The 57,671-nt window shown below is 63.0% G+C and carries 44 protein-coding genes, 1 tRNA gene and 3 pseudogenes (2 of these 48 cut by a window edge); 25 read left to right on the top strand and 23 right to left on the bottom strand.

The features are described 5' to 3' along the window. The 12 genes from IPF85_RS07115 to IPF85_RS07060 form a co-directional block, all read right to left on the bottom strand. On the bottom strand, positions 1-1,105 hold the 5' end (the start) of the coding sequence (locus tag IPF85_RS07115) for a tetratricopeptide repeat protein (RefSeq protein WP_343407483.1). It extends 6,023 nt beyond the left edge of the window; 1,105 of the gene's 7,128 nt are visible here — the first part of the coding sequence; the start codon lies at positions 1,103-1,105; its stop codon lies off the left edge, out of view. Positions 1,106-1,116: 11 nt separating this feature from the next. Next, entirely contained in the window at positions 1,117-4,206 is a 3,090-nt protein-coding gene (locus tag IPF85_RS07110; protein WP_343407376.1) for a tetratricopeptide repeat protein, read from the bottom strand. A 9-nt stretch (positions 4,207-4,215) separates the two neighbouring features. Further along, positions 4,216-7,935 (bottom strand): PAS domain S-box protein, encoded by a 3,720-nt coding sequence (locus tag IPF85_RS07105; RefSeq protein ID WP_343407375.1) that lies wholly within the window; start codon positions 7,933-7,935, stop codon positions 4,216-4,218. After that, a complete protein-coding gene (locus IPF85_RS07100) occupies positions 7,932-9,152 on the bottom strand; it encodes an MFS transporter (protein ID WP_343407374.1) in 1,221 nt (406 codons plus the stop codon). Before IPF85_RS07100 ends, IPF85_RS07105 begins: the two co-directional genes overlap by 4 nt. A 258-nt stretch (positions 9,153-9,410) precedes the next feature. Then, positions 9,411-11,000, bottom strand: coding sequence for an alkaline phosphatase family protein (locus IPF85_RS07095; protein ID WP_343407373.1), 1,590 nt, complete (start codon positions 10,998-11,000; stop codon positions 9,411-9,413). Positions 11,001-11,010: 10 nt separating this feature from the next. Continuing rightward, positions 11,011-12,384 (bottom strand): DegT/DnrJ/EryC1/StrS family aminotransferase, encoded by a 1,374-nt coding sequence (locus IPF85_RS07090; RefSeq protein WP_343407372.1) that lies wholly within the window; start codon positions 12,382-12,384, stop codon positions 11,011-11,013. Positions 12,385-12,454: 70 nt separating this feature from the next. Further along, complete coding sequence (locus tag IPF85_RS07085; RefSeq protein WP_343407371.1) at positions 12,455-13,402, bottom strand: GNAT family N-acetyltransferase; 948 nt, start codon at positions 13,400-13,402, stop codon at positions 12,455-12,457. Between the two features lie 102 nt (positions 13,403-13,504). Then, on the bottom strand, positions 13,505-14,395 hold the full coding sequence (locus IPF85_RS07080; RefSeq protein ID WP_343407370.1) for a polysaccharide deacetylase family protein: 891 nt from the start codon (positions 14,393-14,395) through the stop codon (positions 13,505-13,507). Further along, positions 14,392-16,062 (bottom strand): alkaline phosphatase family protein, encoded by a 1,671-nt coding sequence (locus tag IPF85_RS07075; protein ID WP_343407369.1) that lies wholly within the window; start codon positions 16,060-16,062, stop codon positions 14,392-14,394. Before IPF85_RS07075 ends, IPF85_RS07080 begins: the two co-directional genes overlap by 4 nt. Before the next feature lie 18 nt (positions 16,063-16,080). Next, entirely contained in the window at positions 16,081-16,476 is a 396-nt protein-coding gene (locus tag IPF85_RS07070; protein WP_343407368.1) for a DUF2304 domain-containing protein, read from the bottom strand. Positions 16,477-16,814: 338 nt separating this feature from the next. Next, a complete protein-coding gene (locus IPF85_RS07065; RefSeq protein WP_343407367.1) occupies positions 16,815-17,558 on the bottom strand; it encodes a glycosyltransferase family 2 protein in 744 nt (247 codons plus the stop codon). Next, a complete protein-coding gene (locus tag IPF85_RS07060) occupies positions 17,548-18,390 on the bottom strand; it encodes a tetratricopeptide repeat protein (protein ID WP_343407366.1) in 843 nt (280 codons plus the stop codon). The genes IPF85_RS07065 and IPF85_RS07060 overlap by 11 nt, the downstream gene beginning before the upstream one ends. A 171-nt stretch (positions 18,391-18,561) precedes the next feature. Between IPF85_RS07060 and IPF85_RS07055 the strand changes: the two are divergent. Beyond that, positions 18,562-19,386: pseudogene (locus tag IPF85_RS07055) on the top strand (endonuclease Q family protein); the annotation flags it as partial. Between the two features lie 96 nt (positions 19,387-19,482). Here the strand turns inward: IPF85_RS07055 and IPF85_RS07050 are convergent. The 4 genes from IPF85_RS07050 to IPF85_RS07035 all read right to left on the bottom strand — a co-directional run bounded on the left by IPF85_RS07050 (position 19,483) and on the right by IPF85_RS07035 (position 24,110). Beyond that, positions 19,483-21,084 (bottom strand): hypothetical protein, encoded by a 1,602-nt coding sequence (locus tag IPF85_RS07050; RefSeq protein WP_343407365.1) that lies wholly within the window; start codon positions 21,082-21,084, stop codon positions 19,483-19,485. 457 nt (positions 21,085-21,541) lie between these two features. After that, positions 21,542-22,756: a sialidase family protein gene (locus tag IPF85_RS07045; protein WP_343407364.1), complete on the bottom strand. Its 1,215-nt coding sequence runs from the start codon at positions 22,754-22,756 to the stop codon at positions 21,542-21,544. A gap of 53 nt (positions 22,757-22,809) precedes the next feature. Beyond that, complete coding sequence (locus IPF85_RS07040) at positions 22,810-23,316, bottom strand: hypothetical protein (RefSeq protein ID WP_343407363.1); 507 nt, start codon at positions 23,314-23,316, stop codon at positions 22,810-22,812. Between the two features lie 140 nt (positions 23,317-23,456). Then, entirely contained in the window at positions 23,457-24,110 is a 654-nt protein-coding gene (locus IPF85_RS07035; protein ID WP_343407362.1) for a glycosyl hydrolase, read from the bottom strand. 1,404 nt (positions 24,111-25,514) lie between these two features. On the opposite strand from IPF85_RS07035, the pseudogene IPF85_RS07030 reads away from it, so the two are divergent. Further along, positions 25,515-26,480: pseudogene (locus tag IPF85_RS07030) on the top strand (UvrD-helicase domain-containing protein); the annotation flags it as partial. Beyond that, positions 26,460-27,734: a 3'-5' exonuclease gene (locus IPF85_RS07025; RefSeq protein WP_343407482.1), complete on the top strand. Its 1,275-nt coding sequence runs from the start codon at positions 26,460-26,462 to the stop codon at positions 27,732-27,734. The pseudogene IPF85_RS07030 and the gene IPF85_RS07025, both read left to right, overlap by 21 nt. A 13-nt stretch (positions 27,735-27,747) precedes the next feature. Here the strand turns inward: IPF85_RS07025 and IPF85_RS07020 are convergent, their stop codons facing one another. Together IPF85_RS07020 and IPF85_RS07015 are read right to left on the bottom strand one after the other, a co-directional pair. After that, a complete protein-coding gene (locus IPF85_RS07020; protein WP_343407361.1) occupies positions 27,748-28,236 on the bottom strand; it encodes a putative toxin-antitoxin system toxin component, PIN family in 489 nt (162 codons plus the stop codon). Further along, entirely contained in the window at positions 28,229-28,789 is a 561-nt protein-coding gene (locus IPF85_RS07015) for a type II toxin-antitoxin system Phd/YefM family antitoxin (protein WP_343407360.1), read from the bottom strand. The genes IPF85_RS07020 and IPF85_RS07015 overlap by 8 nt, the downstream gene beginning before the upstream one ends. 114 nt (positions 28,790-28,903) lie before the next feature. On the opposite strand from IPF85_RS07015, the gene IPF85_RS07010 reads away from it, so the two are divergent. Next, positions 28,904-30,073: a radical SAM protein gene (locus tag IPF85_RS07010; RefSeq protein WP_343407359.1), complete on the top strand. Its 1,170-nt coding sequence runs from the start codon at positions 28,904-28,906 to the stop codon at positions 30,071-30,073. 10 nt (positions 30,074-30,083) lie between these two features. On the opposite strand, the gene IPF85_RS07005 is transcribed toward IPF85_RS07010, so the two are convergent. Beyond that, positions 30,084-30,518, bottom strand: a complete 435-nt coding sequence (locus IPF85_RS07005; protein WP_343407358.1) for a hypothetical protein — start codon at positions 30,516-30,518, stop codon at positions 30,084-30,086. 235 nt (positions 30,519-30,753) lie between these two features. On the opposite strand from IPF85_RS07005, the gene IPF85_RS07000 reads away from it, so the two are divergent. The 3 genes from IPF85_RS07000 (at position 30,754) to IPF85_RS06990 (ending at position 34,953) form a co-directional block, all read left to right on the top strand. Further along, the gene (locus IPF85_RS07000; RefSeq protein WP_343407357.1) at positions 30,754-31,944 is read left to right on the top strand and encodes a LysM peptidoglycan-binding domain-containing protein; all 1,191 of its coding nucleotides are present in this window, start codon (positions 30,754-30,756) and stop codon (positions 31,942-31,944) included. Positions 31,945-32,077: 133 nt separating this feature from the next. Next, positions 32,078-32,791, top strand: a complete 714-nt coding sequence (locus tag IPF85_RS06995) for a hypothetical protein (protein WP_343407356.1) — start codon at positions 32,078-32,080, stop codon at positions 32,789-32,791. 245 nt (positions 32,792-33,036) lie between these two features. Continuing rightward, positions 33,037-34,953 carry an ATP-binding protein gene (locus IPF85_RS06990; protein ID WP_343407355.1) on the top strand — a complete coding sequence of 639 codons (1,917 nt, stop codon included), beginning with the start codon at positions 33,037-33,039 and terminating at the stop codon, positions 34,951-34,953. A 39-nt stretch (positions 34,954-34,992) separates the two neighbouring features. Here IPF85_RS06990 and IPF85_RS06985 read toward each other — a convergent pair whose 3' ends face one another. Then, entirely contained in the window at positions 34,993-35,388 is a 396-nt protein-coding gene (locus IPF85_RS06985; RefSeq protein WP_343407354.1) for a CBS domain-containing protein, read from the bottom strand. Between the two features lie 188 nt (positions 35,389-35,576). Here IPF85_RS06985 and IPF85_RS06980 point away from each other — a divergent pair. Further along, a tRNA-Arg gene (locus IPF85_RS06980) sits at positions 35,577-35,649 on the top strand. A gap of 195 nt (positions 35,650-35,844) precedes the next feature. Further along, the gene (locus IPF85_RS06975; RefSeq protein ID WP_343407353.1) at positions 35,845-37,278 is read left to right on the top strand and encodes a LuxR C-terminal-related transcriptional regulator; all 1,434 of its coding nucleotides are present in this window, start codon (positions 35,845-35,847) and stop codon (positions 37,276-37,278) included. 81 nt (positions 37,279-37,359) lie between these two features. On the opposite strand, the gene IPF85_RS06970 is transcribed toward IPF85_RS06975, so the two are convergent. After that, positions 37,360-38,328: a site-specific integrase gene (locus IPF85_RS06970; protein WP_343407352.1), complete on the bottom strand. Its 969-nt coding sequence runs from the start codon at positions 38,326-38,328 to the stop codon at positions 37,360-37,362. Positions 38,329-38,444: 116 nt separating this feature from the next. Continuing rightward, complete coding sequence (locus tag IPF85_RS06965) at positions 38,445-40,112, bottom strand: nucleoside kinase (RefSeq protein WP_343407351.1); 1,668 nt, start codon at positions 40,110-40,112, stop codon at positions 38,445-38,447. Between the two features lie 184 nt (positions 40,113-40,296). Here IPF85_RS06965 and IPF85_RS06960 point away from each other — a divergent pair, with 184 nt between their 5' ends. The 16 genes from IPF85_RS06960 (at position 40,297) to IPF85_RS06885 (ending at position 54,914) form a co-directional block, all read left to right on the top strand. Continuing rightward, a complete protein-coding gene (locus tag IPF85_RS06960) occupies positions 40,297-41,559 on the top strand; it encodes a hypothetical protein (protein ID WP_343407350.1) in 1,263 nt (420 codons plus the stop codon). Next, positions 41,534-41,827, top strand: a complete 294-nt coding sequence (locus IPF85_RS06955) for a hypothetical protein (RefSeq protein WP_343407349.1) — start codon at positions 41,534-41,536, stop codon at positions 41,825-41,827. The genes IPF85_RS06960 and IPF85_RS06955 overlap by 26 nt, the downstream gene beginning before the upstream one ends. A 219-nt stretch (positions 41,828-42,046) precedes the next feature. After that, positions 42,047-42,208 (top strand): Flp family type IVb pilin, encoded by a 162-nt coding sequence (locus IPF85_RS06950; RefSeq protein ID WP_343407348.1) that lies wholly within the window; start codon positions 42,047-42,049, stop codon positions 42,206-42,208. 146 nt (positions 42,209-42,354) lie between these two features. Beyond that, positions 42,355-42,516 carry a Flp family type IVb pilin gene (locus IPF85_RS06945; protein WP_343407347.1) on the top strand — a complete coding sequence of 54 codons (162 nt, stop codon included), beginning with the start codon at positions 42,355-42,357 and terminating at the stop codon, positions 42,514-42,516. Positions 42,517-42,681: 165 nt separating this feature from the next. Continuing rightward, positions 42,682-43,077 (top strand): TadE/TadG family type IV pilus assembly protein, encoded by a 396-nt coding sequence (locus IPF85_RS06940; protein ID WP_343407346.1) that lies wholly within the window; start codon positions 42,682-42,684, stop codon positions 43,075-43,077. A gap of 27 nt (positions 43,078-43,104) precedes the next feature. Then, on the top strand, positions 43,105-43,524 hold the full coding sequence (locus IPF85_RS06935) for a TadE family protein (RefSeq protein WP_343407345.1): 420 nt from the start codon (positions 43,105-43,107) through the stop codon (positions 43,522-43,524). A 401-nt stretch (positions 43,525-43,925) separates the two neighbouring features. Beyond that, a complete protein-coding gene (locus tag IPF85_RS06930) occupies positions 43,926-44,864 on the top strand; it encodes a pilus assembly protein TadG-related protein (RefSeq protein WP_343407344.1) in 939 nt (312 codons plus the stop codon). Between the two features lie 32 nt (positions 44,865-44,896). Further along, positions 44,897-45,568, top strand: a complete 672-nt coding sequence (locus IPF85_RS06925) for a methyltransferase (RefSeq protein WP_343407343.1) — start codon at positions 44,897-44,899, stop codon at positions 45,566-45,568. Between the two features lie 33 nt (positions 45,569-45,601). Further along, positions 45,602-46,420, top strand: coding sequence for a Flp pilus assembly protein CpaB (gene cpaB, locus IPF85_RS06920; protein WP_343407342.1), 819 nt, complete (start codon positions 45,602-45,604; stop codon positions 46,418-46,420). 89 nt (positions 46,421-46,509) lie between these two features. Further along, the gene (locus IPF85_RS06915) at positions 46,510-47,835 is read left to right on the top strand and encodes an AAA family ATPase (RefSeq protein WP_343407341.1); all 1,326 of its coding nucleotides are present in this window, start codon (positions 46,510-46,512) and stop codon (positions 47,833-47,835) included. Positions 47,836-47,849: 14 nt separating this feature from the next. Then, entirely contained in the window at positions 47,850-48,809 is a 960-nt protein-coding gene (locus IPF85_RS06910) for a type II secretion system F family protein (protein ID WP_343407340.1), read from the top strand. Positions 48,810-48,821: 12 nt separating this feature from the next. Then, positions 48,822-49,748: a type II secretion system F family protein gene (locus IPF85_RS06905; protein ID WP_343407339.1), complete on the top strand. Its 927-nt coding sequence runs from the start codon at positions 48,822-48,824 to the stop codon at positions 49,746-49,748. A gap of 271 nt (positions 49,749-50,019) precedes the next feature. Beyond that, positions 50,020-51,720 carry a DPP IV N-terminal domain-containing protein gene (locus IPF85_RS06900; RefSeq protein ID WP_343407338.1) on the top strand — a complete coding sequence of 567 codons (1,701 nt, stop codon included), beginning with the start codon at positions 50,020-50,022 and terminating at the stop codon, positions 51,718-51,720. Positions 51,721-51,792: 72 nt separating this feature from the next. After that, complete coding sequence (locus IPF85_RS06895; RefSeq protein ID WP_343407337.1) at positions 51,793-53,262, top strand: CpaF family protein; 1,470 nt, start codon at positions 51,793-51,795, stop codon at positions 53,260-53,262. Between the two features lie 146 nt (positions 53,263-53,408). Beyond that, positions 53,409-53,756, top strand: coding sequence for a DUF192 domain-containing protein (locus IPF85_RS06890; protein ID WP_343407336.1), 348 nt, complete (start codon positions 53,409-53,411; stop codon positions 53,754-53,756). Between the two features lie 30 nt (positions 53,757-53,786). Further along, the gene (locus IPF85_RS06885; protein ID WP_343407335.1) at positions 53,787-54,914 is read left to right on the top strand and encodes a response regulator; all 1,128 of its coding nucleotides are present in this window, start codon (positions 53,787-53,789) and stop codon (positions 54,912-54,914) included. 250 nt (positions 54,915-55,164) lie between these two features. On the opposite strand, the pseudogene IPF85_RS06880 reads toward IPF85_RS06885, so the two are convergent. Continuing rightward, positions 55,165-57,671 (bottom strand): annotated as a pseudogene (locus IPF85_RS06880) (type I restriction endonuclease subunit R); it runs 693 nt beyond the window's last position.

Below are 57,671 nucleotides of genomic sequence, written 5' to 3'. Positions count from 1 at the left end.
CGCGGCTGCGCTCCAGGTCGCCGCGCGCGCTGAGCAGGGCTGCGGAGGCGGGATTGGCCTGCAGACCAGCGGCCAGCAGGGCGATGGCGGCGTCCGCGTCGCCCTGGGAGGCAAGAAGCTGCGCCAGGGCGATGAAGGCGCCGACATAGGTTCGATCTGCGGCGATGGCGCGGCGGTAATGAGTCTGTGCGGCGCTGGTGTCGCCGGCGCGGGCATGGGCCGAGGCCAGGGCGGAAAGCGCCCAGGCGGAATAAGGCGCAGCGCGTACGGCCGACTGGTATTCGGCCAGGGCGCGGGCCGGCTCTCCTTGCCGCATGAAGACGCGTGCCAGGTTGACATGCGCGCCGACGTTGCGGCTGTTGATCTCGATGGCCCGCCTGTAGGAAACCACGGCCTGCGCAAGCTGGCCGGCTGCCTGCTGCATGTCACCCAGGGTCTGGAAAGCCTCATCCGCGCCGGGCGCGGCGACCGCGCTGGCGTCTACGCCCTGCTGCGCGGTGGTGAGCGCGTCGGCCAGGCGACCTTGATTCTGAAGGAAACGGGCCAGGGCGGCAAAGCCATCCGGCGCGTGCGGAGCCGCGACTACGGCCCGGCGATACCAATTTTCGGCTTCCTGCGTCGAGGCCAGGCTGACGGTGAGCGTCGAGGTGAGCGAAATGGCAGGCGCTGGATAGGCCGCGCCGGACGTCGGCGCGGCATCGGCGCCTTGCAGAGCCAGGTTGCCCAGGGCGATGTAGGCGCGGGCATCTTGCGGCGCGAGGCGGATCACCTCCTGGAAATGCGCCCTGGCCTGCTCGGGTTGACCTTGCGTTTGGGCGAGTTGACCCCAGGCCAACAGGGTGTCCACCGGACTGACGAGGCGCGCCTGCTGTACGTTGACCGCGCGGCGGTACCAGGTCTCCGCCTCGGTGTAGCGACCCTGGCGATGGTAGACCACAGCCAGGCCGCTGTAGCCGTCTGGCTCGGTGGGGTCAATCGCCAGCGCACGCCGAAAGATGGCTTCGGCCTCAGTCAGGCGGCCGCGATCGCGCAGCAGGTTGCCCAACGGGGTCAGAAGATCGAGATCGTTGGGCGAGAGGCGCAGGGCGCTCTCATACGCCTGCACGGCCGGCTCGGTCAGGCCTTTGCTGCCCAGCAGCGGCGCCAATTGGTTGAAATAGGTGAGGGTGCCTGGCGGGACCGCGGCCCCGATCGCGCTGGCATAGGCCGCGGCGGCTGCGTCTGGCCGGTCGAGCAGCAGCGCCAGATCGCCCATCTCCTGAAACCACTCGCCGTGCGTGCTGTCAGCGGCGACCGCGCGGGCGTAGAGGGCCAGGGCATCCTCCGGTTTGGCCTGGGCCGCGGCGATGCGGGCCAGGTTGGCGAGGATGATCGGAGATTGGAGACCGGAGACCGGAGAAGGGGAGAAGGGGAGAAGGGGGGGAGAAGGGGAGAGGGAGAAGGGGGAGAAGGGGAGGGGGGGAGAGCGGAGACGGGAGGGGAGAAGGGGAGAAGGGGAGAAGGGGAGACCGGAGAGCGGAGAAGGGGAGAAGGGGAGAAGGGGAGACCGGAGACCGGAGAATTCTCGTCTTCCGAGTACCCGGTCTCTGATCTCTGATCTCGAATCTCTGTCCCCAGACCGGCGGCCTGAACGAGGGCGTCGCGCGCCGCGTCGAGGTCGGAGAGGGCGAACAGGGCTTGGCCGAGGCCGTACCAGGCGATGGCGGAGTTTTCTGCGGCCAGGGCGCGGCGGAAAGTGGCGGCGGCTTCGGTCCAGCGCTGCTCAGCAAGCAGGGTGTTGCCGGTGATGACGAGCGACGGCGCGGTGGGGGAGATGACGCGGTAAAGCTCGAAACCGTCGCCGGCAAAGAGGCGCGTGACCTGCAAGTCCGGGGCGGCGGGGCTGCTGGCGGCCAGGGTGCGCAGTTGCCAGGCCAGTGTACGCGCGTCACGCAGCAGGATGAGATCGGTATGATAGCGGGCCAGCGTGTCGAGCAGCGGCCCGTCCACGAAGCGGGCGCGGGTGAAGGCGTCCACATCCTGGGCGCGCTGAATGGCTTCGGCCTGACGTGCGGCCGGGAATTCTTCACTCGTGGTGGTGTAACGGTGGGCGACGACGTAGCGACGACTGACCGCAGCGGGGATGACCTGGTTGGTCGCATAGTCGCTGAGGATGACGGTGTCATCGGGCAATTGCCGCAGCGCGGTCACGACCGAGGCGGGCAGGTTACGCGGCACGTCGAGCGTCGCCGCAAAGGTCTGCATGCGTCCCTGGATGGCCGGCAGGCTGAGGAGGGTCAGGAGGATGAGGAGGGCGGAGGGAAGGAGACGGGAGATTGGGGACCGGAGACGGGAGACCGGAGATTGGAGGCCAAAGAACAGCGCGCTGCCCAGGATGAGGGCGATGGGCAAGGGCCAGGTGAAGCGGTAGAGCATCCAGGGCGTCACCACGCGGCCGACGAGGGGCGCCAGCCAGGGGGTGAAGGCGATCAGCAGAAAGGGGACGGTGGTGGCCAGGATGAAGCGCGCCAGGGGGCTGCGGCGCACGCGCAGGAGAGCCAGCGGCGCGAGGAGCAGCGCCAGGAGGGTGCCGGCGTCCCAGAGCAGGTCGGGGTGGCTCATGTAGCTTTGCGGGCTGAAGATCAGGAGGCCCTGGCCGTTGATCTGGCTCCACAGACGGTAGAGCAAGAAGGGGTTGGGCGCGCCCGGCGGCGGGGTGACGATGGACGGCTGCGGGCCAGGCATCTGCAGGGCATCCTGCCAGACGAACGGCAGGACGAGTTCGGGCGCCTGTTGCAGCGGCAGGTTGGCAAACGACGCAGGGAAGAGATAGGCGGAACGGGTTTCTGCGACCTGTTGGCGCAGCAGGAAGGGGACGATCAACAGGGCCAGGACGATGGCGCCCACACCGAGGCTGCGGCGCAGGCTGGCCCAACTGGGACGCACCAACCAGGTCAGGCCGGCCAGCGTGCTGGCAGCCACCGCAAAGAACGCGGTATCAATGGGGTGGATGATGAGGGGCAGGCTGCCGAGCGCGGCCAGGAGCAGGTCGCGCGGGGGGGAGAGATGATTCAACGCAAAGGCGCGAAGGCGCGAAGACGCAGAGGAGTTCAACGCAAAGGCGCGAAGGCGCGAAGGCGCAGAGACGGATTGGTCTCCGTCAACCTGCTTTAGCAGGTTTGGCGTATCAGACGCCGAATTCATTCGGCGGGTATCAGACGCCGAATTCATTCGGCGGGTATCAGACGCCGAATTCATTCGGCGGTTCTGCAAGGCGCGGTGGACGAGGGCCAATGCCACGGGCAAGACCACGAACAGGAGCATGAACTTATCGGAGACGATGCGGCGGAAGAAGGCGTAGGCCAGGTTGCCGTGGCGGTGAAAGGGCGCGGCCAGGAAGAAGAGCACCTGGAAGCTGGTGAGAAACAGGGCCAGGTCCTGGCGCCGGGTCAGTTGTTTGACCAGGGTGTAGAGCGAGGCCAGGGCGCTCAGGACGAGGAGCGCAGGCAGATAACGGCCCAGGGTGTCGCCCAGGTCAGCGCCGCTGAGACGGGCCAGGAAGGCCGGAATGATGCCCCAGGGGTTGAGCGCGGCGCGCGGCGGCACGGGCAGGCCTGTGCCAAAGAGAGGATCGAGGCCGGTCAGCGGCTGATCGTCGAAAACGGGGCGCGTGAAGCCCAGGTAAGCGATCTGATCACCGTCCAAACCGCCGCGGCTGGCGATCAACGCCGCGGCGACGAGGGCCGCGAGGAGGAGGAGAGATTGGAGGCCGGAGACCGGAGAAGGGGAGAAGGGGAGAAGGGGAGAAGGGGAGAGGGGGAGAGGAGGAGAAGGGGAGAAGGGGAGATTGGAGGCTAAAAAGCGGCGAATTCTCGCCTTCCACGTACCCGATCTCTGATCTCCGATCTCAGATCCCTGACCTCTGGAAAGCATCACCAGAACGAGGGTCAGTCCGCTGAAGATCCATTGAAATGCGCTGAGGTTGAGATGAAGGGCCAGGGTGGCGCTGGCCGGGAGGATGAGAAGCGCCAGGCTGAAGGGAAAGGCCAGGCCCAGGCGTTCCAACGGATCAAGCGTTGAGTCAGGAAGCAGCCGGCGCGTCAACAGCCAGCCGGGGAAAAGCAAAACCAGCCCATAGGCCAGGCCAACGGCAACCGCGGGCGGCAGCCATGTGAGCATGTGCGCAAGGGTTGAGAGAAGCAGCAAAAGGGTCAGGATAGCGCTCACAGGCGGCGTTTAGCCTTCCTCTGCTTCCTGTCCGATCAGTGCCCGGCGCAGGGTGGTGGCCAACGCCTCGAAGTTGAAGGGCTTTTGCAGCCAGGCGGCCATGCCCAGGGCCAGCAGGGACTGCCCCTCGGCTTCGACGGGATAGCCGGTCATGGCAACCACTTTGATGCCCGGACGCACGGCCCGCACGGCCTGAAGCAGCTCAACCCCGCCCATCCTGGGCATGACCAGGTCGGTCAGCACGAGTGCGATCTGGGCCGGGTCGCGAGTGAAAATTTCCAGCGCGGCCTGGCCGTTGGCTGCTTCCAGGACGTTGTAGCCCAGGGCATCCAGGGTGTCGCTTATGACCTCGCGCGCAGTCGCTTCATCTTCGACGAGCAGGATGGTTTCATGGCCCCCGACCAGCGGCTCCTGCGCGGCGCTGTCAGCGGCCGGTGCGGCCAGCGTGACCACGAGCGGCAGGTAGATGACAAACGTGGCGCCCTGACCGGGCCGGCTTTCCACGGTGATGAAGCCATCGTGCTGGGCCACGATCCCGTAAGCCTGGGCCAATCCAAGCCCGGTTCCTTTTCCACGCTCTTTGGTGGTGAAAAACGGCTCGAAGATGTGCGGCAGAGCCGCGGCCGGAATGCCGGGGCCGGTGTCGCTGATCGCCAGGCGTAACCATGCGCCCGGGGTCAGTTCGGGCAACGGCGGCGGCGCGCCGGCCGCCACGTCCACGTGACTGAGCTTGAGACGCAGCACGCCGCCCTGGGGCATGGCGTCGCGTGCGTTGATGGCCAGGTTCATCAGGACCTGCTGCAAGCGTGTGGGATCGCCGTTGACGATGTACTCCGGGCCATCGTAGTTCAGCCTGATCTGGATGTTCTCCGGCAAGGTGCGTTCCCACAGGTTGACCAGTTCTTTCATGAACGGCAGGAGGTCCACCGCGCTGCGTTCCATGGCCGAGCGCCGGCTGAAGTCCAAAATCTGCTGGATGAGCCTGGACGCGTGGTTGGCCTGTTGGCTCATGGTAACGAGCCGCTGGCGGTCACGTTCGGCCAGGGGGGCACGCATCAGTATCTGTGAGTAGAGGGTGATGACGCTGATGATGTTCTTGAAATCGTGCGCAATGCCCGCGGCCAGTTGGCCGATGGCGGCCAGGTGTTCCTGCTGCTGCACGCGGCTGAGAACGGCGCGTTCCTGCGTGACGTCGCGCAGGATCAAGACCCAACCGTCAGCGCCGGGCGTGGCGTCGCCTGGCGCGCTGTGCAGCGGGCAGGCCATGACCTCGAAAACGTGATCGGCGTGGGTCAGTTCGTGGGCCAGTCCGCTGTCGGGCGTCTGCAGCAGGGCCTCGATGGACTGTCCGGCCAGGGCCAGCAAACGCTGCTCGGGCAGCCACGACGCCAGCAGCGCCAACGCCTTGTCCGCGCCGGGGTTGGACAACACCACGCGCAGGTTGGTGTCCAGCAGGAGGATGCCATCGGGCACGGTGTTCATGATGGCCCGCACCTGCGCGGCGTAGGCTGCCAACTGATCGTTCAAGGTGACGCGCTGCAAGGCGCGGGCTACCATATCGGCAATGGCAACAAGGGTGCGCAGATCGGCCGAGCCGATAGGTGCGGCGCGGCCGATGCTCAAGACGCCAACCGGCGTTTCGTCGGCGATGAGCGGCGCCGCGGCCACCCACTCCGGCCCTTTGAACAGGTCGGGACGAGCCAGGCGGCTGTCGGTGCGCACATCGGGGCTGACGTAGGGCTGCCCGCTCGCCAGCACCTGCCCGCTGATGCCCGCACCGGGCGCCAACTGCATCCCCGTGGCCGCGGCCCAGGTTCCGGCCGCCAGCTCCACCGTCAGACTCTTGGTGCCCGGGTCATAGATCGAAAGGGATGCGCCGCGAGCCTGGAAGAGCGCCAGGGCTTCGCCCACCACGATTTCGATCATCTCGGCGCGGGTGCGCGCACCTCGCAGCACGGTGCTCATGCTGGCAATGGCGGCCAACTCTCGTTCGCGCTGTTTGGCCTGGGTCACATCGCGGCCAATGCCGATGTAGGCGATGGGCCGACCTTGCTCGTCGCGCACCGTGGAGATGGACTGATAGGAATGCCACAGGTCGCCATTCTTGCGCCGATTGACGATCTCGCCGGTCCACGAGCCTTGCGCCAAAATGTCGCGCCACATGTTTTCGTAGAAGGATGGCGTGGAGTGCGGTGAGCGCAGCAGACTGGGTTTTTGCCCGATGGCTTCTGCGCGCGTGTAGCCGGTCAGGGTCTCGAAGGCCGGGTTGACATCCAGGACGATGGTGCGCAGGTCGGTGATGACCATGGCATCGGACGCGCTGACGAACATGTCGCGATAGAGCCGCACCTGCTGGAATAACGAGATGCGGCGCAGCGCGTTGCTGGCCAGGTTGGCAATGCCGCCCAGCAGGCGCAAATCGTCCCCATTCAGTTTGGTGGAGCGCCGGACGCCCACTTGCAGCGTGCCGATGATGCGTGCGCCGTCATACATGGGAATGCAGGCCACCTGCACTTGCGTGTCCAGCGAAGTCAGCAGCGGGCAGCCGGGCTGACCGCGGCAGATACCGCCGACGCGCAGGCTGCAGAGCGCCGGCATCTCCTCCAGAGCAAAGCGGCGACCGGCCAGGGATTCGGCCTGGCCGCGGCCTTGCTTGACAACCAGGTCATCGGTCACGTCGCGCACCATGATGACAACGCTGTCCGCGCCCAGGGCCGTTTCGGCATGGCGAGCCAGGGTGGCGGTCATCTCATCGGTGGAGAGTTCCAACTGGAGAGCAGCCGACAAATCAACCAGCGCGGTCACTTCGTGCAACCGCTGCGCTTGGGCCGCCTCAGCCTGCTTGCGGCGCAGCACCTCGCCGAGCTGTGCAGCCACCGCGGCCACCAGTTCGATCTGACGGGCATTGCGCGGGCGCTCCTCTCTGGAGAACAGGGCGATCACGGTCATCACCTGGTCGTCGGCCAGCACAGGCACGACCAGGGCCGTCTTCAGGCCCGCCCGTTCGGCCAGGGCGCGCCGCGCGAAGTTCTCATCTTGTGTGACATCGTGTTTCCAGACCGGGGCGGCCGATTGCCAGGCCACGCCGGGCAGTCCCAATCCCGGTGCAAAGGCAACATCCGCACTGGCTGTGGCAAACGCGGCCAGTGCGTCATCGTCAGAGTGCCAGACCGGACCGCGCACCAGCACAGTCTTGTCTTCAGCGAACAGCCAGGCTTCGCCAAGGCGCCAATCGCCCACCTCACAGATGCGCTGCAGCACCAGGCTGAGAGCGCTCTCCAGATCAGCCGCCCGGGCAATGTCCAGGGTGATGGTCTGCAGGAGACGCTGTTCGGCCTCGATGCGTTTCTGTTCGGTAGTGTCCAGGACGACCGAGAGCATGCAGGATTCACCGCCCCAGGTAATGAGTTGAAGCGAGACCAGGGCCTGGCGCAGTTCGCCGGTGCGGGCGCGAAAGGACATTTCCAGATTGCGCAGCGTCCCGACCGCGGCCAACTGCTGCACGATGGCCGGGCGCTCGCCCAAGTTGGCCCAGATGTTGAGTTCGCTCGTGCGGCGCCCGATTATCTCATCCCGGCGATAGCCGAACATCTCCAGGAAAGAGGTGTTCACCGCGATGACGCGGCCATCCGCCAGGGTGGTGATCCCCATTGCCACGGGGACGGTATCGAAAATGGTGATCAGGCGATCGTCGGTCTCGCCCGCACTTGCTGCAGAAAGAGTGATCATCTTGAGCCTTGCCCGTCACGGTTAGAGCGGGATAGTAGCATAGGGGGGGAGAGAGCGCAAATGCCGAGCAGGCACAGGGCGGCGCCAACGGCCAGGGCCAACGGGGCGCTCCATACGCTGGCGCCGGCGCCGATGAGCAGGCCGCCCAAACGGCCGCTGCCGATGCTGAGCAGGGCGTAGAAGCTGAGGACGCGGCCGCGCAACTCGCCCGGCGTGTGCAACTGGAGCAGCGAATTGGTGAGTGATTGTGACACGACAAACGCGGCGCCGCCCACTGCCAGCAGCAGGGCCGAAAGGGCAAACGCTGACGAGAGGGCAAAGGCGATCTGACCCAGGCCGAAGACCAGGCTGGCGCCGATCAACCAGGCCAGGCGCCGCGTCCCCTGGTAGCCAGCCGCCAGCAGGCCGCCGACGACCGCGCCTACGCCCACGGCCGCCATCAACAGGCCCAGGCCCGTCGCGTCCACGTGCAGGACATCCCGCGCAAACACCGGCACGACCACATACGGGGCAAACACCAGGCTGCACAGGCTGAGGATGCCGATCATGCGCAGGAGGTCCGGCTGGCCCCGCAGATAGGTAACACCGGCCAGGACACTCCCTCCCAGGCTGCCACGGCGGTCGAGCGTCGCGGGGAAGGGCAAGCGCAAGAAGATGAGCGTCACAATGACGATGCTGAAGCTGGCGGCGTTGATGCCAAAGCAGCCCGCTTCGCCCACGCGGGCGATGAGGATGCCGGCCAGCGCGGGGCCGATGACGCGGGCGGCGTTGAACGCGGCCGCGTTCAGCCCCACCGCGCCCGGCAGATCGGCCGGCCCGACCATTTCCAGCAGCAGCGACTGCCGGGCCGGCACGTCCAGCGCGCCCAGCGCGCCCAGGAAGAACTCCAGCACCATGATATGCCAGACCTGGATCAGCCCCAGCGCAGTGAGCAGGGTCAGGAGCAGGGCTTGCAGGAGCAGCCCGCTCTGCGTCAGGATGATCAGGCGCCGGCGGGGCATGCGGTCGGCCAGCGCGCCGCCCAGCAGGGTGAGGGGGATCACCGGCAGCAGCGGCAGGAACCAGGTTGCGCCCAGGGCCAGCGCGGAGCCGGTCAGCCGATAAACCAGCCAGCTCTGCGCGGTGGTCTGCATCCACGCGCCGCTCTGCGAGAGCATCTGCGCCGCCCAGTAGCGCCGGAACTCCCGATTGTGCAGGGCGCTGAAGAGATGAGTCACGAACACCTATCCTGATTTCTTTTCGTGTCAATTCGTGCAATTCGTGACAGAGGAATCTGGTTCTTTTTGCCACGAATGACACGAATTTTCACGAATTTCCTTTCGTGTCAATTCGTGCAATTCGTGGCAGAACAATTCATCGTCGTCGTCTGGTCTCTGGTCTCTGGTCTCTGGTCTCCGACTAATCGCGCCATATCGTTGTTCATTATCACGCGGAACGCCCGATAAGTCAACCAGAAGACCGCTGTATCAGCCATCCTACCCCAGGTACCCCAACCCGGTGAGGCGGGAGGCCACTTCGGCGTCGTAGCCCGCGTCGGCGCTGTGGTCCGGGCCGGCCGCGGCGGTCAGGCTGGGCTGATAGCGCAGCGGCCGCTGCGCCAGCGCGGAGCCAGGTTCGAACGCATCGCCAAGCACGCGGCCGTCGAGATCATCGGGCAGGGGGACATCCGCCAGGTGCAGGATGGTCGGCGCCAGGTCAACGATGCGCGCGCCGCTGATTTCAGCCTGCTGGCGGATGCCAGGGCCGTGCAGGATGCACATGCCAAAACGGCGGTTATTGCCCTTCCACTGCCAGTGCGCCTGGAACGGATCGGGCTGCGCCAGCCCGGCCCGGTTGTGGTACTCATCGGCGTTGAGGGCCAGCAGATCAGGCCCGTCCGCGGCATAGGGGCCTTGAAACGCCTCGTCGCGGCGGTAAACCTTGACGAAGACGCGGGCGCCGGTCTCCGGATCACGGATGGCCTCGATGGCCTGGATCAGTTCAGCGCACAGGGCCTGGTAGGCCGCCTCGGTCGGCGCCAGGTCGCGGTTGATGTAGATTGGCCCCTGCGCCAGGGCAAACGCACGGGTGCGCGTCCAGTCCACGCGCTGCACCACGGCTTGATTGCCAAACTCGCCAAAGACGCCGGTGCTGCTGGGCAGCAGATACGCGATGCGGCGCATCAGCTCGAACGGGAAGAGGCGCTTGAGGTGCAGCACGTCGAGCAGACGGCTGATGGTGGTGCGGTTGAGGCCCAGCCGGAAGAGCAGATCGGCCGGCCGGGTGCGGGTGAAGAGGTAGCCCTGCTGTTTCAGCCAGGCGTTGAGGAAGAAAACTTTGGCGACTTTGGCCGTGCCGTGATCGGACATGACCAGGGTGTAGTCGAACTGCGGCGCCAGCTCGCCCAGCCATTTGTCCACGATCTGCCAGGCCCACAGGGTCGGCGCTTCGTCGAAGAAGAAGTGCTGCAGGCGATTCAGATCGAACGTGGTGATGTGCAGGAAATCCACCGGGTCCTTGCGGTGCAGGTACGCGCCCGCGGCGAAGGTCTTGTCAATGACAGCCAGCGCCTCCTGCACCACCGGGCTGTCCTGGGTGGCGTCGAAGAAATCGCCCTTGATGTTCAGCTCGTAGTCCAGCGCCTGCTCCAACTCGGCCGCCAACTCCGGCGGGGAGGTGTAGCCGGTCTGGCTGACATCCGGCCCGCCGCAGACCATGAAGCCGTTCAGCGCTTTGGGCGGATAGGTGCGCGGCACGCCGATGACGCCGGTGCGCAGGCCGGCCTGGTTCAGATAATCCCACACCTCCGCGCTCTTGAAGCTGAGCGAGGTGGGGGTGATGACCTCACGCGTGCGCGGGTCGAGCTGCTGCCACCAGAAGACGCCCAGCTTGCCGGCGTATTTGCCCGCGGCGTAGCATTTCCAGGCCGGCGAGGTGACAGGCGGCAGGCTGCTCTCCAGTTCCCCGGCCGTCCCCTGCGCCACGAGCCGCGCCAGGTTGGGCAGTTTGCCGTCGGCCAGCCAACCGCTGATAAAATTGAACGAGCCTCCGTCGAGGCCAAAAACAAGAATGCGTGGTTTGGACATAGGTTTCTCCTCAGAGATCAGGGATCAGAGATCGGAGATCGGAGATCGGTGAGACCCCCCCCCTTTCCCCTTTTCCCCTTCCCCCCTCCACTTTGCTGCACTTTGCCCTTTGCACTTCTGCCCTTCCCCCCTTCTCCCCTTCTCCCCTTCTCTGGTCTCCAATCTCCATCCTCATCAGCGCAAGATCGCTTTCCTGCACATACGGATGGGTGGGGAGGGTGAGCAGGCGTTGGGCGATTTCGGTCGCGCCAGGGAAATCGTCGCTCAGGTTGACGGCGGTTGGCCCCAGCAACGCAGCGGGGAATGGGCGCCGGAGGATTTCCGCCAGGGTGTGGCCGTACAGGCGGCCGGCGCCGATGCCAGCGCGGCGCAGGCGGGCGATCAGATCAGCGCGCTGCGCCGGGCTGCGGGCCAGCAGCGGCAGGCGCAGGTAGATGGGCTGGCTGCCGGCTGCGGCCGCGATGGGGGTCAGGCCGGCCTGCGCGGGCAGGTCTGCCAGCAGGCGCTGCGCGTTGGCCTGCCGTTGCGCGTTCCAGCCGGCCAGTTGCGGCAGCAGGCGTTGGCCCAGTGCGGCCGCGGGCGCGTTGAGCGGTTGGCGGGCAAACTGCCAGGTGCGCGGATCATCGCCGGCCGCATCGAGGCCCAGCCGCGCCACCCACCACCAGCCCCGCGGGTGGGTGGCAACAGCCAGCGCCGCGATTCTGGCCCAGGCCAGGAGCTGTGACGCCAGGCGCGGCCGCGGCCAGGCGGCGAAAATTTCCGCGGCGGCCGCGGCCAGGCTGGCGTCGTTGAAAAGCGCCGCGCCCCCGCCCCCCGCGCTCAGCGGCTTGCCCGGCCCGAAGCTGAACAGCCCGGCGTCGCCCTGCGCACCCGTACAGGTCGCTGGCTCAGGGCCGCGTGCGCCGAAGGCCTGCGCGGCGTCGTCCACGAGGAAGGCGCCGGCGGCGTGGGCGCGGGCGCGCACGCCGTCCAACGGCCGCGGCAGGCCCAACGGGTGTACGCTGACCACGGCCAATGTCTGCGGCCCGATCGCGCGCTCCAGCGCGGCGCGGTCGTAGTCCAACGTCAGCGGGTCCATGTCCACCAGGCGCACGCGCAGCCCCGCGGCGTGCGCGGCATAGGCCAGGACCGGGCAGGTGTATGCGGGCAGCACCACCTCGCGGCGGTCAGGGCGCAGACGCTTGCCTGCTTCCAGGATCAGGAAAAAGGCCGCGCGGCCGCTGGCCGTCAGATGAACGGACGGACAGCCGGTGAGCGCGGTCAGGTCGCGGGCAAACGCAGCCTCAGCGCCCGTGCGCGCCGCCGCGGCCAGGCTGGCAGCCAGGTCAGCAGCCGTATGCGGTGTGGCGCTCGGCGGCAGAAAGCGCCCCCGCGCCCAGGGCAAAACAGGATTCGTAATAACAATTCCTCCGAAAGGCATCATCCGTGTCAATCCGTGTACCCATCCCTTCCCCCTACCCGAACGGAATGCGACGGCGCACGATGGCGCTGAGGGCTTCCGCCACGGCCGGGGGCAGGCGCTGCCACAGGCGCTGGGCCAGGCTCAGGCTGCCCGCGGGCCGAGCCTGCGCAATCAGCCCGGGCAGCGTGCGCTGGCGGTGCAGCCAGACGTGCTGATAGAGCGGCTGCTGCTGCCCGAAGCGCCGCTTGAACGCGGCATGGCCGGAATCGGCCGCGCTGCGCCCAAAATCCACTGCGGCCCAGCCCAGCCCGGCGAAGTGCGCCATGATCTCCCAGTACATCAGATAGGTGGCATGTTGGCGCAGGAACGGCGGCCGGATCGCGCCCCAGGTACACCAGACCGTCTGCCCAAGTAGGAACTGGCAGCCGCCGCCCACCAATTCGCCGTTGTGACGCATGACCAGCAGCGTGAAGCGTTCCGGGAAGTGGGCCTGCGCCCGGTGGAAGAAGCGCCGGCTGAGCACGGGCGTCCCCTTGCGCTGCGCCGTCTCCGCGAAGGCCGGATACCAGGCGTCCAGTTGATCGGCGTCCCAGCTCAGCTCGAAACCGGCCCGCTGCCCGCGGCGCAGCAGGTTGCGCAGATCGTGCGAAAAGCCCTGCCACAGCGCGTCCGCGCCCGCGTGCAGGCTTTGGCGCACGGTGACATGACGCGCCACCGTGTGCCAGCCGTCCGCGCCGGGCGCCGCTGCGTCGGCCCAGGGCAGCGGATCAGGGCTGTCGCGCAGCACCAGGTAGGCCGCGTCCAGGCGCCGCGTGAGCGCGGTCGCGGCCTCGATCAGCGCGGCGGCCGCGGACGGGCTGGCCGCGCACCACCCGCCTGGCAGCGAAGTGACATGCACCCTGGCCGGCCAGGCATGGACGGCGCACAACGGCAGCACGCCCACAACGGCGCCCGCGTCCTTGCGCGACCAGGGCAAAGGGGCGCAGGCCGTAGACTTCACGGTAGATGTTCTGCCACGCGGCCAGGTGAAAGTAACTGGCCTGCGGCGCGGCGAGGACGAATTCATCCCAGGCCGCGGCGTCCATCCCCTCATGCACCTCGATCATGCCAGGCTCCAGAGCGGCAGACGCTCAGCCTGCGCCAGATGATCGGCCAGCGGCCCCCAGGGGGAGTCGGTCAGCAGGCGGCGCCAGGTTGACCAGAGCCTGGCCCGGCCGGCGCGGTGGGTGATGCGCTCACGTGCGGTCAGGCGGGTTGGCGCAGGCTGGTTGGTGTCGAACTCCCACGGATGCACATAGGCCACGATGGGGCCCTGCGCCTGGGCGCGGCGCACCAGCGCCCGAATGACCGGATAGGGCAGCGCACGCCAGGCAAAGCCGCCGCAGGGCAGACGCCAGCGCCCCAGACCGATGGTCGTGACCGGAAATTCGATCAGCGCGCCGGCCCCGCCAGGTTGCAGGCGCACCGGCCGCAGGGGCGCCTGCGCAAAGCCGTACAGCGGATTGCGCGTGCGGATCAGGCTCGAATCGTAGACGAACCCTTCGTCCGCCAGCACGTCGAGCGCCCACAGGCACGAGCCGTTGATCGAAAAGTAGGGCGCGCGGTGGCCCAGGATGGGAACATCCCCGGCCGCGCGGCGGATGGCGTGTACGGTGCGGCGCAGCTCGTCCCGGAACTGGGCCGGGGTCAGTTCATGCACGAAGCGATGGTCATAGCCATGCACGCCCAGTTCGTGGCCGGCGGCCGCGATGCGGGCGATCAGCGCCGGTTCGGCCGCGGCCAGCGCGCCGACCACAAAGAAGGTGGCGCGCACCCCGTGGCCGGCGAGCAGTTCGAGCAGGCGGTCGGTCAACCCGGCCGCGCGGGCCGGCCATTCCGGCCAGCGCGCCACCTGGCGATTGGTACTGGTCAGGCCCTGGAACCATTCTTCCAGGTCAATGGTCAGCGCGTGGCTGGGCAGATTTTGGTCCGGCGCCACCGATGATCCGTTCAACCGACGTACCCCAACCCGCGCAGGCGCTCGCTGATCGCGGCTTCGTCCTCGGCGGAGAGGGTGAAGGCGCCGGTTGTGCTGACCGGCGCGGGCGTGTCAACCACCTGCGGCGTCTGTGCAGCTAACGGGCCGCGCAGCGCCTGGATGAGAACGCGGCCATCCATGGCGGCCGGAATCGGCTGACCCAGCAGGTGCAGGATGGTCGGCGCCAGGTCCGCCAGGGTCGCGCCGCTGATCTCGACGCCTGGCTGCACCGGCTCGCCCAGCGCCGCGAAGATGCCGTTCATGCGGTGCGTGCCGGAGATGCCGCGGCGCATCGCCTCGATCACGCGGTGCGAGCCAAACTCATATTCGCCAAAGCCAAAATACTCCAGGCGTTTGGGCAGGAAGACAATGTCGGGCGCGTCCTCCAGGTACGGCCCGCGGTACAGTTCTTCACGCGGGTAAATTTCATCCACCACCGCCTCGCCCGTGGACGGATCGGTCAACAGGCGCAGGCGGGCCATGATCTCCTCGCGCACCTGCTCGTACTCCCGCCCAGGCGCCACGCAACCTTGCGGCTCGCGCCCGGTCACATTGAGCCGAATCTGGCCGATGTTGCCGAGCGAGTAGGCGCGGGTCGCGGGCCAATCCACATCATCGAACGAGAGAAAGAGGGTGCGCAGCAGACCCTGACCCTGCCCGCGCACCACCTCACGCTTGAGGCTGCCCAGTCCCAGGCGCATGAGCAGGTCATAGACGGCCATCGGGCTGAAGCCGGCCCGGAACGCCGCGTATTTGAGCCGGGCGCGCCAGGCGGGCTTGATCGCCAGAAAGCCCTGCTCACGCAGCCAGTTGTTGACATGGATGAACTTGTGGAACGGGCCGAAGCCGTGATCGGACATCAGCATGAGCACGGTGTCCGGCGGCAGGCTCGCGATTTGGGTCGCCAGCCAGCGGTCGAGGAACTGGTAGAAGGTCAAGATGGCGTCGCCGTATTTAGCCGCTTTGGCCGGATCGTGCAGCGGATGCGCGGGGCTCATGAACTTCCACATGGCGTGCTGCACGGTGTCAGTGCCGTTGAAGACGACCATGAAGAAATCCCAGGCCTCGCGGCCGCGCAGATTCTCCACCAGCTTGATGCGCGTCTCGGTGGTCTGGTACAGGCGGGCCAGGAAGGCATCCACGCCTGCGTCGGAATAGGCCTGCCCCGGGTCGGGGTAGAGGATGTAGTTGCCGGTGATGCGCTCGATCTCCTGCGCCAGTTCCGGCGGGTGCGTGAAGGTGACCTGCTTCGACGGCGTGGGCAGGCCGGAGATCAACAGGCCGTTGACCGGCTCCGGCGGAAAGGTCATCGGCACGTTGACCACGGCCACGCGGCGGCCGGCCGCGCCCAGCAGGCTCCACAGACTGGGCAGGCGCCGGTTGGCCGCGGTGGCCGGAACGAAGTTGTAGGTGCCCGGCTCGCGGTAGACCCAATCGTAAATGCTGTGGCGAGCCGGGTTGGCGCCGGTGGCGAACGTGGTCCAGGCCGGGCCGGTCATAGGCGGCACGGTGCTGCGCAGTTGGCCCCAGGCCCCGCGCGCCAAAACCTGGGCCATCGCGGGCAGCTTGCCCTGCGCCACCCAGGGCAGGATCAGATCGAACGTGGCCCCATCGAGGCCGATCACGAAACAACGGTAGGTCATAGAAATGGATTCAAATCCTCAATCAGATTCATCAGCAGCGCCGGTTGAGCCTTCGGCCTGACCCGCCTGTTGCAGTTGCTGCACCTCCCAGGTGAGCAGCGCCACGTCCTGCGCCAGTTCCTTGTTCTGCGCCTGCAAACGCGAGATGGTGATGCCCTGGAAGAGCAGAATCAGCACCGCGAACAGCATACCGACGCCGAACAGGATGGACGGCGCGTAGACCACGCCGATCAGATCGGCCACGAAGCGCAGCGCCCCCTCGAAAATCGAAAAGAGCAGCAGCGCCACGCCGGTCAGCAGCCAGAGCAGCGCGTGATCTTCACGCAGCCGCCCGCGGCGCACCAGTTCCAGGATCAGGCCAAGCCAGCCCAGGCTCACGGCAATGGCAATCAGTTTCAGAATCGGTTGTGGCATGAAACCATCCATGGGAAGTGCAAAGTACAAAGTACAAAGTGCAAAACATCGTCCACTCTCGATTTGCGATTTGCGATTGCCGATTTGCGATTGCCGCTCTCGCACACGAATCTCCGCTCTCCGCTCTCGCACACGATCTCCGCTCTCCGTTCTGCACTCTCTGCGTTTTCGGAGAAAACGCATTGCATTTTGCACTTTCCGCTCTCCGCTCTCCGCCTCGCACCCCCCCCCCCCCCCCCCCCCCCCCCCCCCCCCCCCCCCCCCCTCCCCCCCCCCCCCTCCCCCCCCCCCCCTCCCCCCCCCCCCCCCCCCCCCCCCCCCCCCCCCGCCCTCTGCACTTACGCCGGCAGGGTGGGGATTTTTTTGACGGCGGTGATGAGCACGGCGAGCAGCACTTTGACCATGTAGTACGCGCCGCGCCAGTGGTTGATGGAGGAGACGCCCCCGCGCCGCGGAGCCATCACCGCCGGCAGTTCGATGGCGGTCAGCCCGGCGCGGTGCAGGAGGATGCGCGCCTCGATCTCCGGGTAGTCCTGCGGATACGCGCGCGCCAGGAACTCGATGGCGCGGCGGTTGACCGCCTGCAAGCCGGAGGTGGGGTCGGTCACGCGGCGCCGCGTCAGCAGGGAGACCAGGCCGGCGAACAGGCGGATGCCCAGGCGCCGGGCCAACGGCACACGGTAGGAGACCGGGCCACCGTGAAAGCGTGAACCGATCGCCACATCAGCCTGGCCGGTCAGAATGGCTTGCAGCAGACGGCGCAGATCGGCCGGATCGTGCTGCCCGTCTCCGTCCATACGGCCGGCAAAGGCATAGCCGCGGCGGCAGGCGAACTTGAAACCGGCCTGCACCGCGCCGCCAATGCCCAGGTTGTAGGGCAAGCGCAGCACCAGGGCGCCGGCCGCCCGCGCCACGTCCGCCGTGTCATCGGTCGAGCCATCGTCAATCACCAGCACAGCGGCCGCGGACAAAGGCCAGCCCTCAGCGCCGCCCAGAGCAGCCCGAATCCCCCGCACCACCTGCGCGATGTTTGCCTCTTCATTGAACGCTGGCACGATCACCAGAAGCGAATTATTTGCCACTACCCACCTCCCCTAACCGCCGCGCCGCCCACGGGTTGTCGGGAAAGCGCCGCGCCTGTGTACGCCAGGTCTCGATGGCGGCCTCGCGCTGACCCGCGGCCAGCAGCGCTTCGCCCAGCCACAGGCCGGTGAACGGCAGGGTGGGGTCGAGACGCCGGGAGATTTGCAGGGCGGTGACGGCGGCGGCTGGGTCGGCCTGCGCCAGGGCCGCGCGGCCCGTGTAGTAGTAATCAATGGCTGTTGGCGGTCGGGTCGCCAGGGCCGAGCCGACTTGCCACTGCGTCACCGCGGCCGGCTGCTCGCCCTGCGCCCACAGCGCCTCGCCCCACAGGTAAAAGGCTTCGGCGCGGGTGGGTTCCAGCGCAGCCGCCTGTCCCGCCAATTTCAGCGCGTCGCCGGTCGCGCCCTGGCTCAACGCGGCCTCGGCCTGGCGGCGCAGACTCATGTAGGCCGGCCAACCGGCTGCGCGGAAGTGCGCCAGCGCCTGCTCATCCTGCCCCAGGCGAGCGAGCGTGCGGGCCAGTTCCAGGTGAGTCAGGCTGTCGCCGGGCAGATGGTCGAGCGCCTGCTGCAGGGAGGTTTGCGCGTCCGCTGGTTGCGCCTGCGCCAACTGCACACGGCCCAGACCGCGCCAGGCCGCGCCGGAGACGGGCAGGCGCCGGACGGCCGTTTGCAGCACGGCCGCCGCCCGCTGGAGGTCCGCCCCTCGCCAGGCGGTCAGGCCCTGGTTCAGCGCCAGCCATCCCGGCAGGTGCATGCCCACGCGCCAGGCGATCAGCAGGGCGCAGAGCAGCAGCGCCAGGCGGCGTCGCGTCATCTGCCAGCGCAACATCCCCATGATTCGTACACCCTGCCTGCTCGAGCGGATGGATCGGGGACGGTCGCCATTCTAGCACAGGCAAGAGGCTCGAACAAATGAACCGTAGCTATGACAAATGACCTGGTGTGTGTTATACTGCGCCCGCTGAACCAATTTTCGCCGCCGGATCAACTCGAGGTGGGGATGGAATTCGTTGCCGATCTACACATTCACTCTCACTTCTCCCGCGCCACCAGCAGGGACCTGACGTTCGAACATCTCGCGCGCTGGGCACAGCTCAAGGGCGTCACCGTCGTGGGCAGCGGCGACATTGCCCACCCCGGTTGGCTGCAGGAGATGCGCGACCGGCTTGAACCGGCCGAAGATGGGCTTTTTCGCCTGAAGGACGATCTGGCTGCCGCTGTCCAACAGACGGTGCCGCCGGCCTGTCAGGCCCCGGTGCGCTTCCTGCTGGCCGGCGAAATCAGCAACATCTACAAGCGCCACGGCCAGACGCGCAAGGTTCACAACATCGTCTGCGCGCCCGATTTCGACACTGTGGCAAAGATCCAGGCTGCGCTGGAAAGAATCGGCAACATTCGTTCAGACGGCCGCCCCATCCTGGGCCTGGACTCGCACGACCTGCTGGAGATCATCCTGACCATCAGCCCGCAGTGCCATCTCATCCCGGCCCACATCTGGACGCCCTGGTTCGCCATGCTCGGCTCCAAGTCCGGCTTCGACTCGGTGGAGGAATGCTTCGGCGACCTGACGCCGGCCATCTTCGCGCTCGAAACCGGGCTTTCTTCGGACCCGCCCATGAACTGGCGCATCTCCAACCTCGATCGCTACACGCTGGTTTCCAACTCTGACGCGCACTCGCCGCCAAAGCTGGCGCGCGAGGCCACCCTGTTCGACACCGAGCTTTCCTACCCCGCCATCTTCCGCGCCCTGCAGAGCGGCGACCCGGCCGTGTTCAAGGGCACGGTGGAGTTTTTCCCCGAAGAAGGCAAATATCACCTCGACGGCCAGTCTACCGCCTGCTGGTGGCAGACAGGGATGCCGCAGACCCCGATGCGTGACGCCTGACCACGCAGCCAGGCCGGTCGGATAGTAGCGCCTTTTTCAGCGCAGGCGCCATCCGATCCACGGTAGAAAGGCGCGTTGCGATCCATACCAACGCAGGACAAGCAACCCACCCTGTTCGTCGGCTACAACGACAACGTCTGCCACTACAGCGATATCCCAGGCAAAACCGAGCGTATCGTAAGCATCCATCTCTACGGGGTGCAGCGGATTGGACACGTCCAGGATGCATACACCGGCGGTTCCATTGGCTAAAAAGACGTAGGAACCGACCGGGGCCACAGCCCATACCTCTCCTGACGTGTGATACGTGGATAGCGCCAGGGGGTGCGCGGGATCAGACACGTCTATGATGTAAAGGCCATCCTCACGGCCCGCGACAAAGGCCAGGTGGCCTGCAATATGTACGTCTACCGCCACACCAGGCGTGGTCAGAGCACCAATTTCACGTGGTTCGTCGGGTTTGGAGACGTCAAGGATACGCAAACCGGCGACGCCGTCGGCGATATAGGCAAGCGTGCCGTCAAGGGCCACGTCGTACGCGCCACCGGGTGTTGCAAAAATACTCGTCAGCACGGGGTAAGCCGGATCGGCCACGTTGATCGTGTAGAGCGCGCCGTAGGTACGATCAGTCACGTAAACATAATCACCGACTGCGGCTACGGCGCGTGCGTAGGGGAGCGGATAGACGCCGGCTGCCACAGGGTGTGCCGGATCGGTGGTGTCCACGATGCGCAGGCCTGCGTCACCGGCTGCTACATAGGCGTGGTGTCCGACCAGCGTCACACGCCAGGCGCTGCTCGGGATATCGTGGGCGGTGAGTTGAACAGGTTGAGTCGGTTGAGAGATGGCGATGACGTGCAGACCGCCGTCGCGGTCGGTGACGTAGGCGTAGGTGCCGTCTACTCGTCGTTCGAGCGCCACACCATAGGCGTTGCCGGGCAGGTCGAACCAGCCTATGCGATGGGGCTGCTGCGGGTCGAAGCCGCTAACGATCTGCAAGCCGCGACTGCCGCTCGCGATATAGGCCAAAGGGATCTCTTGGCCGAGCGGCGGCGGACCGGCAGCAACGTTCAAGGACTCACCACGTGTGTCGTACCGCCTGCTTACAAAAGGGTTCCTGGGATCGGCCACGTTGATGATACGGAAGTCGCCGGGGTCGCCGTAGGCGAAAAGATAATGGCCCGTCGCCACGAGTCTCGCCACTAAGTGTTCTGTGGTCAACGTATACCAGATCTCGCGCGGCCGCTCTGGATTGGTTACGTCCAAGATAAAGACTTTGCTTATAGTGCCCACATAAGCATAGCCGTTTGCGACTGCGATGCCGCCCGCCCGGAGACCGTCAGCGAATCCACTATATGTCGCCGCGCGCACGGGGTGGTTCGGGTCGGTCACGTCAACAATGTAGAGGTAGTGAAGCCTATCGGTCACATACGCGTATGTTCGACCGGGCACTGTCGTGGCATCTACCGCCACACGCCAGGCAACGCCTGGCGTGTCGAAGGCGCTGGCCGTCACAGGATGGATTGGGTCGGTCACATCAATAATGTATAGTCCCTGCATGCCGGCTGCCGTGTAAGCATAGATACGCCCCGTCGTGACAACACGCGCCACGACGATGTCTTCAGCTACAGCAGGCAAACGGAAGGAACCCACTGGCATAGGATAGGTCGGATTGTTCAGTGCAAGAACATGAAGATCAGTACCACTGAGTGCGTAAAGGTGGGTGGGCGCCAATCCTTCCGTAGTTGACGCTAACGCCAAACCGGTCACCGCACCAGACAAGGGGTCCGAACGGCCAAGGATCCACGGCGTTGCAGGGTGCGAGATGTCCAGTACCACGACGCGTAGTCCCAGGCCGAGGTAAGCACGGGGACCATGTACGGCCACCGCAACCACATCGCCAGTCAGTTGGCCGGCTAACACCAGTGACTGTGGCTGCGACTGTGGTGGTTCATCACGGTGGAATGTGACGCCGTTTGCGACTGGAATGGCAGGATTCAAGAATAGAACGACGAGCAGAATCATGCAACACTTCAACATGAGCAATGTCCCTAAGGGCTGTCTAAGTCATGGCAATCCAACTAACTCCTGATTTCTACGGCGGCAGCAGGCAACGCCACGTCAAACCACCATCATCCGAGCGATAAAAACGATCGAACTCACGCGAGAGAAACAAACTCAAAGGACGAGGGTGTACACCGATTGTGCCGGCCAGCGGCAGGTAAAGATAGTTCTGACTGGCAGGCCCAGGAGTTGGCACCGAAATCGGTGCTCGTCGGTTAGTGGGCTGTTCCGTGAATGAGCGCAGTTGCCGTCGCACGTCAAGGGTTGGTTGATGTACGTCCACAATGGCATACCAATTAGTTCCATCATCGTAAGAAACGAGCAACGCATTCTCGATTGATAGAAAAAGAGTGAGATCGTTCACGTAATCCGGCGAGATGTCGAGATCCCGGATTCCAAAACCACCTTCGATGCGGGCAATTGGTTGCCAGTTCAAGCCGACATCCTGACTTCTAAAGAGTGTATGGGATTCAGCAACAAATAACGTGTGGTCAGAAGCAAACCCTGGCGAGAAAACAAGTTCGACCGTCTCCCCATTCAGGCCAGCATCTCGGCGCTGCCAAGTGATGCCGCCATCTGAAGAGGCAATCAGGGCGTAGGGGCCAGGTTCATACCAGCCACCAGGACGCGCGAACACAACCTGATCATCGCGGAAGGCTGGAGATGGGTGAACCTCCAAGACGCTACCCTCTTCCCACATCACCTGCCAAGTAAGGCCGCCATCATCACTGCGCACGACACCCTTGCCCAATCGTTGCGGGTCATTGAATCTGGCAGCGAAGATCGTGTCCGGCTGATTCGTGGCGTAAGGGCCGATGCAGTCGCTAGGGTACGAGTGCCCGTGGTAAGTATCACAAGCTGAGCGATCTTCCCACGTATCACCACTATCAGTGCTACGTACCACGCCCGACCAGGCGATCCCGCCGTTGTCAAAGCTATACGACAGATATACTGTCAGGCCAGATCTGTTCATCAGTGGCACAAACGCAGGTGTGTCAAAACCACCAGGCCCGAGAGACTGGAACACGGCTTGCCAACTAGATCCATCGTTCGTGCTGCGCCATAGTTTGGATTCATACGATCCCGAAATAGGATGAAAATAGACGGTGCGGTCTTGCTCGAAGAACGGCGAAGGAACAATGCTGTGTGCGTACTCAGACTCTGGACAAGTGGGTAGCGCAGAACTGCCGGCCTGCGCCTGCGTAACCAGAACGCAGGAACTCACTATGGCGGCTGACAACAGCAAGAGTAGCCTATTTCGACGTTGCCTAACGCGCGAAGACCCCATGTATCGTCGTTTCATGGTGTTGGAGTAGAGGTGGGAGGATGCATGGGGTCATAAGAGGCCCATTCAAGACCCAGACCCGTCAGGCGATATGGCGGGGTACCGGCTGCCTCGGGATACATAAGAATTGTGTTGGCGTTTCCATAGGAAACGCTAAACCAGGCCACCTCCCGGTAGCCAGGGTTATCTCTCGATCCTAACCAGGCCGTCATGGGACGCATGAGACCGTCGCGCACCTCTCCTGCTGACGGAGTTGGAGTGTTTTCGCCGGTGGCTCCGCCAAGATAGCCATACTCTGTGATCCACAGTGGTTTGCCGCGAGTCTCGGGTTCTTGTTCGTGTACTAGCAGCCAGTAATCTTTCAATTTACCCTTCACGCAACTGTTGAAGATGTCGCCAATGTCACCCTGATTTCTTGAACAGTTGGTGCTACTGATAAATGGATATGCATGAAGATGCACTCCATCTAAAGTCAGGTATTTATACTCGGGCAGTAGCTTTAATTGATGAATGCGAGCCATAAACGCATCCCACCACTCCCTGATATCACTGCGGGTGTGAAACTGTCCACAACAAAAGACCCTGGCGGTCGAGTCGGCTTCTTTGATGGCGGTGTAAACCTCAGCGTAGCGCTCGGCAGTGATTCGGGCAATGGTTGCAGTTAGCTCTCCCTGACTAGCACCGCAGGATGATCCGGTTCATTGAAAATGAGCCAGATCCGGCCAGTGTTCGCCTGTACACGCTGGCGCAGGAGGTCCAGGTTGTCACTTGCGTCCCGGCACCACATCATCGGAACAAAAAGAGGATCGTTGAACTGGCCGTTTTGATTGGCCGGCCACGACTCGTAGTCCCAATCATACCACCAACTCAGGTTGAGATTTGCCACCAGGGAGTTCTGCTGCCAGTCGTCACCTGCTCCCTTCCAGCCAGCGTAGCGCATGTGTGGCATGTAGACCATGCTGGCAACTTCAGGTTGCGCAACCAGTAACTTGAAAGCAGGCGGCGGCGTCTCTGTGTATTCTGGTGTACGGGTGATAATGGGGGTAGTGCGCGGTGTTGGTGTGATAGATGAAAACGACCTTGGATCGGGCGGGCCATGTCGTCGAGCGCCAAGAATTCGGGCCATTTCCGGGTCGGCAACAGGTGCAATCGGCTGTGGTGGAGGCTGAATGGGTGAATTGAACAATAGAATGGTTAGCGCGGGGGAGTTGGTTGCGTCTGTCGGTAGCGTTGACAGGACGAAAGCGACAACGCCAGCGATCAGCGTTAGAATGACGAGGAAGTACCCCCCTCCACTCGGTTGACCAGTGCTCATTGTTGACTTCCTCCCAAGAGCACACACGCATGGGCAATTCATTAGTTTCATAATAACACCGTTGGAAAAGAGTGTCAAGGTAAGTACAGCAATTCCGAATTCCTGATGAATGAATTCACGGGCTGACAAATGACCTGGTGTGTGTTATACTGCGCCCGCTGAACCAATTTTCGCCGCCGGATCAACTCGAGGTGGGGATGGAATTCGTTGCCGATCTACACATTCACTCTCACTTCTCCCGCGCCACCAGCAGGGACCTGACGTTCGAACATCTCGCGCGCTGGGCACAGCTCAAGGGCGTCACCGTCGTGGGCAGCGGCGACATTGCCCACCCCGGTTGGCTGCAGGAGATGCGCGACCGGCTTGAACCGGCCGAAGATGGGCTTTTCCGCCTCAAGGATGACCTGGCTGCCGCTGTCCAACAGACGGTGCCGCCGGCCTGCCAGGCCCCGGTGCGCTTCCTCCTGGCCGGCGAAATCAGCAACATCTACAAGCGCCACGGTCAGACGCGCAAGGTTCACAACGTCGTCTGCGCGCCCGATTTCGACACCGTGGCGAAGATCCAGGCTGCGCTGGAAAGAATCGGCAACATTCGTTCAGACGGCCGCCCCATCCTCGGCCTGGACTCGCGCGACCTGCTGGAAATCATCCTGACCATCAGCCCGCAGTGCCATCTCATCCCGGCCCACATCTGGACGCCCTGGTTCGCCATGCTTGGCTCCAAGTCCGGCTTCGACTCGGTGGAGGAATGCTTTGGCGACCTGACGCCCGCCATCTTCGCGCTCGAAACCGGGCTTTCCTCCGACCCGCCCATGAACTGGCGCATCTCCAACCTCGATCGCTACACCCTGGTTTCCAACTCTGACGCGCATTCGCCGCCAAAGCTGGCGCGCGAGGCCACCCTGTTCGACACCGAGCTTTCCTACGCCGCGATCTTCCAAGCCCTGCGGACCGGCGATCCGGCCACTTTCAGAGGCACGGTGGAGTTCTTCCCAGAGGAAGGCAAATACCATCTCGACGGCCACCGCAAGTGTAACGTCTGCTGGGAGCCGGCCACCACGCGGGCGCACCAGGGGCTGTGCCCCGTGTGCGGCAAAGAGGTCACGATCGGGGTTCTGCACCGCGTCGAAGCCCTGGCCGACCGGCCGGCGGGTCAGCGGGCGCCGCGCGCCGCGCCTTTTACCAGCCTGATCCCGCTGCCGGAGATTCTGGGCGAGGCGGCCGGGGTGGGAGCAGGGTCCAAGCAGGTGGAGCAGGCGTACCACAAACTGCTGGCAGCCCTGGGGCCGGAGCTGTTCATCCTGCGCCGCGCGCCGCTGCCGGCCATTGCCGGCGCGGGCGGGGAGCGCCTAGCCGAGGGCATTGGCCGCATGCGCCGCGGCGAGGTGCAGGCCGACGCGGGCTATGATGGCGACTACGGCGTCATCCGGCTGTTTGCCGCGGCCAGCCACGCGACGGGACGTTTTCAGGACGGGCTCTTTGCCGCGCCGCCGGCGCCTGCCCGCGACCGCCCACCAGCCGCCGCCTGCCATCTCTGCGCCGGCCATGTCGCCGGCCCTCGCCCCAGACGCCAAGCGCCCCACCCCCGGCAAGTGGCCGAGCCTGCGCCGTCCACCGCCTATGGTACAACCAGCGCACGGCTGCTGGCGTCGCTCAACGCCGCACAACGTAGGCGGCGCTGCACCGCAGGGGCCGCTCATCATCGTGGCCGGGCCGGGCACCGGCAAGACCCGCACCCTGACCGTGCGCATCGCGTATCTGATCCAGGTGCAAGGCGCGGCGCCAGAGGCCATCCTCGCCATCACCTTCACGAACAAGGCGGCGCAGGAAATGACCGCCCGCCTGATCGGCCTGCTGGGCGCAGAGACGGCGCAGCGGGTCATGGTCAAGACGTTTCATGCCTTCGGCGCGTGGCTGCTGCGCCAATGGGGCGCCAGCCTGGACATCAGCCCGGATTTCATCATCTGCCGGGATGAAGAACGTCGGGCGCTGTTGGCGCAGGCCGCGCCCGAACTGCGTATGGCAGAGCGTGACCAGTTCCTGGCCTGGATCGCCGACGCCAAGAACCGCCTGCTCTCGCCCGCGTCGCCTGAGTTGAGCGCCATGTGCGAGGATGAACGTTTGCCGGGCATCTTTCAGCGTTACGAGGACGCGCGCCGGCGCAGTCAGGCCCTCGATTTCGATGACCTGATCGTGCAGGCGGTGCGGCTGTTGGAGACGCAGGAGGAGGCGCGCGCCGCGCTGCATCAGCGTTTTCACTGGCTGTGCGTGGACGAGTACCAGGACATCGCCCTCGGCCAGTACCGCCTGCTGCGTCTGCTGGCCGCGGGCGGCGCCAACCTGGCCGTCATCGGCGATCCCGATCAGGCCATCTACGGTTTCCGCGGGGCCGACCGCCGCTTCTTCCTGAATTTTGCCCAGGACTACCCCGGCGCCCGGCGTCTGCACCTCAGCCAGAACTACCGCTCCACGCAGATGATCCTGGACGCGGCCGCGCAGGTCATTGCGGCCAACCGGGACGAGCGCGTGCCGCTGCAGGCGGTGCAGGTGCTGGCCGATTTCGTGCAGCAGGTGCGCATCGAGATCTTTCAGACGCCCACCGATCGTGCCGAAGCCGAAACCGTGGTGCATCAGATCGAGCAGATGGTGGGCGGCACCAGCTACTTCTCGCTCGATTCGGGCCGCGTGGCCGATGCGCCCGCGGCGCCGCACGCCTTTGCCGATTTTGCCGTGCTTTTCCGCCTGGGTGCGCAGAGCCGCCTGCTGGTCGAGGCCTTCGAGCGCTCAGGCATCCCCTTTCAGCATGTGGGGCAGACCCCCCTGCTCGAGCAGCCGGCCGTGCATCATGTGCTGGCCTATCTGTGGCTGGCCGTGCAGCCGGCCACGCGAATTCATCTGGAGACTGTGCTGGGCAGCGGCAAGGGCGCCTTCGCCAGCGGCGCGATGGGCCGCTTGAACGCCCAGTTAGCCGCGTCGCCAGCCGGCCTGTGCGACGCCCTGATGGCGGCCGCCCTGGCCGCTGATTTCAGCTTCACACAGCGGGAACGCCTGCGCAGCCTGGCCGTCTTCTGGCAATCGCCGGAGATGGCGCCTGGGCAGCCGGTCGCGCGCCAGATCGAGGCCGTTTACGCGTTTGCCTGTCGCCAGGCCAGCCTGCGCGGCGAGTCCACAGAGGCTGAGCAGATTGCGCAACTGGCGCGCCGGGCCGCGCCGTTCGATGAGCGCCTGGCCGATTTCCTGGAGGCGCAGGCGTTACAAGGCGAAACGGACGCCTACGACCCGCGCGCGGATCGGGTCACGCTGATGACCCTGCACGCGTCGAAGGGGCTGGAATTTCCGGTGGTTTTCATCGTCGGCTGTGAGGAATCGCTGCTGCCCTACGCCCGGCCGGGCGCCGCGGCCGACATCGAAGAGGAGCGGCGTTTGTTCTACGTCGGCATGACCCGCGCCCGGCAGCGGCTGATTCTCACGCATGCGGCCTCGCGCTTCCTGTTCGGCCGGAGCATGCAAAACGCCCCTTCACGCTTCGTAGACGACATCGCCGCGGCGCTGAAAGCCCTGCGCGAGATGGAGAGGCCATCGCCGCGTCCCGCGCCCGTCGGCGTGCAGCTTGCGCTGTTCTGAGCTGAAGCGTGCGCTAAGTCGGACGGTCGCCGCGCACGACGTACAGAAAGTGCAGACCATCCAGGATCGGAATGCCCTGGAAGGCGCCATCCAGCACGGCGAAGTGGGGATCGTAGGTCACGAGATGGGTCGCGCGGCCGACGACCGCGCAGGCCAGGATGGCATCGTCATCGGGATCGGCCTTGATGACGGCTTGAATCTGCTCCGGTGCAACTTCTACGTGTTCGCCAAGCATGATCAGGTCGGCCACATAACGATCCGCTGCGTCCGCGGCGATCTTGCGAGCCTGGAGTTTCTCGACAAGCTCGGCCAGTAGATCGTCGGAGTAAAGTTGCGTAAACTCGCGTGCTCGCCAACGTTCAAGTAGTTCAACGGTTGGGCTGCGCGAGTTACGTGAAAGATGGGCTGCGATGGGTACGTTGGTATCCAACACGGCTCGGAACTTCCCGCCTGGATGATCAGAACCGGGTGAAAAGAGGGTGTCCTCGGCCGGCTCAGTCATCGCGTGCTACTTCCGTTTCGTCATTGATCGCACGGCCATCCTGGATCGCTTCCTCGCGAGCGCGTTCGAGCGCCGCGCGACCGTCCTGGATGATTTGATCGGTCGTCCGATCACGCTGCGCCAAAGCCATTTGCGCGGCGCGGCGAATGGCGTCTCGCACTTCTGATGATACCGGACGGCGCGGCTGGAAAGCCCGCATCCCGCCATCAGGCGTAGGCAGCAGGACCGGAGTGTCGTCTATGTGTGCGTCTAGCGCAGCCGAAACAGCAGCGAGCTCGCCCTGAAGTCGGTTGACCTGCCCCACCAGGCTTTCATACTGGTCCACGCTCAGCATTACCACCTTGGGTCGGCTGTAACGCGTAATATAGAAGACCTGGTTGCGCCGACCAACCTGCTCGACGAGGTCCTTAATCTGGCGCTTTGCCTCGCTTACAGACAGAATTAGCATGGGTAACACCTCGACGGTTATTGGTTCCATCCCTCGACCCACGGTATTATCTTGGTCAAGATTTTGGTCAAGACTCATTATAAACTCGATGCCATCGAGCGTCAAACCGGTTGAAACATCTCATATGTGGGTTCGATACCCTTTGCTGAATCTTGTCAATCGCACATTTGTTCTGTATAATGGGTGCTGTTCCCGATCCGCACGAGGGGGATGGCACACATGGACGTTCGCAGCAAGATCGAATGGTTGGAACAGGCGGCGCAGTACGACGCGTGTCTGGAGGCCGGTGAACCGGCGCCCGTCACGCAGATGACCGCGGCCGCGTCGCGTGTGCCTGACCTGCGTGATTCGGTTGCGCTGCTCAGCGCGGGCGGGCGCAAGGTGCCCGTCCTGAAGATCCTGCAGACGAGCGCGTGCGAAAAGAACTGCTACTACTGCCCCTTCCGCGCCGGCCGCAACTTCCGCCGCGAAACGCTCAGCCCGGATGACCTGGCCGCGTCGTTCGATCAGATGCAGCGCGCGGGCCTGGTGCAGGGCATCTTCCTCAGCTCCGGCATCATCGGCGCCGTGCGCTCCATGGATCGCATGCTGCAAACGGTGGAATTGATTCGCCATAAGTACGGCTTTCGGGGTTATGTCCATCTGAAGATGCTGCCCGCGGCCGAGGAAGCGCAGATCGAGCGCGCCGTCCACCTGGCCGACCGGGTGTCCACCAACCTGGAGGCGCCCACGCCCCTGCACTTGAGCCGCCTGGCGCCGATGAAAACCTTCGAGGAAAGCCTGGTGGAGCCGCTGAAGCGCGCGCGGCGCTTGATCCAGCAGACCCAGTGGAACAGCGGCCAGCAGATTGCTCGCGCCGGCATGGTCACGCAGTTCGTGGTTGGCCCGGCCGGCGAGAGTGATCGCGACCTGCTCGGCACCAGCCAACGCCTGTACCGTGAGGTGGGCCTGCACCGCGCCTACTACAGCGCGTTCCGCCCGGTGCGCGACACCCCGCTGGAAGGTCTGGCCGCCACCCCGCCGCAGCGCGAATTTCGCCTCTACCAGAGCGATTTTCTCCTGCGCGCCTACGGCTTTCGCGTGGAAGAACTGCCGTTCGATGACAGCGGCAATCTGCCGCTCGATCAGGACCCCAAAGTGCTGTGGGCGCAGCGCCACCCGGAGCGATTTCCGCTGGAAGTCAACCGGGCGACGCCGCAAGACCTGCTGCGCGTGCCGGGCATCGGCCCGCAGACCATGCGCAACATCCTGCGCGCGCGCCTCGATGGCAAGTTGCGCGACCTGGGGCAGCTCAGGAAGATCGGCGTTGACGTGGCCCAGGCTGCCCCGTTTGTCTTGCTCAATGGCCGCGCCGCGCCGGTGCAAATGGCGCTGGGCTTTGCGTGGTAGGCGGTCGGCCTCAGCCCTTCCAACCGACTAGCGCCCGCGCACTGCGCATGATGAGCTTCTTCTCCTCCCCGCCCAGGTGACTGGGGTTACGGTTGAGGAGGAACGCGGCATCACGCAAGTCCTGGATGATCTTTTCCAACAGGGCGTGGTTTTCTTGCAGTAACGGCAGCGCCTCATCCGGCGACGTGGGCATATTGGTCGGATCCATAATCGCGACCTTGAGCGCCTTGCCCACCGCCGTCAGCAGATAGGGGCTGAGCGCGACCTCGGCCGTTTCCAATGTCACCGGCAGCACCCAATGCTTATCGTTGGGAATGGCGCGAAAGCGGCGCCCTGGCACCGCCTTGACCTTTTCCACCATCTCGGCGAAGCTGCCGCCCGTCAACGTGTAGCGCACATCACCGATCTGGATGTGAATCTCCTCGACCGTGCGTTCTTTTGCCATGATTTCCTTCTTGAAAGGCCGGCCTGCGCCGACCAACGCTGCGCCCACGCAGGTTGGTCGCCTGGCGGTACGCCCTTCAGGTGCGATTTCAATTGCTCGACTTGCCGGTATTGTAGCAAAGGCTGCGAGAATACTCAAGCCGCCCACCCGCCGTCATTCCGCACCCCCGCACCAGGCCGCGTGAGCTGCATTCAGCGCATTTGCTCAAACCACCCGCCAGGCTATAATTCAACCTATGACCTATCGTGATTCTGTTCTCGCTCCGCCCCCCGCAGTTCCGCAAGGCCCCACTTGCCCGCACTGTGGCACACGCCTGGCCGAACGGGCCGCTGTTTGCTTCATGTGCGGCGCGGTCATGCAAACGGCGCGGCGCCGGCGCCGGCAAATTCCCTGGCTCGACCTGGCGCTGCTCGTCGTCATTGTGGCAGCCATCGCCTTTTGGTGGACACGCCTGACCCCAACGGCCGACCCGATCGAGGTTAGTAGCGCTGCGCCGCTGCCCATAACGGAAATTGCGCACACCCAGACGCCGACTCTCACCCCAACATCAACAACGCTTACCCCCACCCTGCTGCCCGCAACATCCACCCCGTCGCCGACGCCAGCATTCATCACCTATAAAGTGGTGGCGGGCGATACGCTTTCAGGCATCTCCGCGCGCTTTGGCGTAGCGGTGGACGCCATTCTGAAAGCCAACAAGCTGCAGGTGAGTGCCCGGCTGGCGGTCGGTCAGGCCCTCATCCTTCCGACGGCCGGTATGAAGGTAGAAGCCCTGACCGCCAATGGCACGCCTGCCCCCACGGCTACGCCTGACAATGCGACGCTGATGTACCGTGTCAAGGCTGGCGACACCTTGTCGGGCATTGCTCTTCAATATAAGGCAACGGTCAGCGCCATTCTGGAGGCCAACAAACTGAAGGCGGACGCCATTCTGCGCATTGGCCAGGTGCTGATTATCCCCCGCGGGACCCCCATGCCCACCTCAACGCTCACGATGGCCGCCAGCCCAACCTCCACGGCGGGGCCTCCGCTGCCGGCGCCGGTTCTGCTTGGCCCAGCCGATGGCGCGATCCTGGCCGCCACCGAACCTGTTGTGCTGCGTTGGGCGGCGGTTGGCACCCTGGGCGAAGAAGACTGGTATGTCGTGCATGTGTGGTCACTGGCGCCAGGCGGGCCTGATCTGGAGCAACAAGTCAAGGGCACCAGCCTGCGCCTGGAGGCGACCTTGCGGCTGTCCGATTATGTGGCTGCACGCGGCTGGCGCTGGCGGGTCATCGTGGCGCGCCACTTCGGACATGCGGCTGACCCGGAGCCTCTACTTACCGCGCAGCCTGGCCCCACGCCAACCGCGACGGCGCTGCCCGATCCAGCCAGGCTGCTCTTGCTCAGCCCCCCGAGCGAGGTGCGTTCCTTCGCCTGGAATTGATCCCCACCCGCGATGCTCATGGGAATGGCCGCAAACTTGAGTTTTTTGCGTTCCAATGGTATCTTGTCTGTAGTGGTTGAATGACTGGGTTGAATGACTGAGTTGAATGAAAGTGCAGGGTTGAGGAGGAGTTATGAGTGAAAACAAGAAAACCGCGGTCGCCGGCGCCGGCAGTGGCGAGGGCAAGGCGAAGCGCCGCGTGAGTTCGTTCTACAAGCGTTTTTCAGACACGCGTGATTTGGCCGAAAGCCTCGTCATGGGCACACAGGCCACCGTGCAGGCGGCTGCCATGCAATCGAGCAGCGAAGCCGCCCAGGGCGCCGATCAGGCCACGGAGGCGGTCAGCGGCCTGGCTTCGACAGCCGGCGCCGCCACCCGCCAACTCATCGAGGCCACGGCGCGCACCGTGGGTGCAACCGGCGGCGGCATCAAGGGCGCGGCCAGCGGCATTGCCCAGGGCTTGAACATTGCCGGCGACGCCTTCTCGACGGCGACCCGAACGGCCGTCAGCGAATTTGGCTCCGCAGCGGACATGGCGGCCCAGGGTGATCTGGATGCTGCCGCGCGCCAGGCTGCGCAGGGCATCACCAACGTGTCACTCAGCGCGGCCATGGGTGCGATCGGCGCCGGGGCCACGGTGATGGGCGCGATCGTCGGCGGCGTGCAAGGCGCCGGCGCCGGCGCCATGGCCAGCAGCTTCGATATGACCGATGCCACCGCGCAGATGACCAAAGGGATGATCCGCGATACCGCCAAGAGCGCCGAAGTAGTCACTGATGTCATGACCGGCATCGTCAAAGCCAGCAGTAGGCGCGTCAAGAAGGCGCTGGTGCGCGACGCTGACTGAAGCAAACCAATCTGCCCCTGCCACGCGGAGCCGGGTGGCAGGGGCCTGATGTTTGTGGCCTGCCTGCTGCCATGCGGGTACTCCCGTCTTATTGACTTCGCACCTCTCACCTCCTATGCTCATAACCAGATAGTATTGCTATTTTAGTCAAAGTGCTCTTCGGGGAGGTAGTCCGCGTGTCGTCATCTTCTTGTCCCCAGCCTGTGCCGGCTGCCGCTTCTGCTGACCTACTCCATGATGTTTCCATGTTCGATCACGCACACGATGGTGTTTTTGTTGCCGATCCGTCCGGTGTGTTGTGCTATGTCAACGCTCGCCTTGCAGAGATGCTAGGCTGCGCCGGCGCAGCCGAACTGTTGGGCCGTCCCTTTCCGGCCGCACAGTGGGACACAAACCCCGCTTTTGCCGAGATGTGGCGCCAGCTTCTGGCTCAACATCACCTTCATCTGCCGGAAGTCACGTTACGCACGGTGGACGGCCGCGTGCTGCATGTCTCATGGGCGGCCGTATGTCTGCGGTCGGCTACCGGTGATCTCCTCGCTGTGCGCGGTCTGTTGGCAGAGCATGCGCAGCACCCGCCCGCAGACAACAGCGCCGGCGACAGCTATCGCCTGCTGGCTGCGCTGGCAGCTGTGGCCGACGCCACCAGCAGCTCACTGGATGTGCATGAGATTCTTGACGCCAGCCTGTTGACGGCCGCCTCGGTGATGCACGCGCCCATCGGCATCGTGCGCCTGCTGGACGCAAAGGGCACCTCACTGGTGCGGGCCAGGGAATTTGGCATCCCGGCAGAGGTTGAACTTCCTGTACGCACACCGCTGTGCGAGGGCCTGCTGGGAACCGTGGCCTGCAGTGGACTTCCGCTGCTCCTGGATGAGGCCAGCACGGACGCCCGTGCCGTGGCTTACGAAAGACACCTCGGCCTACGCTCGCTCCTGGCCGTTCCCCTGCGCACCCAAGCGCGCACGGTAGGCGTGCTGGCGCTGGGTGCGCGCCAGCCGGGCCATTTCACCATCGAGGACGTTGGTGTCGTGCTTTCCCTGGGCCTGCAAATTGGCGCGGTGGTCGAGCGTGCGCAATTGCACCAATCGGTCGCTGAAAAGGAGCGACTGCTCACACAGCAGATCGAAAATGCGCGCGATCCGATTATCAACGTGGACTTGCAGGGCTACGTCACGCTTTTCAATCACGCGGCCGAAGAACTGGTGGGTTATGCCCGCGCTGACGTTTTAGAGCAGCCCCTGGCCAGGCTCGTCGCACCGGAGCGCTCTGGCGCGATGCTGGCTGCGCTGCTCGGCCCAACCGGCGATGCCAGGACCAGCGATGTGGCGTTCATCACCGCGGCCGGCGAAGAGGTGCTGTTAGAGGTACGCGTGACCCCCTTGATGCGGGCCGGCGAACGAATCGGCGCGCAGTTGATCGGCCGCGATGTGCGTGCGCGGCGCCGGCTGGAGCGCGAAAAGGAGAGTTTTCTGGCGACGGTGTCGCACGATCTGCAATCCCCGTTGGCGGCCATCATGGGCTATGCGGAATTCCTGCTCAGCGGCGCAGCCGGCCACTTGACGGATACGCAGATGCAGTTCGTCGAGGTCATCCTGCAGTCGTGCCGGCATCAGTTGGCCCTGCTGCGTGATCTGCTGGAGATTTCCCGCCTGGAGTCGACGCGCTTCCAGTTAGAAAAGAATTGGGTCTGGTTGGATCAGCGGTTGAGTTGGCTCGTGCAGGCAGCCTTGCCGCAGGCGCTCGAAAAGCAGGTGGATCTGCACGCGCAACTGGCTGACAACGTTCCGCCCGTCTGGGCGGACCCGAACCGCATCGAGCGGGTTATCACGAACCTCATTTCCAATGCGGTAAAATTCACCCGCGCGCGCGGGCGCGTGGTGGTGCGCGCCTTTCATGATGATGAACTCCGGGCGGTGCGCGTGGAGATCAGCGATACCGGCATCGGCATCACGCCCGAAGATTTACCCAAGCTGTTCGACAAATATCAGCGCGGGCGCCTGTCTCGTGCGGCCAGCGAAGGCACCGGGTTGGGATTATACATTGCGCGCGGCATCATCGAGGCACACGGTGGCGAGATCGGTGTCGAAAGCACGCCCGGCAAGGGAAGCATGTTCTGGTTTACGTTGCCAACCGGCGCAGCGCCTGCGAGTGCGCTTTAGGCAACCCAGCAGCCTGTCAGGGCAGACTCGGACGGATGGCTATTCGCGCATCATGTTGTACACCAGGTCCGTATCGCCGATGACGCCAATTGGGCGCAGCTTAGCGCCATCTTCGCGCACCACCACAACCCGATGGACATGATGCTGGAGAAGCATATGAGCCACTTCGATCAGGCGCGTTTCCGGATGCACCGTGATGACTTGTGGACTCATGAAGACGCTTACCAACTCCTCTCTCCAATCCGAAGAATTGACGTAAGCACGCAGCAGATCAATGCGGGTGATAACGCCCGCCAGGTAGCCCTGGTCGTCAACAACGACCATGCCGCTGATGTCCTCCTCGGCAATGCGACGAGCCACCTCTTCCAACGTATCGTCGGTTCGGCAACTATAAATTCCAAGGCGCTTGGCATCCAGGACGGTTCGATTTGGCATTTGTACCTCTATGACATACCTTTATGACGCCCATGTCGGGCTTGCGCGAAAAGGTCAGCACACGGTCGTGTGTGTCTCTTTGCACAAATGCAGTTTATCAGGAAGTACGTGAGTTGTCAATAGGCACGGGCCACGCGGCCACGACCAATTTGACAGCCCCTGGGGCCGGTGCTAGAATCGCGCGACTGGCCCTCGTAGCTCAAAGGACAGAGCGCCTGGCTTCGAACCAGTAGGTTGGGGGTTCGAGTCCCTCCGGGGGTACTGGTGCATTTGGGCCTCAATGACTCAATGACTCAATAAACCGGCGATTCCGTGGCGTTGCAAGACGTTGAAAATCACCGGGAGTCCGTGAATGGACTGAGGCCCAAGTGGTCCCGATGCGCTGAACGTTGGAGTGCTGGTGCATAGGCGCTCCAACGTTCTTTGTTTACACATGCTGTGGCTATTGCGAAACCCATGCCAGCCGACGAACGCCTTCCGCTCAGCGGACGTGAAATCGAGATCTTAAGCCTGGTTGCCACCGGCAAGACCAACCAGGAAATCGCACGCGCCCTGTTCATCAGCCCCAACACGGTCAAAGTCCACCTGCGCAACATCTTCGAGAAGTTGCAGGTGCAAAGCCGTACCGAGGCCACGCTCGTCGCCATTCGCAGTGGCGTGGTCCAGGTGGGCGAGGCCAGCACCCCCCCGGTTAGTCTGGCCGGGACAGGCGCCGTACCGCCGCCGATCCTCGACCCGCAAGTGAGCGTGGAAACTGCGGCCGTTGACCCGGAACCGCCGCGGCAAGCGGCTCTCACCCACTGGCGGCCTGATCTGGGGCCGGCGCCGCCCATCCACCGCGGGCAGCGCGTTTACCTGGTGCTGAGTGTGCTCGGACTGATAGCGGTCTTGCTGGCGCCGTGGACGCGCGCCGCCATGAACAGCGGTCGCGCAGCCAGCAGCACCCTGCTCAGCGATGCGCAGATGATGCAGACCGGCCTGCCCAGCCGTCAGGACGCCGCGCGCTGGCGCGTGCGGGCCGTGCTCCCCGGCCCGCGTGCGCGCCATGCCCAGGTGGCCTTCCGGGGCCAGGTTTATGCCATCGGCGGTGAGACCCCCACCGGCATCACCGATTCGGTGGATGTCTATAATCCAGAGCGCAACGAATGGCAGCCGCGTACGAACCTGCCACGCCCGCTGGTCAACGTGCAGGCGGCGGTGCTGAAGAACCTGGTGTATGTGCCCGGCGGCATGTTGGCAGATGGCTCGCTGACAGCCGCTGCCTTGAGCTATGATCCCATTGCCGATTCGTGGGGTGAAGCGCCGGCCCTGCCGGCGCCGCGTGCCGCCTATGCCCTGGCCGCCTCTGAAGCGGCGCTCTTTGTGCTGGGCGGTTGGGATGGGACGCAGGTGGTGGCCTCGGTGTTGATCTATGACCCGGCCACGCGAGGCTGGCGCGCCGGCCCTCCCTTGCCAGAACCACGCGCACTGGCCGGCGCCGCGATCATCGCCGATCACCTGGTGGTCGTCGGCGGGTTCGATGGCGTGCAGCCGCGCAATACGCTGTTCATGTTGGCGCTCAACCGCGACGGTACACTGGAAGATGGTGCGTGGGAAGTGGGCGCCCCGCTGCGCAGTGCGCGCAGCGGACTGGGCGTGATTGTGGAGAGTGGCGCCCTCTATGCCTTTGGTGGCGCGGACGCAGCCGTGGACTACCACGAACGTTACGACCCCTTTACGCAGACCTGGTCGTCCATCGTGTCGCCCTGGACGGGCGCATGGCGCGGGATGGGTGTGGCTGTCGTCGCGCCCATGATTTACATCAGCGGCGGCTGGAACGGCGATTACGCGGAGATCAACGAACAGTATCAGGCCGGCTTCCGCACCTTCTTGCCCAACAGCCCGCGCTGAGTGGCGCCCGCTCCGAGTCCATGCACATCAGGCGCCGCGGCCCGGTCAGAAGGCCGGCCAGCTTTGTTTGCAGGCGGACACTCACAGTCCGGGCGCGGCCAACAGGCGAATTCTCTCCAGCGTTTCGCGCCAGGAAATCTCCGACAACCCCATCTTGAGGCGCAGGCGTTCTGCCGGCATCCCGGTGCGGTAATCGCGCACCGCGGCTGTCCAGCGCAGGCCCTCGAACGAGACGCTCTTGGTCATGCCGGCCGCCTTGCCGGTATCGCCCAGGACATACTCCAGATTGCGGGATGTACACTCGAACAGAAAGACCTTCGGCTGGTATTCGCGCAGGTACTGTTGAATGGCCGGCGCCAGTTTGGGGCTGAGGCCAAGTTTGCGCTCTTTGTCATGATAACGAGGGTTGTCATAGCGCACATAGACCGCGGGGCCAAGTGGATCGGAACTGTCGAGATGTTCGAGCTTGACACGCATGGCCTCGCCTTTCTTCATGGCGGTTTGCAGCACCAGGTTGATGAGCAGATAGGGCCGCGCATCAGGCTTGCTGCGGTTCCAGAGCATGTCCTGACTGGTTTGCAGCATCTGCTTGACTTCATTGTCATACAGAATCACCGGCAGCGCCGCGCTGGTCGGCAGATGAATGATCGGCGCCGCGGGATCGCTGGCGATAACCTCGGTCGCGCGCAACCAGGCAAAGAAGACCTTCAGGGTCGTCAGGCGGCGGGCGTAGCTTTTGGAGCTGCACGGCGCCTTGCGTTCATGCTCCAGCCAGTAGAGAAATTGCTGCAAGGCCTGGGTGCTCAACTGATGGAGCGGCCGGCTGGCGCCGGTGTGGCGTCCCAGCAAGCGCAGATCGCTCTGAAACGATTTGACGGTGTTGTCGGCAAACCCCTGGCGCACCATGTAAGGATAAAACGCGGTGATGGCCGCGGCCAGGGACGATTGCCCGGTCAGCGTGGGTGTCTGGGTAATAGGCGGCGCCGGCGCCCTCTCCTCCGGCGGCGCAAAGAGACTGGGTTGTACTGCATCGGCTTCTAAATCTGCCATGTGTTACCCTCCCGACACCCATTGCATTTCGCATAGTTTAGCACGCTTAGATTCTAACCCATTTGCGGCGTTTTGTCAATCCCCTCCAAAAATCGAAATGCGTGGCAAATTCAGGGTCAGGTTGGCAGTACGCTGAAATCCTGGAGAATGGACCCGCCGATGAACTCGCGCAACAGCGAGTTGTCGGGCACCATGTCCAGCGGACAAGGCAGAAACCATTGCAGGAAGGCCAGCAGGCGCCGCGCCTCCACGTACTCTAACCCGCTGCTTTCGATCTGCAGCAACAGCGGCTCGACATACGGCTTGAGTACCGCCAGCTCGTAGACCAGGGCCGAATTGAACATCACGTCGGCGTTTTCCTGGTATGGAAAGATGTAGGTCGTTTCGCCGCTGCGCACACTGTCCCAGCGTTGAATCGTGGACTGCGCGCTGTAGCCACGGTACTGCGCGTCGCGTAAAATGCGGCGCAGCAGACGGGTGTCCGTGGTGGGGATGCGGTTGTGATCATCGAGGTTCAACTGTGTCAGGGCCGACACATAGATGCGATAGATGCAATCTGGCGGAATATCAGGCACCAGGTTGGGGTTCAGTCCGTGAATGCCTTCCGCAAGGATCACCACATCATCGCGCAGGCGCGTGGTTGACCCGGTTTCACGTTGACCATTGTGAAAATTGTAGCGCGGCAGTGCCACCTCACGCCCGGCCATCAGGTCGAGCAGGTGCGTGTTCAACAGAGGCCGATCGAGGGCGTCTAGCGCTTCGAAGTCATAATTGCCCTGGGCGTCGCGCGGGGTCAAGTGACGGTCCAGAAAGTAGTTGTCCATTTCCAGCGCAAATGGGCGCAAACCGTGCGCCAACAACTGCACAACCAGGCGTTTGGCAAAGGTGGTCTTGCCAGAGGAGGACGGCCCAGCGATGAGAATCAGACGCACGCGCTCGCGGCGGCTGCCAATGTCGTGCGCAATGGTCGCGATACGCTGCTCGTGCAGCGCCTCATTGACCAGGATCACTTCCTGCATACGACCATCCTGGATAGCATCGTTCAGAGAGCTGACATCTCCGATCTTCATGATTTCCATCCACGCGCGGTGCTCGCGAAAGACGGCCGCCAGCTTGGGGAAATCCTGATCATCAGGCAACTGATAGGGAGCGCGACGGCGTGGGAAGCGCAATAGGAATCCAGGGGGATAGGGCTGCACGGCGAACAGATGTAAATAACCGGTAGAGGGCAGCATGTAGCCGAAAAAGTAGTCAACCACGCCTCGCAGTTCGTAGACCGGCAAGTACTCCTTGCGCCGATATTTCAGGAGGTTGACCTTGTCCTGGTCGCCTTGCTGCTTGAACAGGGCGACGGCTGTCCCCACCGGTACATTACGGCGCACAATAGGCTCATCGGCTGCGGCGATCTCGTGCATACGCTGATTGAGCTGCGCCACTTCGTCTGCGCTCAAGGGCGGGCGCCCCCTGACCTCGCAAAACAGGCCGCCCATGGTCAAAGAGTGATCCACCAGCACCCTGGCGTCGGGGAAAAGTTCATGCACTGCGACCACCAGCAGGAACGCCAGTGAGCGCTGATAGATACGCATGCCGTCGCTGTCGGACATCGTCACCGGGCGCACATGGACGTCTTCGTTGACAACCTGACTCAGTTCGGATAGATGCCCGTCCACCAGTGCGGCCATCACCGGCGCCTGCTCCGTGGACCAGGCGTGCTGGATGAAGGTTTCGAGACTCGTGCCGGTCGGGCCGGCAAAGATGCGCCCGTCAGCCAGATGTACCTGCACCGCGCTGCGAGGAAGTGCCGGTACGATTATGTCACTTGGTAGTGTCTGCGCGTGTGCTGCCATGCTTATCGTTCTATGACCTCTCTGAGGTAGAATAGGGTTTAGATAACCTAACTTTACTGCAAGTGCTGGGAATGTCAAAAGATGACCTCTGGTCATCCATCATGTTTGGGAGCCGACACCTATGACCGCACAAACAACCGCACAAACAACCGCCCTCAGCGCGAAGATGACAGCCCTGGATAAGGTGTGGGCAGCGATCGCGCTGCTCACGCCGCTGTGGCTTGCCTTCCTGACCCCCCTACAACGCCTCGACGTATGGTGGCATCTCAAAGTGGGTGAGGCCATTGTGCAGACCGGCCAGATCCCCACGGTTGACATCTACTCTTTCACGGCCAACGGGACGCCATACGGCTACGCCAATGTCTGGCTGGCCGACGTCATCTTCTACGGGCTGTATCGCAGCGGAGGCCCTGCCCTGTTGATCGGCATGACCGGCCTCTTGCTGTGCGCCGCGTGCGGGCTGAGTTGGCACCTGGCCTTTCAGCGCAGCGCCAGCGCGCGCCTGGCGACGGTGGCGAGCCTGGCGGGCGCCGTGCTGATCATTCGTTTTGGCGCCGCCCGCCCGCAGATTTTCTCCATTATCCTGTTTGCCCTGTTTTTCTGGTTGCTGGGTCAGGCGCGTGCCCGCGGACAGGGCCGATGGCTGTGGCCGCTGCCTTTGCTCATGGCGCTGTGGGCCAACCTGCACGGTGCGTTCCCGCTGGGCCTGCTGCTGATCGTATTTTTCCTCGGTGAAGGGCTGCTGCGCTATGGGTTGAAGCAGCCGCTGCCCGCGGAACGACGGCTGCTGCTGGCGCTTGCGGCTTGCCTGCTGGCGTCGGTTGCCGCCGCCGGTGTGAATCCGGCCGGCTACGCGGTTTTCAGCACAGTACAGGGCATCATGGGCGCCCCGGCCGTCCAGCAGTTGGCGCTGGAATGGCAAGCGCAAGATATCAAACTGGGCGCCGATCTGCCATTCTTTGCCCTCTGTGCGCTAACCTTCCTCGCGTTGATCTACACGCCGAGCCGGCCGTGGATCGGTGATGTCCTGCTCTTGGGTGGCTTCTGCGCTTGGTTTGAGCGCGCGCCGGCACGGCGTGTGGCTGGCATTGATCGCACCGCCTTTGGTGGCAGGCTACTTGGCGCAGTGGCCCTGGCCGGCGCGCCCCGCGCGTGTGACCAAAAGGACAGACGCGCCCGTCACTCACGGCCAGGGTGCGCCGCGCCTGCTGATCGGCGTTCTGCTCCTTCTCACCCTGTTGCTCAGCCCCTGGGTGCGCCCGCGCCTGCCCAATCAGCGCCTGGGTTACGGTTTGCTCGACGCGCGCACCCCGGTCGCGGCGGTCGAGTATATGGCAGAGCAGGGTGTGCAGGGGCGCGTGTTTCATCCGCAGTGGTTTGGTGACTACCTCCTCTGGCGCCTCAGCCCTGCCGTCCAGGTCTTCCTGGATGGCCGCGTGCATCTGTATGACTGGCAGACCTGGCGCAATCACAGTGCGATCCTCAACGCGTGGGATTGGGAACGGCTCCTGGCAGACTACCAGATCTCCTGGGTGCTCCTGGATACCGCCGACCCAACACAGACTGAGCTGCGCGCCGCGCTGCGCGCCTCACCGCGCTGGCGGCTCCGCTACGCCGACGACGTTGCTCTCCTCTTCGGTCGCGCCCCGTAGCTCGGTGCGCGGCCTTCCGCACGATACAAGCAGGGTAGTACATCTGTACCAGGAAAAATCATTGCGATTGGGCCGCGGGTACCATTGAGATTCGCCATCATCGGGACTACACTAGAGCCAATCAAGTACGAAGGAAGTCAGGGAAGTCAGGGCAGTGAGTGCCGTGAACCTTGACCCAAACGAATGGCTCAGCCATCATTCATTCATAAGGAGATCGAAATGTTTACTTATCTGGTCGCTCTGTTGAACCGTGAAGAAGGGCAGGACCTGGCCGAGTACGGTCTGATTATCGCCCTGGTCGCCATCGTCGTCATCGCTGCGCTGACCGCCCTGGGTGGCAGCCTCAACACCATTCTCACCAGCATCTCTGGGTCCATCTAACTCAAGCTAACTCAAGCCCTGAAAATTGGCCGCCTGCAGAAGTTGCGCAGTCTCCGCAGGCCACTCTCCCCGCACGAATCACGCCCGATCTCGATCATTAATCGTTTTAATCTGTTTCTTGTGTGCTCATGAAAGGAAAATGCATCATGTTGAACTATCTGGTCGCTCTGTTGAACCGTGAAGAAGGGCAGGACCTGGCCGAGTACGGTCTGATTATCGCCCTGGTCGCCATCGTCGTCATCGCTGCGCTGACCGCCCTGGGTGGCAGCCTCAACACCATTCTCACCAGCATCTCTTGCGCTATCTAATCTCCCAAGTCGAGCCGTGAGAGTCGCTGTCAGTGAAGCCCGGCATTGGCCTACGGCACTGAGGCGGTAAATCATGAACAGAGCGGGGCTTAACCGATAAGTTAAGCCCCGCTTTGCGTTTCTGCGCGTGGCAGCTTGCGTCATATGAACGTGAAGGAGTGAAAAATGCAGTCACACCAAACCCTTGCCCACCGGCGCCAGGCCGGACAAAACCTGGTTGAACTGGGCCTGCTGTTGCCCATGTTGATCCTGATGCTCGGCATCCTGTTCGACATGGGGCGCGCCTTCAATGCCTACATCGTCATGACCAATGCTGCTCGCGAAGCGGCGCGTGTGGGCGCCGTCACGCCGAGTGACACCGCCGGCATCACCACTGCCGCCCTGAGCGAGATGCAGCGAGGGGGCCTGAGCACATCCTTGACCCAGGTGCAGATCAGCACAGACTACGGAACCCGCGAAGTGCGGGTCACGCTGACCTACAGCTTTCCTCTCTTGGGCGCGATGATCTTTAGCGGGCAACCGGTACTATTGCAACGCGGCGTAAGTATGGTTATCCTGTAAGTGATACTAACAAGAAAGGATCACCACATGTCGCAACCAGGGCAGCCGTTGTTTCCGGAGATGCATCCTCGGCGGTCAGAACATGGCCAGAGCACGATCGAGTTTGCGTTATCTGTGGGATTTGTCATGCTGCTGCTGATGGCGTTCCTTGATATGGGCCGCGCCATTTACGCCTTCGGTGTGGTGGCAGAGGCGGCGCAGGAGGGGGCGCGTTATGCGGTCATCTCCCCCAACGACACAACCGGTATCGTCAATACGGCACGCAGCCACGCCGTGGGCCTCAACCCGAGCCTGCTCACCGTCACGCGCAGCCTCCCGAATACGTCGCAGGTGGACGTGCAGGTGACGTACCAGTTTCGCCCGGTGACTCCCATGATCAGTCAAGTCATTGGAGGAAGCGGCTTCATCCAGCTCAGTAATACGGCGCGCATGTTGATCGAACGCTGACTTAGGAGCGAGTTGGCAGGATCACCGGCTCACACTCAAGGCTTGAGGATCGGGGCAGCGGCGATTTTCAATGTGGAAGCCTCCCGTAGAAGCCTCCCGTGGAAGCCTCCCGTAGAAGCCTCCCGTAGAAGCCTCCCGTAGAAGCCTCCCGTAGAAGCCTCCCGTAGAAGCCCCCCGTGGAAGCCTCCCGTTGAAGCCCCCCGTGGAAGCCTCCCGTTGAAGCCCCCCGTGGAAGCCTCCCGTGGAAGCCCCCGTGGAAGCCCCCCGTGGAAGCCTCCCGTAGAAGCCTCCCGTAGGAAGCCCCCCGTAGAATAATAGGAAGCCCTACTTCTTCAATGAAGGACATGAAAGAGGGCAGAGAGAAAGGCAAGAGAGAGAGGCAACAGAATGGAGACAGAAGGATGATTTGCAAATGGATCGCCCAACGGCGTGACCTGGTACACCCCCGCCTGCACAAAGGACGCCAGTCAGGACAGTCGCTTGTTTTGATCGCGCTGCTGCTGCCAGCGCTGCTGGGGGTGATTGCGCTGGCGATTGACGGTGGCTACGCCTATGCGCAGCGGCGTCAGATGCAAAACGCCGCCGACGCGGCGGCCGTCGCAGGCGCACGGGCTTTCGCCCTGCAGAGCAATGTCAACTCCGAAGTGTCTCGCTTTACCAGTGCCAACGGTGCCTCTTCGTTCTCATGGCGTCAGTTAAGCGAAACACAAACCGATGTGTTGACCAACCTGAGTATCAACCTCACCAACATCGAGGTGACAGCCAACGTGACCTTCGACACGTTCTTTGCTCGCATTGTTGGCATCAACCAGATGACCGCCACGGCCACCGCGCGCGCACGCGTGCAACCGGTGAACGGTATTGGCAACATGCTCCCCATCATTCCATACGAGCAGAATTTCGTCTTCGGCCAAGAGTACAACATGTGGGACAATGTGCAGAACGCGCCTGGCGGATTTGGCTGGGTCAACTGGGACGGCGGCTCGCCGAGTACCCCGGTCCTGGTCAACTACATCTCGAACCCTGCGTCGTCCGGGGTTCGCAACATCGGTGATTGGGTGCATTCGATGACCGGCGTCAAGTCCAGTTCCCAGGTGCGTGACGCCCTCTCCTACTGGCTGAACCGGCCGGTGATCGTGCCCATGTACGATCAGGTCACCGGCAGCGGCAGCAATGCCATGTACCGCATCAGCGGGTTCGCCCAGTTCATCATGACCAGTTTCAGCCTGACCGGAAACCCCAAAACCGTCCGTGGTCGCTTCGCGGGCCTGGTCATGCCAGGCAACGGTGGTTTCACGCAGTGCTTGACCTGTATGGTCACGATCAATCTGAGTCAATAGGGCGCCGTCGCGGCAAGGGCGGAGGCCTGCGCATGACCTCCGCCTCTTGGCGCCAGGAGTTGAGCAATACCGTGCAAAACGTGCAAAACGTGGATCCAAACGAAACAGAAAACGGCCCCAAGTCAGCCTCAGAGCGAGCGCTGGATCTGATGGTGGCGGTGGTGTGGGCGCTGGTGGCCGGCGGCTACCTGTGGGGCCTGCGCCAGGAACGCAGCCTGGCCGGGCTTGGGCTGTTCATTTTCTACACCCTGGTTGCCGTCAGCTTCTTGCGCCGGCGCGCCGCACGGCGGACGCCGACCTGGTGGGAAAATGGCCTGGCCTTGTTCGGCGTCTTTTTACCCATGTTCGGTCTGCGGCCCGCAGCAACCGGTTGGCCCATCGCCGGCGTGGTTGTCCAGGTGCTCAGCCTGGCCGGCATGATCGTGGCCCTGGGGTTCCTGGGGCGCAGTTTCGGAATTGCCCCGGCTGATCGCGGCGTTGTCAGGCATGGGTTCTATGCCGTGATTCGCCACCCGCTGTATGCATGCGAAACCCTGTTCTACCTGGGTTTTCTGTGTGCCAATCTTTCGATCATGAATGGACTAGCCGTGATCATGATAACCGCGATCACGGTGGTGCGCATCTTGCGTGAAGAGCGCATTATCAGCGGTTATCAGGCTTACGCACAGCAGGTGCATTGGCGCCTGCTCCCGTTCGTCTGGTAGCGCTGACAAGACGGTTAGAAGGAGCGATTCATTATGCGACAACGTGCTGGCTGGTTCTGGTTAGTGACTGGTATTCTGGTCGCTTTATTTGCTGGCTTTATGACATTTCGTACCCTTGCGCAGGCCACAGTAAACCAGGCTCTTCTGCAGGATGTGCCTGTTTCGCAGGCCGTCGTCGCGGCGCGTGACGTACCCGCCAACACGGTGCTCACTGCCGACGACCTTGAGGTTCGGGAAATGCCGGATCAATTCCTGCCCGCAGGCGCCGTGCGCGACATTAACGACGCCCTGGACAAGATCACCACCGTGCAGATGATCACCGGCGAGGTGGTGCAGAGCCTGCGGTTGGTGACGCCCGATGTTACCGTGGCGACCAACCTGGCCTTCACGATTCCAGCGGGCAAGGTGGTGATGGCGCTCCCCCCGCTTGATCTGATGAGCAAGCTCGGTCTGCTCAAGGCTGGCGACAAGGTTGACCTCCTGGTCAGCGTGAACGTGGGGGATAGCGCCAGTAGCGGCCAGTTGGCAACGATCAGTTCCTTACAGAATCTGACCATCACGGCCATCGTCATGCCGCAGATTGACATTCCCCAGGGCGCGACCGTTTCCCCTGATGGCAGCGGCAAGGAAAGCGGCTCGGTTCAAGCCCTGCTTTTTGCGCTTGACCCGCAGGATGCCCTGGTCCTGAAGTATCTGAAGGACAGCGGCGGTATCATTGATATTGTTCTGCGGGCTAACAATAGCGATGAATTTGCGCGTACCGAGCCTGTGGACTTGCCTTATCTGGTGGACAAGTACCACTTCCAGATCCCGGCAACACAGCAAAGTGCTGACACGGCTGCCAGTCGCTAGTGGATTCTGGGCCAGTCGCTTGACAATGCCCGGTTTTGCAGGCGCAAGGCAGATTTCGTCAGGGAATGCCTTTTCTGTGAGGAGCTGACATGATGGTGTCGCGTTCGTACAAAGCTATCCGTGTGCTGGTCGTCAGCGGCCGCACCAACCATGCTGTTGAGATCACGGACGCGTTTACCGGGGTAGAGGATGTCCAGGTTGTGGGCGTGGTCACTCGACCTGACCAGGCCATCAAACTGGCTGAACAAGCGCAGATTCATGTTGCGCTCATAGACGACACCGTGCCCGAAGCAACGCCTTCGAGCGTCACCCGTGCGCTGGTCACCGCGCTACCCTCGGTGGCCGTGGTCGTGCTGACCTCGAGCCATGCAGTTGATGAAGTTCGCTTGTCCATGCTGGCCGGTGCGCGCGGCTTCCTGATGCAGCCCTTTAGCGCTGCAGAACTCATGGCTACCGTGCGTCAGATTTTCGAGCTGGAAGCGTCACGTCAAGCCTTGTCGGTCAGTCACGCGCCGGCCTTTGCCCCACAGCACAAGGCCAAGATCATTACCGTGGCCGGCCTCAAAGGCGGCGTGGGCCGCACGATGGTTGCCAGCAACCTGGCTGTGGCTCTGCAGGATGCCCTGGGTAAACATAACGCAGGCGTGGTCGTGGTGGACGGGCACCTGGGCGCCGGTGACATCGGCAGCGTGCTGAACCTGCGGCCTTTGCACACCCTGGCCGACCTGCTGGCCCGCGGCGGTGAGCTGGATCGTGACGTGATGGATGCCATCCTGACCACGCACCCTGCCGGATTACGCGTGCTGCTGCCGGCCTCGCAGTTCAACGGGCTGGAGGTGGTAGAGCCTTATCATATGGAACAGGTGCTCACGCAATTGCAGCAGATGTGCGAATACATCGTGGTGGATACCGGGCCGGCCCTCGACCGCACCACGCTGGTCATGCTCGACATGGCTGACATGCTGTTGGTCGTCACTACGCCGGAGATTCCCTCCCTGTTGCGCACCAGCCTGTTTCTGGATTCGGGGCGTAGTTGGGGCTATTCGGATGCAAAGATGCAGTTGGTGCTCAACCGTGCCAACAACAAGGGGGGGATTCCGCTGGCAGATGTGGAGGCGCATCTGCGCACTAAAGTGGCGCTGACCATTCCCGATGATGCGGCCCTGGTGACCTACTCGATCAACCGGGGCGTGCCCCTGGCGATGAGCGACAAACGCAGCCTGGTGGCTGCGGCGCTGATCGAACTGGCCCGGCGCATCATGGGAGGAGAGCCGACGAAGCAGGCAGCGCAGAAATCGGACGGCTTGCTTGGGCGTTTGTCCAACTTACGCATGCCCGGCGCTGGTATCAGCACGGCTGCGGTTCAGCCTGGCGCCAGCAAGGTCAACATGGTCGGTTGGAGCAGCAGTAAATAAGGGAGAGATGACCTATGTTAGTCGCACTGACACTCGGTCTTGCCATTGTGGTCGCTGTCATCGCCTTGTTCATGGGCGTCTTCTTGGTGATGGAGCCAGATAAAGAGATGACGTCACGCTTACTTTCGCTGACGACATCGGCGGGAGAGGCGCCCGAACCTGACGAGAGCCAGGGCAAAATCGGCGGCAAATTGAACAAACCGGTGGGCAAAGCGATGAACCGCTTGGGACTGAGTGGCAACATTGCCCACAAGTTAGCCCAGGCCAACATGGCAATTACGCCCAGCGAATACTACATTATTACCGCCGGCCTGATGCTCGGCGCGCTCCTGCTCGGCTGGGTGCTCACCCGCATATTCGCCGTTGGCATGGCGGCAGCGCTGGTCGCGTATATGATCCCCGGTTCGCGGCTCAAGAGTGCGCACAGCAAACGTCAGCAGAACTTCACGCATCAACTGCCGGATCTCATCATGATGCTGGTCAGTTCTTTACGAGCCGGTTATGGCCTGGTGCATGCCATCAATATCGTGGTCAGTGAGATGCCATCGCCCTCGTCAGAGGAATTCGAGCGCGTAGTGCAGGAGATTGCGCTTGGCTTTTCCTTGCGCCAGGCACTCGCCCACATGGTCGAGCGTATCGAAAGCGATGACCTGGGCCTGATGGTGACGGCCATCAACATTCAGCATGAGGTGGGTGGCAATCTGTCGGAGATCTTGGAGACGATCAGCAACACGATTCGCGAGCGGGTGCGTATCAAAGGCGAGATCCAGGTCATGACGACACAGCAGCGTTACACCGGGTATGCATTGGTCGGTATGCCTTTCATTCTGGCCGTCATTATTTCTGTGATCAATCCTGGCTACATGTCCGAGATGTTTCAGCCCGGTTGGCCGATGTTTATTCCGATTGGCGCGCTCATCATGATCTTCATGGGCTTCATCCTGATGCGCAAGATGATTCGTATTGATTTTTAGAGGAGTTATCCGATGTTATCGAATCCTTTCGTCTTGAGTGTTCTGGTTGGCTTGGGCGCCGCCCTGTTTCTGTACGGCATTTACCACGTGCGACAGCCGGCCGAGCTGCGCAGGCGCGTGCGGTCCGCCTTCGAAGACCCCGCGCAGTCCTATGAGCAGTTAGAGTTGCAGACCACGTTTAGTGAACGCGTGATGCAGCCGCTGCTGCGGCGTATTTTGGCCTCTGCCAGCCGCTTCGCACCGGCCGGCAATGTCGAGCGCCTGAAGCACGACCTGATTGTTGCCGGTAATCCGCGCAATCTGACCCTGATTGACTTCATGGGGCTGCGGTTGGTGGCCGGGCTGGTGGCGGCTGTCATTGCCTTCTTCCTGTTATCATGGCGCGGCATGAATGGGATATCGGCCATCCTGTTCTCGTTTGCCGGGGGCATCATGGGCACCTATCTGCCCAACTACTGGCTGAAGCGGGCCATCAAGGCTCGGCAGCGCGAAATCACACGCGCCCTGCCCGATGCCCTGGACATGCTCTCGATCTGTGTTGATGCCGGTCTCGGCTTCGACGCCGCCCTGATGAAGGTGGGTCAGCGCTGGCAGAACGCCCTGGCCCTGGAATTCGGCCGGGTGATCGGCGAAATTCGCATGGGCGCCCGCCGTCAGGAGGCCCTGCGCAACCTGGCCAGCCGCACCGATGTGCCAGAGGTTTCAAGTTTCGTGGCGGTCCTGGTGCAGGCTGACAGCCTGGGCGTTTCCATCACCGACGTCTTGCACGCTCAGTCGGAACAGATGCGCATGCGACGACGCCAGTGGGCTGAAGAACAGGCACGCAAGGCGCCCCTCAAGATGCTCATCCCATTGGTCATGTGCATTTTTCCCGCGTTGTTTGCGGTGATTCTCGGCCCTGCCGTGCCCCGTATCGTGCGGGCATTTGGCAATATGTAACTCGCCCCGATGGTCGTTGACCGATAGGATGAAACAATCATGGATACCAACCAAACAGATTCGACAACGCTTCAGTATGATCCGCTCTATCAGGAGGCGCTCCTGCACCTGCAGCAAGGGCATTGGCCCGAAGCAAGCCAGCGCTTCGACGTTCTCATGCAACGCTATGAGGGCGTCAATGAGCTGAGATCACTGCAAGAATATGCTCAGCTCAAGGCTTCCCTGACTCAGCACGGGCCGCGCACAGGCCTGGGAGGGACAGCGCGGCTGCGTGAAATCTTCACCCGCCGGCGCGCTGGCGCTCTTGCTTCTGTTGGTGTTTGGCGCCTGGGTCGTCTTTTTCCGCAGTTACGTGAAACCCGCAACCGACGTGCGCGCATCGGCGCTGCGCCTCGACGAGCATTTGACGGTTGCACACGATGCGCTCACCCGCAGCGATTATGTCACGGCGCAGCGCGAGTTCCAAGCGGTATTGACCGAGGACCCCAACAACACCGAGGCGCTGCAAGGGTTGAACACCGCACGCAGCCAGGCCGATCTCGAAGCCACGTACGCGCGGGCCGCAGCCTTGCAGCGTGACGGCAATTGGGAGCAGTCACTCCCCCTGCTGCAGCAAATCGCCGCCACATCCCCTGGCTTTCGTGATGTAGATGAGATGCTGCAACGTGCAAACCGGGGACAAGGGGTTGGTGAGCGTTATGCGGCCGCGGACGAAGCGTTTCGCACGCAAAACTGGCAGGCAGCCATCGAAGGCTATGAGGCGATGCGCAGCCTGGATGTGCGCTATGAGCAAACGACGGTGACGGCTAATCTTTTCGCGGCCTACGTACACCAGGGCAAGACCATTTTGAGCAGCGAAACCAGCGCCGATGCGGCCGAGACTGCCCTCAGCATGTTCCAGCAGGCCCTGACCCTCAAGCCGCGCGAGTCGGAGGCCACGACCCTGCGCGATCAGACACAAATCTTCATCACCGGCAATTCCGCGTTCCAGAAGGGTGAATGGCGCAGCGCCATCGCCCTCCTGCGGCCTGTGTACGATCAAGCGCCTGGTTTTCTGAACGGGATGGTCGCCACACGACTGTACGATGCATATCTTGAGAGCGGGTCCGCGTACCAGCGTGAGCGCAATTACGTGGATGCGTTCAAGGACTACACCACTGCCAGCGAATTGCAGGTTCCAGACGCCAGCCGCGCGCAGGAACGGGTGCGCACGGTGGGCCTGCTCTTGACACCTACCCCAACACCCTCGCCTTCGCCAACGCCAACCGAGGCGCCCGCCACGCCGACGCCGCAGCCGCCACAGGTGGCCGTGGAGCCGATCAAGCTCTCCTCGCCCAAGCTCAAAGGGATGATCGTCTTTCGCAGTATGCGGGAAGAAGGTGCGGGGCTTTTCGCCATGCGCCCTGACGGCAAAGGGATTGTGCCCGTGGAGGACGAGCAAGGAACCGTCGAAGTCGTCGGCGTCAACGGCGAAAACCTGACCATGAATTACCGCAGCACCGGTTATGAAAAACTGGAAGCCCTGGACGCATGGACCCCCGATCGGCGCCTGCGCGTGTTTGTCGAAGGCTCCAAGAATGAAAAGACGATGACACCCATCTATCTGTGGCACTACGACATTCCGCAGAACTGGGACACCGTCCGCACCCAGGTGCTGGACAACACGGCTACCAACTACAACCCGGTCCTGACGCCCGATGGAACGGTCATCGTCTTCGTTTCCCAAAAGGACGGCGATGACGAAATATGGCGGATCAACAGCGATGGCACCGGTTTGCGACAACTCACGCGCAACGACTGGGAATGGGACAAACACCCATCGCTATCCGCGGATGGCAAATGGATCGTCTTTTGGTCCAATCGTGGCTCGACGGGCAATGGTCAACTGCTGATCATGGACCTGGACGGCAAAAATGTGCGCACGATCAGCAGCGGCAAGAATTACGATTGGGACCCCATCTGGATCAAGTAAGACGCCTTGCTGCTTGCATTAGGTGTGAGCCAAGTTTGCTGACCCAGACTTTGCTCCTGTCAGGAGAAAATTATGTCACTATTGAACCGAACCAATAATCGGCCGCCGATCCCGCCGCCGCCGCCGCCCATGGAGCGCCCCAAACTAAACCGGATTGATCGCCCGAACGGGAACCCGCTCGGGCCATTGCCGCCACCGAATGTTTCCGCCGCGCGCCCCAGCGCGCCACCACCAACCGCCGACGTCACCAACTCAGAGCCGTACCTGATGGTCAAAGACCAGGTTCAGCGCCGCTTGCTGATGGAGATGACGCCAGGGATGAACCTGGCCACGCCCGATGAGGCGCGGCGTGTCATCGAGCCGATCTTTACGCAGGTCCTTTCGGAGGAGAACGTTGTTCTCAATCGGCAGGAGCGCCTCAACCTGTTCGAGTCCATTCTGGCCGAGATCATCGGCTATGGCCCGATTCAACCACTGCTGGATGATGATTCAATCACCGAGATCATGGTGAACGGCCCCAAGAAGGTGTATATTGAACGCAAAGGCAAGCTGACGCTGAGCAATGTCGCCTTTACGGATAACGAGCATGTCTTGCGCATCATCGAGCGCATTGTGACACCCCTGGGCCGGCGCATTGATGAATCGTCACCGATGGTGGACGCGCGCTTGCCTGATGGCTCGCGTGTCAATGCCGTCATTCCGCCCCTGTCCCTGGATGGGCCGTGCTTGACCATTCGTAAGTTTTCCAAGATTCCGTTTACCGCCGATGACATGCTGCGTTTCGGCACCTTCACGACCGAGTTCATTGAATTCACCCAGGCCGCGGTTGAAGCCCGGCTCAACATCATCGTATCAGGGGGTACCGGCTCAGGTAAAACCACCGCACTCAACATCCTCTCGGCGTATATCCCGTCCGACGAACGTATCGTCACCATCGAGGACTCGGCCGAGCTGCAATTGAAACAGGAGCATGTCGTGCGCCTGGAGTCGCGGCCGGCCAACATCGAAGGTAAAGGCCGTATCAGCATTCGCGACCTGGTCATCAACGCCTTGCGCATGCGTCCCGAACGCATCGTCGTCGGTGAGGTGCGCGGCGGCGAGGCGTTGGACATGCTGCAGGCCATGAACACCGGTCATGACGGCTCCATGACCACCGCTCACTCCAATGGCCCGCGCGACACCATTTCACGTATCGAAACGATGGTGCTCATGGCCGGCATGGACTTGCCCCTGCGCGCCATTCGCCAGCAGGTGGCCTCGGCCATTGACCTGGTGATTCACCTGGACCGCCTGCGGGACGGTTCACGCAAAGTCACGCGCGTCTCTGAGGTCATCGGCATGGAAGGCGACACCGTGTTGATGCAAGACGTATTCGTGTTCCAGCAGCGAGGCATGGAAGGCGACAAAATCCTGGGACGGCTCGAACCAACCGGCCTGCGGCCCAAGGTGTATGAAAAGATCGAAGCCGCCGGTCTGCACCTGTCGCCATCAGTTTTTGGTCTTGTCAACGCCAACACAGCCAATCCGCTGCGGCGTCATTAGTAGGGGCATGGCCTTGCGCCTGCCCGCGTGGGCGACCGCAAGGGTGCGCCTACAAATTGAGGGGGTAGGGGCATGGCCTTGCGCCTGCCCGCGTGGGCGACCGCAAGGGTGCGCCCCTACAAATTGAGATACGTCAGAGGTATATCGTGAAAGTTTATAATGTCACACAGCAGCAGTGGTTAGCCGAGCGGACAGAAATCGCCGAAAATTTTTGGACACGGCTGCGCGGCCTGATCGGCCACGCGCCATTGCGCCCTGGTGAAGCCATGTTGATCCGTCCCTGCAAAGGTGTCCATTGCTGGTTCATGGGATTCCCACTGGATATCATCTTTGTAGATAACAACTGGCGTGTTGTGTCTGTTGAACATGACATGCGACCCTGGGCAGTGGGCAGGCCAATCAAAGCAGCAGCCTTCGTAATCGAAATGGCCTCAGGCGAAGCTCAGCGCACGCAAACGATGGTAGGTGACCAATTGCAAGCGCGTGCCACCTGATCCCACACCAAAAGGAAGTGGGTAGCGTTCATGGCATACAAAGTTCTGGCGGTTGATGACGATCGCGACCTGTTACGTATGATGGTGCTCGTTCTCCAGAATGCCGGCTACGAAGTCCTGCCGGCGCGCAGTGGCAGCGAAGCCCTCTCTATCCTGGGCAGCCATCTGCCGGATGTGGTTATTCTGGATGTCATGATGCCAGGCATCAGCGGGTACGATCTTGTGCGCTGGTTGCGCGCCAATCCCGTCACGGCCGCCGTGCCGGTCATCATGTTGACGGCCAAGGCCCTGCAGCAGGACAAGGCGTTCGGCTTCGAAGCCGGCGCGGATGATTACCTGACCAAACCGGTCAGTCATTCGGAATTATTGATGCGGGTCAAGTCGCTCTTGCGCCGCGCCACCGTCATGCCGGCGGCCGTTGGCTCCACGTCGCATTTCATTGGCTTTCTGGGCGCCAAGGGCGGAGTAGGCACAACCACCCTGGCGATCAATACCGCCTCTGTGCTCCTGTCTGGCGAGCATGAGGCCATTCTGGTGGACTTGCAGCCGATTACCAGTGCCCTGATTACTCTCAACCTGGCGGCGCCCGCGCTGCCGGCTAACATGACCAATGGCAACGGCGGCGTGTTGGCCGACGCCAACGCTCTGCAAGGCTTCATGGTGCAGCACAGTAACGGCCTTCGAGTGCTCTCCCTGCCGTCACCCTGGCATTACAACGACGCATTGTTGCCTGCCGAACAACTCGATGCCCTGTTTCGGACGATTACCACCCTGGCGCCGTTTGTCCTGGTGGACATTGGCTGTGGATTGACTCCCCTGACGCGTCGCGCATTGGCCTTCATTGACCGGCTGATTGTGGTGACGGAGCCTGAGCGCCCCTCGCTGGAACTGACACGCAGCTTGCTGGGCGAACTGCGGCCTTCGCTCAATAAGAGCTACGCGCAGATCGGTCTGGTCAGCATCAATCGGTCGGGTGGCGGCCTGTCGCGATCACCGGCCGAAATGGAACGCATGTTGGGGGTGCCCCTGTTAGGCGTCATCACGCCGGCCAGTGAGGTCTGCTTCCAGGCCAGCCAACACGGCTTACCTGTGGTGACGGCCTATCCGAGCAGCATCATTGCCGAGCAAATTCGCACCATCGCATCCCGGCTGCAATAATCGCGGCCGTCAGACTGGACGTGCGGTTATGTGGCTGCGAAGTCCATTTTGACCTGAACGGTGCGGGATGTTTGAACATCAATCGGTAAATTGTCGGCGGCTGCATCGTTGAATGAAAAACCTTGAGGTACGTTGCTGAGGTCTAATACCACGATTGGCTTATAGGGTGCATCCTGCGACCAAGCGCACCGGCGTCAATAGGGGGCAGCGGAATTGCCGTCCGGTGCAGCACCCTTGTTAGGCGGCTTCTTCATGCCGCCGCATACACACTGCGCCCAGCACCATAGTAGGCGTCATACACGTGCTGGAAGACAGCCATCGTCTTTTGCGTGAACAGTTGCGGCGTGTAGACCCTTGGTAAGCCCTGGTCCAGTAGTTTTTCGATAGTCACCCGCACTTCGGCGCGGGCCTGCTGACGTTTGCGCCAATCGAGCACCAGTTTGCTCGCTTTGAGTGTGGATAACAGTTCTTTGGCCGTGGTTTTGACTTTCTCCCGGTCCGCGTGGCTGAGTTCAATCTGCGGCTTAGTCAAGAGGTCAAAGAGCGCTAACTCCTCTTCGTTCAACTGTTCGCCCACGCCCCGCAACTCTTCTTCATTCAGACTGCGGGCGAACGCCATCAGTTGCTGGAAGAACTCCTCGGCGTTGAGGCTGCCCGCGTTGTAGGCGTCAATCATGGCCTGGAATTGTTCCAGGTAATCCATGCGCGTGCGGTTGAGCCGCACCAGGGCCATGAGCTTCTGCGCCACCGTCCCCTTGAGTTGTTCGTTCATGGTGCGGTTATGGCCCGTCTTGAACTTCTCCGCCAGCTTCTTGAAGTCAATGGTGCTCAGGTCAATCCAATGCTCATCGCCAAAGGACGCGTTCGGCTCGCGGATGACGTAGCCCTCCGTAGCAATGGAGCGGTCGAGCAGTCCCTCCACCTGCTGCATGACCAGCGCGATGTCCGCCGGCGGTATCAGCGCGCGGATTTTGTCGGCGATGACCTTCATCGGCGTCACTTCGGTGGCAAACTCCCGCGCAGCCGGGTCGGGCAGCACGGCCTTATACAGCCGCTGCACGGTGTTGACCAGGTCGAGATAGCGGCGTTTGATCTCCTCGGAGCTCACCAGCGCTTCGACAGCATCATCGAGCATGCCGATGCGGGCAAATCCCTGGGCGGTTTGGATGGCCGTAAGGTTTACCCGTTGTTGTTGACACAAGCCGCGGGTTTCTGCCAACGCCTGCCGCAGCGCCGTCACCAGCGCGGCCTTGTCCTCCACCGGCTTATCGCCGCCGCCGCCCGCGCCATAGATGGCCAGCGCCCGCTCCAGATTGCGGAACACGCCGGCATAGTCCACGATCAGCCCGCTCACCTTGCCAGGATAAACCCGGTTGGCGCGGGCGATGGTCTGCATCAGCGTGTGGTTGCGCATCGGCTTGTCGAGGTACAGGGTCGAGCAGCTCGGCACATCGAAGCCGGTCATCCACATGGCGCAAACAAAGACCAGCCGGAAGGGGTGGTTCGGATCCTTGAACTTGATCTCCAGATCTTCCGTCACCATGCGCCTACGGTGCGGCCGGATGTCCAGCCCTTTTCGGCCATCTCGGCAATCTCGTTCTGTCCCTGGGACACCACCACCGCCATATCGGTCTCTTTCAACAACTGCAGCCTCCGCTCTAATGCTTGCCCATGCTGCCACTCCGGTGAATCTACCGGTTTGCCCTCAATGACATATCCCGGCAACTCACGCCACGCTTGCAGTTCCGCCTTTGCCGCCTTGAGTTTCTCGGCCCAGTGCTTTTTCACCTTGTTATACATACGGATGGCCGTGGCCTTGTCAATGCAGACCATCATCGCCTTGCCCTGGAAGCCCCGCCCGGTGAAATGGGCCACCAGGTCTTTCGCGATCGCTTCCAACCGCTCGTCGCGAGTGATCAGGTGATACTCGCGCGCAACTCCCGCTCCAGTTTCTTTTCTTGGGCCTCGTCCAGTTCCGCCGCCTCCAGCAGGCGCTCCATGTCCGCGTTGAGGTTGTCGTTGACCAGTTGCAGTTCGGGGATGCGGTTCTCGTAGTAGAGCGGCACCGTCGCGCCATCAGCCACCGACTGCTGAAGTCGTAGACGCTGATGTAATCGCCGAAGACCTGCCGGGTCTTCTCCTCACCCACGATCAGGGGCGTGCCGGTAAAGGCCAGAAACGCGGCATTGGGCAGGGCCGTGCGCATGTTCAGTGCCAGCGCGTCATACTGGCTGCGATGCGCCTCATCGGTGATGACGATGATGTCTCGCCGCTCGGACAGGACGGGGTGCGTCTCGCCTGGCTCCGTGCGGAACTTGTGGATCAGAGTGAAGACGTAGCGGTGATCCTCCGTGAGCAACTGCCGCAGGTGACGGCTGCTTTCCGCCTGCGCGCGGCCTTCGGTCACCACCCCGCCGGCGCGAAGTGCTTGTAAATCTGCCCGTCCAGCTCCTGCCGGTCGGTGACGACCACAAAGGTCCAGTTGCCCGGCAGCTTGCGCAGCACCTTCTGGGCGAAGAAAATCATCGCCACGCTTTTGCCGCTGCCCTGGGTGTGCCAGAAGACGCCCAGCTTGCCCTCACGCTGGCGGATGTCGGCCAGGGCGGTGAGGGCATTGTTGACGCCCAGGTATTGATGGTTCTTGGCCGTCAGCTTGATCAACCCGCCGGGGACTTCCTGGAAGATGGTGAAGTTCTCCACCAGGTCCAGCAACCGCGCCGGGTCGCAGACGCCGCGCAGCATGGTTTCCAGCGATAC

Origin of the sequence: Candidatus Amarolinea dominans, from assembly GCF_016704685.1 — a bacterium.
Classification (GTDB): domain Bacteria; phylum Chloroflexota; class Anaerolineae; order SSC4; family Amarolineaceae; genus Amarolinea; species Amarolinea dominans.
This window is presented reverse-complemented; position numbering and strand designations above follow the sequence as displayed.

What these genes read in the sequence shown, in the direction of transcription:
- IPF85_RS07105 (WP_343407375.1), bottom strand. Translation starts at nt 7,935, where the DNA reads ATGATCACTCTTTCTGCAGCAAGTGCGGGCGAGACCGACGATCGCCTG.
- IPF85_RS07095 (WP_343407373.1), bottom strand. Translation starts at nt 11,000, where the DNA reads ATGTCCAAACCACGCATTCTTGTTTTTGGCCTCGACGGAGGCTCGTTC.
- IPF85_RS07075 (WP_343407369.1), bottom strand. Translation starts at nt 16,062, where the DNA reads ATGACCTACCGTTGTTTCGTGATCGGCCTCGATGGGGCCACGTTCGAT.
- IPF85_RS07070 (WP_343407368.1), bottom strand. Translation starts at nt 16,476, where the DNA reads ATGCCACAACCGATTCTGAAACTGATTGCCATTGCCGTGAGCCTGGGC.
- IPF85_RS07060 (WP_343407366.1), bottom strand. Translation starts at nt 18,390, where the DNA reads ATGTTGCGCTGGCAGATGACGCGACGCCGCCTGGCGCTGCTGCTCTGC.
- IPF85_RS07040 (WP_343407363.1), bottom strand. Translation starts at nt 23,316, where the DNA reads ATGGCTCGCATTCATCAATTAAAGCTACTGCCCGAGTATAAATACCTG.
- IPF85_RS07035 (WP_343407362.1), bottom strand. Translation starts at nt 24,110, where the DNA reads ATGAGCACTGGTCAACCGAGTGGAGGGGGGTACTTCCTCGTCATTCTA.
- IPF85_RS07020 (WP_343407361.1), bottom strand. Translation starts at nt 28,236, where the DNA reads ATGACTGAGCCGGCCGAGGACACCCTCTTTTCACCCGGTTCTGATCAT.
- IPF85_RS07010 (WP_343407359.1), top strand. Translation starts at nt 28,904, where the DNA reads ATGGACGTTCGCAGCAAGATCGAATGGTTGGAACAGGCGGCGCAGTAC.
- IPF85_RS07005 (WP_343407358.1), bottom strand. Translation starts at nt 30,518, where the DNA reads ATGGCAAAAGAACGCACGGTCGAGGAGATTCACATCCAGATCGGTGAT.
- IPF85_RS07000 (WP_343407357.1), top strand. Translation starts at nt 30,754, where the DNA reads ATGACCTATCGTGATTCTGTTCTCGCTCCGCCCCCCGCAGTTCCGCAA.
- IPF85_RS06995 (WP_343407356.1), top strand. Translation starts at nt 32,078, where the DNA reads ATGAGTGAAAACAAGAAAACCGCGGTCGCCGGCGCCGGCAGTGGCGAG.
- IPF85_RS06990 (WP_343407355.1), top strand. Translation starts at nt 33,037, where the DNA reads ATGTTCGATCACGCACACGATGGTGTTTTTGTTGCCGATCCGTCCGGT.
- IPF85_RS06985 (WP_343407354.1), bottom strand. Translation starts at nt 35,388, where the DNA reads ATGCCAAATCGAACCGTCCTGGATGCCAAGCGCCTTGGAATTTATAGT.
- IPF85_RS06975 (WP_343407353.1), top strand. Translation starts at nt 35,845, where the DNA reads ATGCCAGCCGACGAACGCCTTCCGCTCAGCGGACGTGAAATCGAGATC.
- IPF85_RS06970 (WP_343407352.1), bottom strand. Translation starts at nt 38,328, where the DNA reads ATGGCAGATTTAGAAGCCGATGCAGTACAACCCAGTCTCTTTGCGCCG.
- IPF85_RS06960 (WP_343407350.1), top strand. Translation starts at nt 40,297, where the DNA reads ATGACCGCACAAACAACCGCACAAACAACCGCCCTCAGCGCGAAGATG.
- IPF85_RS06950 (WP_343407348.1), top strand. Translation starts at nt 42,047, where the DNA reads ATGTTTACTTATCTGGTCGCTCTGTTGAACCGTGAAGAAGGGCAGGAC.
- IPF85_RS06945 (WP_343407347.1), top strand. Translation starts at nt 42,355, where the DNA reads ATGTTGAACTATCTGGTCGCTCTGTTGAACCGTGAAGAAGGGCAGGAC.
- IPF85_RS06940 (WP_343407346.1), top strand. Translation starts at nt 42,682, where the DNA reads ATGCAGTCACACCAAACCCTTGCCCACCGGCGCCAGGCCGGACAAAAC.
- IPF85_RS06935 (WP_343407345.1), top strand. Translation starts at nt 43,105, where the DNA reads ATGTCGCAACCAGGGCAGCCGTTGTTTCCGGAGATGCATCCTCGGCGG.
- IPF85_RS06930 (WP_343407344.1), top strand. Translation starts at nt 43,926, where the DNA reads ATGATTTGCAAATGGATCGCCCAACGGCGTGACCTGGTACACCCCCGC.
- IPF85_RS06925 (WP_343407343.1), top strand. Translation starts at nt 44,897, where the DNA reads ATGACCTCCGCCTCTTGGCGCCAGGAGTTGAGCAATACCGTGCAAAAC.
- cpaB (WP_343407342.1), top strand. Translation starts at nt 45,602, where the DNA reads ATGCGACAACGTGCTGGCTGGTTCTGGTTAGTGACTGGTATTCTGGTC.
- IPF85_RS06915 (WP_343407341.1), top strand. Translation starts at nt 46,510, where the DNA reads ATGATGGTGTCGCGTTCGTACAAAGCTATCCGTGTGCTGGTCGTCAGC.
- IPF85_RS06910 (WP_343407340.1), top strand. Translation starts at nt 47,850, where the DNA reads ATGTTAGTCGCACTGACACTCGGTCTTGCCATTGTGGTCGCTGTCATC.
- IPF85_RS06905 (WP_343407339.1), top strand. Translation starts at nt 48,822, where the DNA reads ATGTTATCGAATCCTTTCGTCTTGAGTGTTCTGGTTGGCTTGGGCGCC.
- IPF85_RS06895 (WP_343407337.1), top strand. Translation starts at nt 51,793, where the DNA reads ATGTCACTATTGAACCGAACCAATAATCGGCCGCCGATCCCGCCGCCG.
- IPF85_RS06885 (WP_343407335.1), top strand. Translation starts at nt 53,787, where the DNA reads ATGGCATACAAAGTTCTGGCGGTTGATGACGATCGCGACCTGTTACGT.